Below are 56016 nucleotides of genomic sequence, written 5' to 3'. Positions count from 1 at the left end.
AAGCAATGAAACATCAGGAAATACCGAGCTTCACTGTCAGACCGCGCTGGCCACTTAACGAACTCAGCCCACCCTAGCTTTAGCCAGACTTTGACTCTTCCTTAGCCAGTAGGCGACGGATATTACCGTGATGACGGGCAATTAATAACAAGGCAGTCAGTAGAATAATCCAACGCGCATTGACACTATCGATAAGCCACAAACTATAAACCGGGGTAAGGGCAGCAGCCACTAAGGCAGATAGAGACGATATACGTGTCACAGCAAACACCACTAACCAAGTGACTAATCCTGCTGCGGCCAGTATCGGTGATAGAGCGATAAAGCCACCCAATGCGGTAGCGACCCCTTTGCCACCTTTGAATTCAAAAAAGATCGGAAACAGGTGACCTAAAAAGGCGGCAAACGCTGTTGCGGCGACCCACACCATATCAAGGCCGATGGCATGTGCAATTGCTACCGGAATGACGCCTTTCAAAACATCAAACAGCAAGACAGTTGCTGCCAGTTTTTTACCGCCAAATCGCAGTACGTTAGTTGCACCGGGATTACCTGAGCCCTGAGTTCGTGGGTCCGGCAAGCCTGCCAGCTTACATAAAATGATCGCACTCGATAATGAGCCAAAAAGATAAGCGACCACCAATAAAATGACGGGTAAGGCATAAGTCTCAAGCATGATATGATGCTACCTTTTAAAAACGTTGCGACATTATAGGTCGCGAATCAATGATTGCCACCCTTTGACAGATCGAGACATGGATAAAATTTTTCTTAACGACCTTAAAATCGACACCATTATTGGTATTTACGACTGGGAAAGACACACACAACAAACCCTGACTTTTGATCTCGAAATGGACTGGGATATTCGTCAAGCTGCGGAAACAGACGATATCAGCAACACACTGGACTATGGTGCTATTGCCCAAAAAATAGTTAATTTTGTTAAAGCCAGTGACTATCAGCTTATTGAAACACTGGCTGAAGATCTCGCCCAAATGTTACTCAATGAGTTCTCAATTCCCAAACTCAAACTGACGCTGAGTAAGCCCGTCGCCTTACACGGTCAAAATACGGCTCGAATTGTGATTGAACGTAGCAAATAATGCATAAACAAAGACACGGCTACCTACTTGGACTGGGCTGCAATATCGATCCGTTTGAAAACTTTTCAAGCATGGTCGATCTGTTGCTAGCGCATTTTGAGCGTTTTGATATCAGCCGGATTTTGCATATTCCACCGGTAGGCATGAATAGCCAGCACTTTTTCCTGAACGCCGTCGCCTTTATTGAGACGGATATGCCACAAGACAAACTGAAAGACATCTGTAACGCGATAGAGATGAGACTAGGCCGTGATCGTGAAGATCCTGATCGTAAACACAAAGATCGGCCAGCGGATCTGGATATTCTGTGCTCTCTTACGGTGCCTGACGGTCTGAATACCCCGGCTCGGGAAGTCACAGATGAATATTTTCTGTATCCCTTAATTGATGAATTATTTAAATTTTTAAGTGATCAACCACTTAACAGCCAAATACAAAATGGCACCAAAATCCAGGTGGGATCTTTATCGTTTGGAGAGTCGGCGACCACCATCCACCGCAATTGAGACACCGGTCAGGAAAGGATTGTCTAACAAACTTTTGACGGCCAGGAAAACAGGCTCTGCACCACCTTCACGTGCTAGTGGTGTTTCAGACATCATCTGCTGACGAACCTCATCAGAATGTGACTCCGTGAACAAGACAGGGCCGGGAGCAACGGCATTAACCTTGACTGCTGGTGCATATTTTTTTGCCAATACCAGCATCATATTATGCAGCCCAGCCTTGGTGGTGCCATAAATATCAAATCGCGGTGTTGGGTTCTCAACATTGATATCGGTGATATGCACAATATCCGCCGGTTTGTCAGCGTCTCCTTTCAGCTTGCTTTTGAGTCCTTCATTAATCAAAAATGGTGCCATCATATGTACATAAAAAAATTGTTCATACTGCTGAGCGGCTTTTTCTAGATCATCATCTGTCGGCGAAAATGAAGAGGCATTATGAATAATCGCTTTTATTGATTCACAACGTTGTTGGCAATCCTCAATAAACGCCATGATAGCTTGTTTGGAGTTAAAGTCTGCCTGGATGGTATGAATACCCATTTCACGCATTTCTTGGACACCATCAGTCTCGGTACGGTAATGTGCAAGAACATTACAACCTTGTTCATGGAATCGCTTAGCCATATGCAAACCGACTCGACGACTGGTGCCTGTCACCAATACAACCTGTTGCAATTGCTACTCCTCAACGATGAATAATAAACACACATTATCGGCTGTTTCGCCTGAAGCGCAACAACACAGTGATGCTTTAAAAGAATTGATCAAAAAGCAAATACAGTCTGAAGGTGGCTCAATCAGTTTTGCCAAGTATATGCATGCCTGCTTATACACTTCCGGTTATGGTTATTACAGTGCTGGCAGCCATAAACTTGGCGAGCAGGGCGATTTCACCACCGCCCCTGAAATCAGCCCTTTTTTTGGTTACAGCATCGCCAACCATATCATCGATGTCTTTGCCCAGAAAACCCAAAAACATATTCTCGAATTTGGTGCTGGCAGTGGGCAACTCGCCATAGACATCATGGTCTATCTGGAAAAAAGCCATGAGTTGCCTGAGTTTTATTACATTCTGGAAATCAGTGCTGATTTACGCCAACGCCAGCAACAACATATCCAGCAACTTATACCTGGACTCATAGATCGGTTTGTTTGGCTAGACAAATTACCTGAACAGTTTGAAGGTGTCATTCTGGCCAATGAAGTATGTGACGCCATGCCCGTTAACCTCATCAAAATAAAAGAGCATCAGCTATATGAACGTCATGTATGTCTAAACAATAACCATTTTGCCTGGCGAGATATACCTGTGACTGATGACGAACTCATGCAGCAGGGGACTCGCCTGCAAACGCTTATTTCAACAGATATTTACGAAACCGAAATTCATTTAGCCTCGCAGCAATGGTTACGTACTATCGCCCAGTCACTAAAAAAAGGCGCTTTTTTTATAATTGATTATGGCTATAGCTTTAACACGTTTTATAACGAAGAAAGAAAGCAGGGGACCTTATGCTGCTATTACCGCCATCAGTTGAATAATGATCCATTTTATTTGCCTGGTTTACAGGACATTACCGCCCACACGGAATTTACCACACTGGCAGATATCGCCTTTGAACAAGGGCTGGACGTAGCAGGGTTTCATGAGCAAAGCGACTTTCTGATGGCAGGCGGCATTACCGATATTGCTGCAGAGTTTCACAACAACATGCCTACTGCTGACTGGTTACAACAGAGTGCAGGATTAAAGCAATTATTAATGCCAAGCCAGATGGGCCAGCAGTTTAAAGTATTGAGTCTAACTAAAAACCTTGAATTGTTAGCACGGCTTTCAATAAACGACCGCCGCTATCAACTCTGAATGACAGCAACAAAAAAGGGGCTCAAAGCCCCTTTAATGTTTGAATAAATGCCTGGAATTATTTCTTCAACGCTTCCAGTTCTTTTTGTAATTTATCCATTTTTTCGCTCATATCAAATAAGACTTCTTTGATATTTGCCATGTCATCACGAAGATTGCTGGTTTCTTGCTTATTACGTGCAATATCTTCTTTCAGCTCAGGACTGATAAGCGCATCTTTTGAATCAGCTTGACGTTCAGCAATGGTTTGTAAAACCGTCGGAATATCAATCTCAATCCAGTCTGTTCTCTCTTTACCTGTTTCAGGATCAATGTGATACGACATACCATTATCAAGCGCCACTCTTACAGCGGGTTCAGAATCGAACTTTCTGGTACCCGGTAACAGTGGGTTAACGCGGCGGTCAATTTCCTGACCGGTGTATTGGTCTTTGTCACGATAATCTTCGTGTAACAAACCGAAGATAATGTTCAAGCGACCACCACTCATGAAAACACGACCGCTATCACTTTGACGCTCTTTTGCAATCATGCCCTGATGCACACCCAATGTAACAAAGGTAACATCTTCATTTGGCTGAGCACGGCCTAAACCATTCGCTAAACCATTACTTAGAATCTGTAACTCTGCAGGTGAAAACAGCGGATTTTGACGCTGATTAAACAACACCTTTTCATTCACATAAAGCGATTCTAAAACTGAACGCATTGTGTCTGGTGAAATTGAGTAGGGGTGATCATTTGCCACACCCGGAACATCGCGATCAACAATTTTGACGTACTGCAAACCTGTTTCAAATAAGGTTTTACCTTCTGTAGAAATTTCTACATCATCAGACTTTTTCAGTGGGTTACCACAACCACTCAGCCCCAGGCTCAGGGCTAAAGCAACGGTCACTGCCGTGCTGTACTTCACAATGCCTCGCATAGATTCTTCCTCGTTTTAGTTAACCCGTTTAATTAACGGGAGGTGTGAGTTCTGCTTTTTGTTCCCTGCATAATAATGCCTGAACGGATTCTCGTGGATCGTACCCTTCAAACAAAATTTTGCATACTTGCTCCACAATGGGCATTTCAATGTCAGCCTGACGGGCTCTCAACATGACTTCACGTGCAGCATGCATTCCTTCTACTGTTTTACCGACAAACTTAACAGCATCATCAACGCTGAGTCCGCGTCCAATCGCCAAACCTAATTGACGATTGCGACTTTGATCATCGGTGCAGGTTAAAATCAAATCACCAATACCAGACAAGCCGAACAAGGTTTCAGTTTCCGCACCCAGTGCCGCCGCTAAGCGTCTTATTTCGGCCATACCCCGCGTAATCAATGCAGCTCGGGCATTGGCTCCATAGCCTAAACCATCAGAAATACCCGCACTAATCGCCAACACATTTTTGACTGTGCCGCCAATCTGCACACCTAACACATCATAAGTTGTGTAGACACGCAGTGTTGGGCTATGAAACAAACCCGCCAGTTGTTTGGCAAAATCACCATCTTCCGATGCTACTGTAAATGCCGTCGGTAAATTAGCCGCGACTTCTGCGGCAAATGAAGGGCCGGAAATCACCGCTAATGGATGACTTTCACCCAAGACTGAACGAGCCACATCATAAAGCAGCTCACCGGTATCAGGAGCCAAACCTTTTGTTGCCCAACTCACGGGCGTTCTAGCTGCAAGTACCGGCTTTATCATTTGCAAGCTTTCTACAAAGGCTTTACTGGGAACTGAAATCAACACATGACCACAATTTTGTATGGCTTTATGCACATCATCCACTACCGATAAAGCATCAGGGAACGCTATACCGGGCAAGTATTTCGCATTTTCACGCGATGTTTGCATCTCTGCGCAATGTAGTTTATCTCTTCCCCATAACCATGTCTCATGACCATTTCTGGCCATCGCCATGGCAAGCGCAGTTCCCCACGCCCCAGCGCCCAACACCAGTGTTGGTAATAAATTGGCTTGTTCAGACACCGCCGTTTCCTGGATATTAATGCGTCGTTTTTGCTCTTGCTTCTTGAGCTTGTCTCTCAACTTGCTCTTTTTGATGGAGATACATCGCATCAAAATTGACGGGGGCCAATACAAGTTGCGGGAAGCCGCCTTTAGTCACTAGATCAGACACCACTTCTCTGACAAATGGGAAAAGCGTATTGGGGCAGTAACTACCGACTAACGGTCCCATTTCTTCGGTGGTATAGCCCGTTAGCGTAAAAATACCAGCCTGTTTTACTTCGACTAGAAAGGCGGTTTTATCGCCTACTTTTGCGGTGACGGTAACAGATAACACGATTTCATGTGTGTCATCGTCGATACGGTTATATTCATTGCCTAACTGTAAATCCAGTTGTGGACGCCACTCATCACGAAAAATTTCAGGTGAGTTAGGTGATTCAAAAGACACATCTTTTGTGTAAATTTTTTGAATCACAAACCGTGGTTTTTGTTGTTCTTCACCTGTTGCTGTGTTTTCTTCAGCCATCTCTATTCCTTCTTGTTTTAAGATTGCGCCAGGAGACTATCTAGTTCTTTAGTGCGATCAATCGCAACTAAATCAGTGTAGCCACCTATGGCTTTATTATTGATAAATATCTGCGGCACGGTTCTTTGCTGGCTCTTTTTCATCATCTCTTCTCTTTTTGAAGGATCCAGATCCACACGAATTTCGTCGTATTTCACGCCTTTACGCTCCAGCAACTGTTTTGCCATTACACAGTAAGGACAGTGAGCAGAAGAATAAACAATTACTTTAGCCACAATATAACCCTGCCATTTTGTTTTGATTAACTAAACAGAGGCAATTTAGCCTCTTTCCATCCATTAATGCCACCAGTCATTACATAAACTTCTTCAAAGTCATTTGATTTTAACTTTTTGGCGGCATTCCGAGCACGCTGACCACTAGCGCAGACAATTACCAGAGGTTGCGATTTATTTTTTAACTTTTTAATTTCTTCGTCTAATTTGGATAACGGAAGATTGACCGAGTCAGCAATATGCTCTTTCTCGAATTCATCTGCTTCCCGGACATCAACAAATTTACCTTTGTACTGATTGACCAGTCTGACCGACTGATTAGCATCTAATGGCTGTAATCCGGTTAGTTTACGATTAATCGCATCAGAAAAAACTAACCAAGCCAATACAACCCATGCTGCACTCAACATCCAATGATTAACGATGAACTCACCCAAATTTTCCATAGCAACCCTTAAAACTGTCTTAAAATCAGATTAATTTTTTGCAGAACAGAATACTTCACGCATCATCTCAATCAGTCTGAGAGTACGCTCATCATTCACACGGTAATAAATACGATTAGCATCACGGCGTGACATAAGAATGTCTTTTTCACGTAACTTTGCCAAATGCTGTGATACGTTACTTTGTGTGGTGCCAACCTGCTCAACGATATCCTGAACGGATAACTCATGCTCACCAATCGCGCAGAGAATCTTAAGGCGCAAAGGATGAGACATCGCTTTCAGTGCAAATGCAGCACGTTCGATATCGTTATCAATCGCGATAGAATCTATGTTTAAAGCTTGTGCCACAATTTTGTCCGTCAGTACCTGTGACTGTATTTCATCACAAAACACCATATAATACACGGCATCAATTCTTAATGACATACAAGACAAGGGATAGTCAGCAGATAGCCCGACTACTTTTCGTTTTAAGGACTTATCAATGACGCAAACACACAGACCTCTGGCGCTCATCATCTTTGATGGATGGGGCTACAGCGAATCCGCAGAAAATAATGCCATTCTTGCAGCAAATACACCGAATTGGGACCGTATGTGGGCAACATATCCACACACGCTGATTAATGCATCAGGGGAAGGTGTTGGTTTACCGGGTGATCAAATGGGTAACTCTGAAGTCGGCCATTTGAATTTAGGTGCTGGCCGGGTTGTGTATCAGGAGTTTACACGTATCAGTCTGGCCATCAGAAATGGTGAGTTTTTCGATAATCGTGTGCTGATTGACGCGGTTGATAAAGCAAAAAAAACCGATAGTGCTGTGCATATCTTCGGTTTATTATCCGACGGTGGTGTACACAGCCATGAACAACATATTCACGCCATGGTCGAACTAGCCGCCAGACAAGGCGCCAAACAAGTCTATGTTCATGCCTTTTTAGATGGTCGTGATACCCCACCTAAAAGTGCTGAAGCGGCGATTGAGAAACTAGAAGAAAGCTTCAAAAAATCAGGAACAGGTCAACTTGCTACCATCATCGGTCGTTTTTATGCGATGGATAGAGACAACCGATGGAATCGAGTTGAAGAAGCCTATCAGCTCATCACCGAAGGTAAAGGCCAATATCATGCTGACACAGCGATTGAAGGTCTACGTGCAGCATATGAACGCGAAGAAACCGATGAGTTTGTTAAAGCGACCACGATTGGCACACCGGTAAAAGTGAATGACGGTGACAGCATTGTCTTTATGAACTTCCGTTCTGACCGGGCTCGTGAGCTGACGGAATGTTTCATCAATCCTGAATTTTCCGGTTTTGCTTTACCAAGAAAAATTCAGCTTGCTGACTTTGTGACATTAACCGAATACAAAAAAGACTTCACTGCGCCTATCGCCTTCCCAACAGAAAAATTACATAACATTCTGGGTGAATACTTATCTGCCCATGGCAAGACTCAGCTACGTATTGCTGAAACTGAGAAATATGCGCATGTGACCTTTTTCTTTAATGGCGGTCAGGATACCCCGTATGAAGGTGAGGACCGTATTCTGATCCCATCGCCTAAAGTTGATACCTATGATCAACAACCAGAGATGAATGCCCCAGAAGTCACAGACAAACTTGTCGAAGCGATCAATAGTGCAAAATACGATGTCATCATTTGTAACTTCGCGAATGCCGATATGGTAGGCCACACCGGTAATTTTGACGCAGCCGTGAAAGCCATCGAAACTCTGGACGTCAGTCTGGGGAAAATTTGGACAGCTATTGAAAAAGTGGGCGGCGAAATGCTGGTGACAGCAGATCATGGCAATGCCGAGCGTATGGTCAATCATGAAACCGGACAGCCTCATACTGCACATACCAATAATGTCGTGCCATTATTATTTGCCGGTCGCGAGGCTCATTGTGTCGATGGGGGGACTTTGTCAGACATTGCACCAACCATGTTGTCATTAATGGGGCTCACCATTCCAGACGAAATGGGTAAAAAACTCTTAGTAATAGCCCAATAAGCCTTTCAAGTGACGTTGAGAATATTACTGGCATGCTTAAGCCTGCTGATCTGTTTCAGTGTTCATGCTGAAACAGATTCAGCATCGCGCCTGGACGATGTTCGCAAAGAAATAAAATCACTGAATAGTGATCTGTCAGAAAAAAAAGCAGACCGGCAGGCGCTTCTCGATCAGTTAAAAACACAAAGCCGACAAGTCTCTGAACTGAACAAACAACTTCGAAAACTTGAAGCGCAGATTAACGATAAACACAAAGAGGTCGAAGCGCTACGTCATAAGGTGGGCATTAAAGAAAAAGAGCAAAAACAGCAGCTTGATGCCTTATATAGCCAAATACGTTCTGCTTTCATTCATTCAGAACCCAGTTATCTGGAGCTATTGTTAAACCAGAAAGATGTGTCTACCCTTAGTCGAGGAAGCACCTATTTTCGCTACTTTCATCAGGCGAGACAGCAAGAACTGGAAAATATTCATCAACTATTGATGAAACTCAACGACGAGCAACGTGATGTTTTACTTGCACAGCAATCTTTAGAAAATATGCTGACGCAGCAGCATTCGAAACAGACTCAACTTGAACAACAAAGCAAACAAAGGAAAGCCACGCTAGCTGCGCTGGATAAGAGCATATCGACACAAGACAGTCGTCTGGCGTCTCTGAAAGATGAAGAGCGGAATCTACAACAATTGCTGGATTCCCTTAGCAAAAAATCAGCGCCAACAGCACCGGTAGCGAAGCCTAACAATAATTCAACACCTGTGAAACCAAACACACCTTTTCCACGTCTGACAGGTAAACTAACATGGCCTGTTAATGGAAAATTACTTGCCCGCTATGGCAGCTCGAGAAATCTTGGTAAACTCAAATGGCAAGGTATCGTCATTGCGTCACCAACTGGAAACGATGTCAAAGCCACAGCAGCAGGTCGAGTTGTTTTTGCTGATTGGTTGAGAGGGTTTGGTCTATTAATCATCATTGATCATGGTGATCAATATATGACTCTTTATGGCAATAATGAATCATTACTTAGAGATGTCGGTGAGTATGTCAAAGCCGGCGACGTTATAGCACAATCTGGCGAACAAGGGATTCGTGGCCTATCCGGCCTTTATTTTGAAATTCGTCATCGAGGCAGCCCAACAAATCCACTAAAATGGTTGGGGAAACAAGGCTGACAAGTCTTATCGATTAAGGAAGGAATATGAGTTTTTTTAAACGTGATTTCGGCTTAATTACCAGCGGTGTAATTTTAGGTGCCACCCTCGTATTTGGCCAAATGGTTTTTGCTGACAAGGAAGCAACAAAACCGGACCTACCTCTTGAAGACTTACGTACTTTTTCAGAGATTTTTGGCAGGATTAAAAGTAGTTATGTAGAACCTGTTGAAGATAAACAGTTACTGGAAAATGCTATCCGCGGCATGCTTTCCGGTCTGGATCCTCACTCAACCTATCTCGATAAAGAACAGTTCAAAGAACTGCGTGAAGGTACCTCTGGCGAATTTGGTGGACTGGGTATTGAAGTCAGTATGGAAGATGGCTTTGTTAAGGTCGTCACACCAATTGACGATACGCCTGCTGCAAAAGCCGGTATCAAACCGGGTGATCTGATTATTCGTCTTGATGACACTCCTGTAAAAGGAATGACCCTGAATGATGCAGTGGATATCATGCGTGGCAAACCAGGCACTGACCTTATGCTAACCATTATTCGTGAAGGTGAAGATACACCACTCAAAATTAACGTCACTCGCGCCATCATCAAAGTCGAGAGTGTTAAGAAAAAAATGCTGGAACCGGGTTACGCCTATGTTCGTATTTCAACATTTCAGTCACGAACTGGCGAAAGCTTAAGAGAAGCGATCTCTGAACTGAAAAAAGAAAATGATGGCAAACTAAACGGACTGGTCCTAGATTTACGCAACAATCCTGGTGGTGTATTAGATGCCGCGGTTGAAGTCTCTGATGCCTTCATTGAAAAAGGGCTCATTGTTTACACTGAAGGCCGTATTCCAGATTCTGATCAGAAATTCCACGCCACTCCTGACGATATGCTGAAAGGTGCTCCATTAGTTGTATTGGTTAATGGTGGTTCTGCATCTGCTTCGGAAATTGTAGCTGGTGCCTTACAAGATCATGATCGTGCGGTCATTATGGGTACAAAAACCTTTGGTAAAGGCTCTGTGCAGACTGTCATGCCTCTCACTAATGACACTGCTGTTAAGATGACAACAGCTCGTTATTACACACCTTCAGGCCGTTCTATTCAGGCAGAAGGTATTGTTCCGGATATCGAACTAAAACCAGTGCATATTTCTGCTATTGAAGACGCAGAATTTACTCCGCTAAGAGAACGTGATCTGGCTCATCATCTGGTCAATGGTGACGAAGAAGAAAAAGCCAATGCTGAACAGAACCAAGCGGATAAAGAGAAAGAGCAACCTCTTGAAGTCTCTGATTATGCATTATCACAAGCACTGAATTTGTTAAAAGGAATGACCATCCTTAAAAAATAAAGGATAGCTTATGTCAACTGTATTGGTTCCTCTCGCCGAAGGCTTTGAAGAAATTGAAGCGGTCACCGTTATCGACTTACTGAGGAGAGCAGGGATCAATGTGGTGACAGCCAGCCTGACCCAGCGTCATCAGGTTACCGGCAGCAGACAAGTGGTATTATCTGCTGATAGCCTGATAGATGATGTCAAAGAGTCAACGTTTGATATGGTTGTTCTGCCGGGCGGTCAGCCCGGCACGAACAATCTCAATAGCGATGCTCGTATCGCGACCTTATTACAAAATCAGTTAAATGCTAATAAATATATCGCAGCAATTTGTGCTGCACCTTTGGTATTAGCGAATGCAAAGATCCTTAATCAACACCGTGCTACCTGTTATCCAGGCGTATTGAAACAAGAAGATTGGCCTGAAATATCACTCATTGATCAAACTGTTGTCATCGATGACAGAATAATTACTTCAAAAGGACCAGGTACCGCCATGGATTTTGCATTAAGCATTATTGAAATTCTGACAACGCAACAAACACGTAACCAAGTCGAAAATGACTTGGTAAGACACTAAGCCTATGGCCTTACTTACAGCTAACGATTTATCTATTCTGCTGGTTGAACCTTCAGCCATGCAACTCAAGCTCATCATGCGACATCTGAATGAAGAGGGTGTTCATAAAATTGATGGCGTTAGTAGTGGTAAAGAAGCATTAGCGCTGATTAGTAAATACCCACCCGATCTGGTGATTACAGCCATGTATCTACCGGATATGACGGCCAATGAGCTTATTGAAACTGTGATACAAGATCATCCTGAGCTCAATCTGTCATATATGCTGATTTCCAGTGAAAAAGGGCATGCAGCGCTGGAACCTGTCCGTCAGGCTGGAGTGATTGCTATCCTGCCCAAACCCTTCGATCATAAAGACTTACAACGGGCTATAAGGGCCACGTTAGATATCATTGATCCAGAAGAAATTACGCTGGAAAGTTATGATGTCAGTGAGTTGAACTTGTTGGTTGTTGACGATAGTTTGACTTCACGTAATCACATTATGCGTATTTTCAGTACGATGGGCATTCAGCATATTGACGATGCTGAAAATGGTCGTAAAGCTTTGGATAAAATTAACGAAAATCACTATGACCTGATTGTCACCGATCTGAATATGCCTGAAATGGATGGTCACGAGTTGGTTCAGTACATCAGAAATGATATGGGTAATGATGCCATTCCAATCATGATCTTAACCACAGAAAATAATGAAGCCCGACTTGGTCAGGTCGAACAGGCAGGTGTCTCAGCCATTCTCAACAAGCCTTTTGAACCTAACACTATCCGGGAAATGTTATTTCGTCTGCTTGATTCCTAAAGCACCTTTTTTCTGTCCCATTTCTAAAAATGTTGCCATATAGGGCACCGTCTGTTCACCCACCCGCATCGCTGCAAATAAGGTTTTCATCACACCATGCTGTCCTAATCTAACGATAGAAGCAGGAATTTCTTGGCAATATTGTTTGGCCAACCAATCAGGTAATACGGTCACACCACGGTTCAGGCTCGCCATTTGTACCATGATATCTAAAGATTCCATCGTTTTATGTTGTGGTTTTACATTGGCAGGCAGTAAGAACTGAGTATAAATATCTAATCGTTCATGCGGCACGGGAAAAGTCATCAATAACTCCGATTCCAATGCCTCTGCTTCTATATAATCAAGCCCAGAAAGTGAGTGAGTACTTGCTACCAACAACACCATTTCATACTCGAATAATGGCGCATAAAATAAATCTTTGTGTGTCACTTTATCCGGCGTCACCAAACAGTCTATGTGATGATTTAATAGTCCTTCCAAACCAGAAAACTGGAATTTATGAACAATATCTACATCCATTTTCGGCATCGCGATCAGATAGTCCGTTAATATTGCTTTTAACCACTCATAGCATGGATGACACTCCACACCAACCTTTAACACCCCTTGCTTACCATCAGCCAGAGCCTGCATTGTATTTTCTGCCTGCTCAAAAACAGGTAATACCTGCCTTGCCGTTTTTAATAAAAGCTGACCAGCTTGGGTGAGCCTCAATTTTCTTCCCTGTCTCTCCCAAAGTCGAACCTCTAACTTCTGCTCAAGGTAACGAATCTGATGAGTTAATGCCGGCTGAGTGACATATAAGGCGTTTGCAGCCGCCGTTAGACTGCCATGCTCAGCCAAAGCCTGAATAATTTTTAAATGGGTACGCTCAATCATGTATGAAATATTCTTATAGATTAAGAAATAAATATCATTATTCCTTATCTTTTATCAACTTTACAATGGCCCACGATTTGTAAAGGAACATAACATGGTAAAAACACATAACCTGGGCTTCCCACGTATAGGGAAGAAACGAGAATTAAAATTTGCTCTAGAAGCATACTGGCGTGGTGAAACATCGCTTATTGATCTGGAACAGCAAGCCGCCGAATTAAGAAAAAAAAACTGGAATAGTCAAAAAAAGCTGGATTTTAGTCCTGTAGGCGACTTCTCATTTTATGATCACGTACTAGACACCAGCTTATTGGTTGGTAACTTGCCTCGACGCGCTCGTAGTGAACTATCTGAACTGGACCAATACTTTCAAGCCGCCAGAGGTCAAACCAGCAAAGCCGTTGAACAAACGTCTGTAGCAGCAGCTGAAATGACTAAATGGTTTGACACAAATTATCATTATCTGGTCCCGGAATTCGACGCAGATACCACATTTGAACTTCATGCTGAGCGCTATCTGTCTTACGTAAGAGAAGCAACGCAGCAAGGCGTCAATGCCAAACCCGTTATTCTCGGCCCCGTCAGCTACCTTTGGCTAGGTAAAAGCAAGGATGATAGCAACAAACTTGACCTGCTACCTAAACTCTTGCCCGTATACGAAGCTTTGTTAAACCTGTTAGCAAAAGAAGGTATTGAGTGGGTACAAATCGATGAAGCCATCCTTGTTACGGAACTGGATAAGGACTGGCAGCATGCTCTAAACCAGGCCTACTTTGCTTTAAACAAAACACCAGTTAAATTACTGCTGACCACTTATTTTGGCAGTCTGAAAGAAAACCTGCAGCTGGCCTGTGAATTACCCACAGCAGGGCTGCATATTGATGCCATTAATGCTCGAGATGAAGTCATTAAGGTAGTCGACTGGTTACCACCACATAAAGTGTTATCTATCGGCATAATCAATGGAAGAAATATCTGGAAGACCGACCTTAACGCAACGCTGGATTGGCTCGAACCTGTTTATATACGTCTTAAGCAACGTCTCTGGTTGGCGCCATCCTGTTCGTTATTGCATGTTCCTGTCGACTTAAACAGCGAAACGGATATCGATACTGAAGTAAAAGATTGGCTGGCATTTGCTGAGCAAAAGCTCGATGAACTGGCTATTGTCGCCACCGCGCTGAATGAAGGCCGTGACGCCCTTGCAGCAGAACTAGCCGAAAATGCTAACTCGATTGCGCATCGAGAAAACTCTACGCGAGTACACCGTAGTGACATTCAACAGCGTCTGCAATCAGTTACCGATGCCATGGCAAATCGCCAACAACCTTATGCTGAACGCGCTGAATTACAGCGTAGCAAGGTCAAGCTGCCGCTTTACCCCACGACCACCATTGGCTCGTTTCCACAAACCACCGATATTCGGCAAACACGTCAATTGTTTCGTAAAGGAGAGATAGACTTTACCGCCTACCAAGCCAAAATGCACCAACAGATCCAGCTGGCAATTGAAGAGCAGGAAAAAGTTGGGTTGGATGTTCTGGTGCACGGTGAAGCAGAGCGAAACGATATGGTGGAATACTTCGGCGAACAACTCGATGGTTATATCTTCAGCCGGTTTGGTTGGGTGCAATCTTACGGTTCACGCTGTGTTAAACCTCCTATCATCTTTGGGGATATCGCACGACCCCGTGCAATGACCGTCGACTGGATTAATTATGCTCAATCACTGACCGATAAGCCTGTAAAAGGCATGCTGACTGGTCCTGTCACCATGCTGAACTGGTCCTTTGTTCGTGATGATCAACCCCGCTCAGATACGTGTTTACAACTGGCCCTGGCCATTCGTGATGAAGTACTGGATCTTGAAAAGTCTGGGGTTAACATCATTCAAATCGATGAAGCGGCATTACGCGAAGGGCTACCACTGCGTCGTGCTGAATGGCAAGACTACCTTGACTGGGCGGTACGTTGTTTCCGAGTCACTGCCAATGGCGTAGCGAATGAAACGCAAATCCATACCCATATGTGTTATTCCGAGTTCAATGACATTATTGAATCGATTGCTGCGATGGATGCTGATGTCATCACCATTGAAACCTCACGGTCAGATATGGAACTGCTGGATGTCTTTAATGCCTTTGATTACCCCAATGAAATTGGGCCGGGCGTATATGACATCCATACACCGAATATTCCTAATGCGGAGTACATGAAAACCCTGATGAAAAAAGCGGCTCAGCGAATTCCGGCTAAACGTTTGTGGGTCAACCCCGATTGTGGCCTGAAAACCCGTCAATGGGCAGAAGTGAAACCCGCGCTGGAAGCCATGGTTGAAGCCGCCAGAGAGTTACGCCAATCTCAGGCAGCTTAGCGTAATGGATGGGTGGAGTAGGGGACTTAATGGTACCTACTCCCCTTTACTCCCAGCTATTAGGTAAATTTTGATGTAAAAAGTCCTGAAAAACCCGTACTTTTAGCGTTTTTGCAAAACGATCAGCAACACAGAAATAATAATCTAAAGGTTCCGCTTCACCATGAAGTTCAGAGTGATTGCCAGCTTCAAATAAGGGAATGAGTCTTCCTTCAGCAATATAAGGGGTTGCAACGAAAGCTGCTAATCTCGCAATACCGCCGCCTGCAACGGTGATATTTGCCAACATATCAATATCATCACAAACCATGGCTGTTCTGACTTCTGGTTGGAAACGTTCACCATGTCTTATAAAAGACCACCCGACTATTTTTTCATCAACAGGAATTTTAAACAGCAAACATCTATGCTGACGTAATTCAGCAATAGAATCTGGAACACCATTTTTATCTAGATAATCAGGGGAAGCACAATAAACAAGCGGAACGGTAGTAAGTCGATTCGCCACCAGGCTATCATCCAGTTGCTCTCGAATTCGAATACTGACATCAATGCCTTCCTGCCGATGGTCAACATGTCTGTCACTGGCCATAAGCTCTATACTCAGTTTTGGATACTGCTCATAAAACATGGGGAGTAACGGAGCTAATACATGCCGTGCAAAGGCTGCAGAGCAGGCTATTTTCAGTCGTCCAGACACTTTACCATCAACTAATGAAACAGCTTCTGCCGCCAGCTCCATCTCTTGCAACAGACCTTTTACTCGCTGGTAATAAACTTCTCCGCTATCTGTTAATGCCAGACTTCTTGTCGTTCTGGTAAGTAAACGTGTAGCTAAAGCAGACTCTAATCGGGCAATATTCTGGCTGACCGCCGCTGCGCTAATACCTAACCTTCTTGATGCGGCTGCAAGACTGCCTAACTCCACCGATCTGACAAAACTCTCTACACCACGCATCGTATCCATCTGTTGATTCCCTATAAGCAACACAACATTACTAACTTTAACTTAATAATTTATTTAGTTTATACCCTCTATTTACTTAACAGTAACATAGTTAAACTTCTCACCCTGAATTAAGAGGAGTAAGTAATGAAAACAAAGAAATTACCCGTCAAATTGACATCTTATGTTTTTGCTTTTTATATGGCAGGGATTATGGCCATGTTAATGTGCTTAATCATTACTGGCGTTAACCAGGGTTTGTCTTCGCACTATATCAGTGATGTTTTACATGCTTATAAAATTGCCATGCCAGCGGCTTTTATTTGCGTTCTTATTGTCAGACCTATAGTAGCCATTCTGGTGAAAAAAACCGTTCACGTTAGCTAAAATTAAACATATACAGTGATACAAACCGACCATACATTGTTACGTTTATATCAATGTTGAGAAAACTAAAAATCAAACGCATGGCCAATTCTTCTTATTTGTCAGATTTAATCCAGCTCGGTGTCACGGATACGCAAAAAACGAGCAAAACGTGGCAAGCCTTTTTTGGTATAACCTTGATAACGATAGGTGATAACCGTGCCAATCGCAGGCGGATTTAGGCGATCTTGATCGGATAAACCACTGCCGATAGCGAAAATTTGACCTCGGTCATTTTTAACGCGTAAGGCACCTAACTGATGGGTATATTTGCCTTTACCAGGCAGATGTCCAATAACGACGGCTTCTTCATCGTCGTAAGGTTTTAATTTTAATAATGCTTCTGTTCTGCCACCCTGATGTTTGGCAGAGGCCAGGTGTAGAATCAGACCTTCCGCGCCGTGCTCAAGCTTTTGCTGTAATAGGTCTTGTAATGCGCTATCACTCGCAACGCGTTGTTGTTTAACTGTTTTGAGGTGAGGCAGATCTAGTTTAGTGATTAAACGAGTGTAGTTTTGATAACGTTGCTCAAACGGCAATTTTTTATCAGGCATATCAAATACGCGGTAACTAACATGTTGCCACTCCTCATCAACGGGTGTTTGTGTTCTCACAATACCACTGAGCCGGGCAAAGTCCTGATGCGTTGTCCACAACTCACCGTCCAACCACACATCAGGGAGGGGAGCAGTAAACCATTCCGGGGCATTAATAAGGTTTCCACTTCGCGTCAATAGTTCTGTGCCGGTCCATATAGCTCGAACACCATCAAATTTCTCGCTGACGAGGTAGGCTGATATTGGCTCAGCATTTTCTGACTTATACACACTGGCCAGCTGCACTGGCGGCATGGCCTGAGCAGCATGAACGATCCCGTTAAAGGTAAGCAGGGTAAGAATTAAAAAAACACGGATAAAACGTTGAACAAGTTGCATGTTCGCCTCCTTGCGATTTAATGATGACCTATTTCACTGGCGTCCTGCCAATAAAGCCTGCTGATAACGTTTACTGTAACGCTGACGCGATAGTTTTGGCCAATGTTACGGATAAGGTTCCATTTCGTTTTCGGTCTGGACAAAGGGCACTGCGAAAGCCAAGATAGTCCGGCTGTAATGTTCGCAGGGTAGCAATGTCATCAATGCGTAATGCACCTGCCAAACCACATAATTGTTGTGCATCTTTTACGACGTTTACAAAGTCAGTCAGGGCATCAACGGACCAAAGATCCAACAAGGAACGACCATTTTTTTCAGCGGTATCGATCATTACACCGCTAAATCCTGTCTGCAATACCTGTTTTATCACATCCTTTTCATAGTGACGATCAGCAAACGTCACGGCAATGACCGGTGTATTAAGTTGTTTGATAACCGGCGTTAATTCTTGCAGACATTCAGCCTGCTCATCGCCGCCAAATAAGCCTACTTTGACATAATCCACACCTGTTTCAGCCATCTTCATAATTGCAGGTTCAATGAATTGAACCTGCATTGGCAAATCACCAACTGTGGCACTGGTTAAACACCGACCTGATGCCCATTTGACGACATTTTTCACCACATCCAGTGGCAGGGCACCCAAGGCGCCTTGTGCCGGTTGTTTCATGTCGAGTATATCTGGCAGACACTCGTTCAAGCTTTGCGCTTCTTCCAGCGATTGCACGCTGGCAAGCCACTTTGTGTTATTCGACATCGATACCTGCTTGTTTAACCTTTTCCATTAACCATCCCCAGGCTTCCCACTCGCGTTCTCCCGCGGTTTTTTCCATACCAATGGTTAAGTAGTTAATTTCATCGCGAATTTTTTGTTCCGGCAGCATGGACAGTCGACTGACCAAAATCGCGGCTTCAATCACGGCGCTTTGGGCACGGTTATAACCACGAAATAAGCCGTGTTGCTGTTCATTTACCACAGCACCATAAAAACATGCACGCGGATCATCGTCATCCACATTCTGAATTGCGATTTCACTATGACTTAGCGCATCCGTCAAATAGATCCCATCCACCTTTTCGCATGGTGATGTTGGCCATTGGCGATGCCCGGTTAATGCCCCAGCAAATACACGAACATCATCAATATAATTAATACTACACGACCGCTGGTTCATCAGATTGTTGTATGTTGTTGAGGTTTTAAATGGTTTTATTTGAAAGTAATTATTTACTTCACTAATTCCCATCGGCGCATGATGCGCCGTACCATCAGCATTTTTTGTTGTTACGATGACTTCATGAATCTTTGCGGTCAGCCGTGCCACAGGGGCGCTCCTTTTTCTTTTTATCGGACTCTGCCGTTCCACAGGCCGTACGTCGTTTTTTCACTTTAGGGGCTTTCTCATCACGCACGATTTTTTTCATACTTTCTCGCGCGGTATCACTGGCCTCAGCTGTCCCGCAGGCACGTTGTTTCTTTGTTTTCTTCATCGTGGTGCCTTCTTCTCTCTGCTCGCTGAGATCGTCTTCCTCTCTCGATACAGCACAACCCCACTGAAGTTCTTCATCCTGAGTATAACGTTTACCTAATTCCCAGGCTGTTTGTGCTCTGGCAAGTTCCACACCCAAGTAAAATGCATGTCCAGGATCATTTTCTACTTCAAGGTGTGGATAAAACTCAAACGGATCCACATCATGAATAATACCGTCACGATTAAACAAATAGATGCCATCAGCTGCAATTTTTATACGATAGTTCGGATCTTTAATATTTTCAGCCAGCGCTATAATTTCATCCCGACTATCCGTAAAGGGTTTCCGTTCATGCGCAACTAGAAGGTCAGCCGTAAAATCTCGCGGTAAACTATTATCCTGTTTGGCTGCATACATCATTCTCCTTGACACATCCGCTTCCCTGATAGCTCGTCGCGCATGCGGGCTGACTTCGGTAGCCAAAACACAACTCACATTCAACTCTGAAATAATGCCAAACAGCATCGCATTGATGCCGCTGGTGTCTGCATCTGTAAGCTCAGTTAAATTACCCACTCCCATCATTATGGGAATATCAGGGTATTTTTCTCTTAATTGATAATAACGAACGATAGACGCTGTCAGGCCAAAATGGATAGGATCCAATATTGGATCAGCAATATACGGTTTGCCCCATCGTTCCATTGTTTCCATCGCTCGCTCTAATGACTCGAGTGAACCTGGTTCAGCTGGAACTAATATCGGTATAGCATCGGTTTCTTTAGCAAGGTCGATGGTTTTTTCAGTAAGGCTCAATAAGTAGTCCGCGCCAGCATTAGCGGCTCTTTTTAAGTCCGGCAATGATAGTGAGTCCACACTTACTTTAAAACCATTATCATGTAATGCTTTAACAGCTTCTTCAAGGTGTGGAAATGACTCTTGAGGTAAGCAACCAATATCAATGACATCGGCACCATTATCACGGTAATAGTTTGCTCGGTCGATAATGCTATCAATCGTACGTTCTGGTGCATCAACAATTTCGGCGAAAATATCAACGGAATAGCGGCTCAGATCGGGGCGTTTTTTTGCTCGACCAAAGTGGATTGGCAGATCCTTAATTTCATCTGGTCCACGTGTTATTTTAATACCTAATTCTTTACCCAGCGCTTCAAGGTCACCACGGCACCGCCCCGGTACGATAATTTCGTCACAGTCCTGATAGTCTTCTGCTTTAAGCCTGCGTGCGATCATCGCATCCGTTATCAACGCCGCCACCGACGCACCAATTTGGTGTACCCGGTAATCAAATGGCAGGGGTGCCATTTCCTGTAAAACCTTATTTACACTTGGTTCTGCAAGCTTGCCGGTGATAAACAAAATTCTTTCAGACATGCGGGACTCAGCCCACCTCTTTCAGGCGTATTTTCAGTGCAGCAAACAGCTGGTCAGCATCGTCTACGACGGTGGTTGCTTCGAATGTTTTCAACGTCTTGGTGTGCTCAAGATCGATCCTGCGTGGCCAAACACGCACGATTCGATCTGGTGCAGGTGTATCAATCTCCGGCTCAGAGTCACAGGCCAGTACGATACTTGGGATTTGGCACTTACCTGCCTGAGCAAAAATGTTTGTCACTAAGGTGTCAGAAATGCCTAATACCATCTTAGCCACGGTATTAGATGTCGCTGGTGCTACTACTAAACTATGGTAATCACCTCGATAAAAAAGGCCCACAGGTGGCGCACTGGCCGCTCTGTCACGGTAAACCCGTCCCTCTGGTACTTGGGATTTTGGGTCATATCCGTACATTCTCACGACTTCTTCACCTGCACGGCTATAAAACAAGTCCACATCCTCTAATTCCCGGACAATTTCCAGACACTCTTTCAGGTAATGCCCTGAGCCAGTAACAGCCCAAGCCAGACGAGGTTTTTCAGGCCTTGCTTGCATTTCATTTCTCTGTGAATAAGTTAAGGTGTAAATTTTGCCAGACTAAACAGATATAGTAAAAATAAGATAGGTTTTATAAGGTTTTTTACGTTAAAATCGATAACTCATTGTAATTTTGCGTCAGATTGGAGCCTTTGCGAATGTCTAACAGTATTCCAAAAATTGTGGTTGTCGGTGGTGGAGCAGGTGGCCTTGAATTGGTCACTAAACTCGGCAAAAAACTGGGTAAAAAAGGCAAGGCTGAAATTACGCTTGTCGATAATACGCACACTCACATCTGGAAACCACTTCTTCATGAAGTTGCAGCTGGCACGCTCGATTCTCATGAAGACGAAATTGAATACCTGAGTCAGGCAAACGCTAGCGGATTTCGCTTCCGTCTTGGCAAAATGGATGGTCTCGACAGAAACCGCAAGACAATATCTCTTGCACCAACGCTCAACCCCGATGGTGTTGAGATTATTCCTCGTCGTGAATTTGAATATGACTATCTTGTGATATCTGTCGGCAGCGTCAGTCACGATTTTGGTATAAAAGGTGTTCGTGATCATTGTTTATTCCTCGATACAACTAAACAAGCTGAATCTTTCCAGAATAAACTGCTTGAGGCTTATCTGCGCGCGCATACGCAAGGCAAACCGCTAGACGAAGGCCAGCTAAATATCGCAATTGTCGGCGCGGGGGCTACTGGTATAGAACTTAGTGCTCAATTGCATGAGGTTTCTCACTTACTGACGGCTTATGGTCTGGATGAAGTACAACCTCAGGACGTAAAAATTAGCATCATCGAAGCCGCAAACCGCGTTTTACCTGGTTTACCAGAAAACTTATCAGAAGCCACCACAAGTGAACTTACAAAACTGGGGGTTGATGTTCTTACCGGCGAACGCGTCGTAGAAGTCAATGATAAGGCTATATTTACTGAGAGTGGTAAAACCATCCCTGCATCTATAAAAGTTTGGGCAGCTGGTATCAAAGCACCTGAATTCCTGAAAGATATCGCTGGACTTGAAACTAACTGGATGAATCAACTTGTCGTCAGACAGACACTGCAAACAACCCTTGACGATGATATTTACGCCATCGGCGATTGCTGTGCATGTAAATGGCAGGGTCACGATGAAAATGTTCCACCACGCGCGCAAGCAGCCCATCAAATGGCATCTGTTGTATACAAGTCAATACGTAACCGGATGGCAGGTAAGGTAGCACCTGAATTTGAATATCATGATTACGGTTCACTGGTCTCTCTTGGTAAGTACAGTACTGTTGGTAACCTGATGGGCAACCTGAGCAAAGGTAGCTTGATGATTGAGGGCTTTATGGCGCGTCTCATGTATCTGTCGCTGTATAAGATGCATCAGGTAGCCTTATTTGGGCCTTTCCGTGTAGCGATGCTGTCGTTATCACACATCTTTAGACGTAGTGTACATCCTAAAATCAAACTTCATTAAGCCTATTTTTTTGCTTAGCGATATAAAAAAGGCCCTGTCAGGGCCTTTTTTTTCCGAGATGCCTCATTCTTTATTTCCTAGAAAATAATGACATTCGCTGATTAATAGTATTACCACTGAGACGGTGTTTTACTGCTGCGCCGATATGAATGACTAGTATAGCGATCAATGTAAATGCAAGAATTTCATGTATTTCACTGAAATACTCTCTCATATCAGGATCCGCTTCAGCTAGCCTGGGTAACACAATGCCCCAGAGCTTAGTATCGTATTTGCTGTACATTGACTGAAGATATCCGGTGAAAGGCATAGCAACCATCAATACATATAATAGCCCATGAACGCCGCCAGAAAGCCGCTGTTGCCACGATGGAATGTAAGAGGGCAGTTGTGGTGCTTTGTGTGATAATCGCCACGCTATGCGCAGCACAATGAGAACAGCGACACTTATACCGAGTGACTTGTGCAATAAAAACCAAAACGCCCTTACACTCTCCTGGCCTGGCGGTAATTCCCATTCTTTGGGAAGCTGAACCATATACAGCCCAATAGCAATCATCGCTAATATCGCCAGTGCGATTAACCAATGCAAGATTCTTTGTACCAAGTCATACTGATTTTCAGTTTCGGACATACCGTTTCCTTCACTTTCTTTTATGCATAAAAAAGTCACACAACCTATCGGCTGTATGACTTATTTAATCAGGAAAGATTCCTGGATTTAGATATCCAGATTCGAGACCTGTAATGCATGTGTTTCAATAAATTCTCTACGCGGTTCAACATTATCACCCATCAGCGTGTTGAATGTTTCATCGGCTGCAATAGCATCATTGATTCTTACCTGAAGTAGTCTACGTTTAGACTTATCCATTGTGGTTTCCCATAATTGATCAGGATTCATCTCTCCCAGACCTTTATAGCGCTGGACATGTTGCCCTCGTCTGGCTTCGGCTAACAACCAAGTGACCGCTTGTGAGAAATAACTGACTTCTTGTTGTCTTTCACCACGTTCAACCCGTGCACCATCACCGAACAAACCATTGATTTTATTAGAAAATACTAAAATCTTCTGATATTCAGTACTATCAAAGAATTCACCCGGTACGTGATAGTCTGTGCTGATACCATGTCTGCTATAGCTAATATTAATGGTACCGACGGGCTCATTTTCCTGACGCTTGATGCTCAGTTTAAATTGTGTACCTGTCGGCAGTCCTTTGTTTAAAGCAACTTCAATATTTGCTAGCCATGCATTAATCGCCGCATCATCATTCATGTCTGGAATCTGAGGCTCGTACACCAATTTATCCAGAAACGCAGGGTAATAATGATTAGACAATCTACCAATAATTGAATTGACCGTTTGATATTCCGTTACTAGAGACGCCAGTGCAGTACCTTCAATCGGTTGAGCATTTTCTGCCGGATATAATTTCGCATTCGTTAATGCTACTTCAGTAAGATAACGCTCCATCTCAGCATCATCTTTTACGTAACGTTCTTGTTTGCCTTTTTTAATTTTATATAAAGGTGGCTGTGCAATATAAACATGGCCACGCTCTATTAACTCGGGCATCTGACGATAAAAGAATGTCAGTAGAAGCGTACGAATATGTGAACCGTCAACGTCAGCATCCGTCATGATAATAATATGATGATATCTGAGCTTTTCAGGATCATATTCATCACGACCAATACCGCAGCCCAAAGCCGTAATTAATGTTCCGACTTCTGCAGAGCTGATCATTTTGTCAAAACGCGCTCTTTCTACGTTAAGAATTTTTCCCTTCAGCGGTAATATCGCTTGTGTACGACGGTCACGGCCTTGTTTGGCACTACCACCTGCCGAGTCCCCTTCCACTAAGAATAATTCTGATAGGGCAGGGTCTCTCTCTTGGCAGTCTGCTAGTTTACCTGGTAGTCCGGCAATATCTAATACACCTTTTCGGCGTGTCAATTCTCTCGCTTTTCTTGCTGCATCCCGAGCACGGGCGGCGTCAATCATTTTATTGGCGATTAATTTAGCATCGGTAGGATTTTCGATTAAGAAATCGTGGAAAAACTCATTCACATAAGATTCCACAATTGTTCTTACTTCTGACGACACCAACTTATCTTTTGTTTGAGAGCTAAACTTAGGATCCGGGACTTTAACCGATAGCACTGCTGTTAAGCCTTCGCGAGCATCGTCACCACTTGTTGTGACTTTAGACTTTTTCGCCAAACCTTCACTTTCAATATATTGATTTAAGGTTCTGGTCAGGGCTGCACGAAATCCAGCTAGGTGTGTACCACCATCACGTTGCGGAATATTATTGGTAAAGCAATAAATATTTTCTTGATATGAATCGTTCCATTGCATCGATAACTCGACAGCAACATCATCACGCACACCTGATATCTTGATAATATTTTCGTGGATCAGATCTTTGTTCTTATTAAGGTGCTGAACAAAAGCAGTGATACCACCTTCGTAAAAGAAGGTTTCTGTCTTTTCATTACGCTCATCGGTTAGAACGATTTTTACACCTGAATTCAGAAAAGCTAATTCACGGATACGTTTTGCCAAGATATTGTAGTCAAACGTCACGTTAGTGAATGTTTCTTCACTTGGCCAGAACTGAATTTTTGTTCCTGTTATCTCTGTGTCTGCAACATCTGTTAATGGCGAGTCGGGTACACCATGTGTATAGGTTTGTTTATAAACTCTGTTATTCCGATGAATTTCCATTGCCAGCTTTTTGGATAATGCATTAACAACAGAAACCCCCACACCGTGAAGTCCACCTGACACTTTGTATGAATTATCATCGAACTTACCGCCAGCATGAAGAACCGTCATGATAACTTCAGCAGCAGAAACACCTTCTTCTTCGTGGATGTCGACAGGAATGCCACGACCATTATCAATGACTGATACTGAATCATCTGGATGTATACGCACCTGAATTTCACTACAATGACCGGCTAACGCTTCATCAATTGCATTATCTAACACCTCGAAAACCATGTGGTGCAATCCTGTGCCATCATCGGTATCACCGATGTACATACCAGGTCTTTTTCTAACTGCATCAAGTCCTTTTAGGACTTTTATATTCGAAGAGTCGTAAGTGTTGTTGTTTTTTTCCGTTGTCATAATCAAACTATTCCTGGCCAAATGGAGGATGTGCTGAATAACCTTCTATTCTACTACTTATACAGGTTTGTTGACAGTCTCATTATGAAGCTATCATTTCACCTTGTTTCACGTGGAACACTTTTTCTTTGTCTGTATTGATTAATGATGCGAGTTCGCTATTTGTACTCGTTATGAAACTCTGTACAGGTAGATTTCGTAGTGTATCTATGACTGTTATTTGATGGTTCCAATCCAGCTCTGAGCTTAGATCATCAATCAATAAAACCGTGTTTTTGACATCTTTTTCGTTCAGTAAAATGATTATTTGTGCCATGCATAGGCCCAGGTAAAACAATTTTTGCTGTCCCCTAGAAAGCATTTCTTCAGCAGAGGCATCATTAATACGTAATGTCCAATCGGCAGAATGTGGACCATTGCGACTATAGCCGATAATCCGATCACGCTCATAATTTTCATCCAGGATTTCGGCTAAAGATTTTTCCTTACTCCAACCCTTGTTGTACTTGACGGTAAACTTGCAGTCACTCAGCGATGGACAGAGCTTATGGAATAATGGCTCAAAAACACTAACGAGCTTATCTAAATAAGCTTCACGATAGTCCGTTATAATTAAACCATGCTTTATTAAATATTGATTCCATAGTTCAGTCTCATTTCTAGACTTTTTGTTTTTTAATGCTGCATTCTTCTGAAGTAGCGCTTTCTTATACGTTTGCCAGTGATAATTAAATTTGTGTTCCACGTGGAACATACCCCAATCTATCATCTTGCGACGAAATTTTGGGCCTAACTCAAAAAACTGGTGACAATTTGCAGAAATAAATTGTAGAGGAGTGTTAACTGCCAAATCTGATAACTTTTTAAGCGGGGCATTATTCAAACGAATTTGCAGCCCTGACTGGATATCATATAACAGTCCAACCGGTGTCATTTCAGAGGAACGCGCAAAAAGCGTAAATTGAGAATATTCTAGCTGGACAATATTTTTCAGATGACGCGATCGAAATGATCTACCCATGGCAAGTAAGTGTAGAGCTTCAAGAATACTTGTTTTACCAGATCCATTTTCCCCAAGAATTAAGTTAATACCTTCAGAGGGGGATAGAGTAGCAGAACTAATATTACGAAAATGAGCGAGGGTCAGGTGTGAAAGCACAAGTAATCTTATACGACCAAACAATTATTTCTGAACTGCAAAAGAAATCAATAACCTCATATGTTGTTATCATTTACGACAAAACAATAAATAGAACACTTCTGTGAACTAATGTTCATGTACATAGAACCCATTTATCTATAAGATCAAGACGTTTGATTTGGACAAAAGAAACTTCTAGATTTCTACCATTTCAAAATCGTCTTTGCCAACACCACATTCAGGACATTCCCAGTCTTCTGGAATATCTTCCCAAGCTGTTCCAGGGGCAATTCCTTCTTCAGGTAAACCTTCTGCTTCATCATAGATAAAACCACAAACAATACATTGCCATTTCTTCATTCTAAAACTCCGAGTATTTGAGAATAAAATCTAGTTATTATGAGTAAAGAATCTTAACAAAATTGAAGAGTTTGCGCTCAATCAATCCTCGTCAATAGACAATAATAAAACTATTAGCGTTACTGCAAGTCGATAAAGTAATAGATTAGGTTTAGCAGATATAATATTTATGCTATAAATCAATATAAAGATAATAAACGGAAATATCGATTATGCGACTACCGACATTAAGACAACTGCAATATTTAACTGCTGTGGTGGAAGAGAAACACTTTGGACATGCTGCCGATAAATGCTTTGTCACACAATCAACTTTAAGTGCCGGTATTCAGGACTTAGAGCAGTTACTTGAAGTGTCTTTATTAGAGAGGACAAACCGAAAAGTACTACCGACCCCGATCGGAGAAGAAATCGCCAGCAGAGCACAACAGATACTATCATTGACTGAAGACCTTGTTGACCTTGCTTTATCGGAGAAGAACCCATTATCTGGTCGAATTCAAATTGGCATCATTCCGACAATAAGTCCTTTTTTATTGCCAAAAGTCTTACCCACTGTCAGAAAACAATTGCCAGATCTTGAGATAGTATTAATAGAAGACCAGTCAGAACGTCTGTTAGATCAATTGGAAACAGGTAGTATCGATGTCGCTGTATTGGCATTTCCATACAATACTCGCGGATTAACACATCGAGAGTTTGCAAAAGAACCCTTCTGGATAGCATTACCACAAAATCATCCCTTAGCCGATAAGGATAAGTTGAGCGCTGATGAATTACCTATTAATGAATTATTACTATTAGCAGAAGGACACTGTTTGCGAGAGCACGCATTGAGTGCTTGCCAATTACCCGCATCAGCTCAACGTAAAAGCGTTCAGGCAACAAGCTTATATACACTGATTGAAATGGTGGCCAGTGGATTAGGGATCACACTTATACCAGACATGGCGATAAATTCAGATATGGTTATACATTCAGACATTCGTCTTGTTCCTTTAGCTGCTGATAAAGAACAAGCTATGCGTGAGATAGGGTTAGTATGGCGACCAAGCTTCAGAAGAACAGCGACCTTAGAGCAGCTGGCAAAAACATTTTCTGATGCTTTAGCAGATACTAATTACTCACTACGAGCATAAAAGTCGCGTATCTGAAAAAATATTTTTTGAATAGCTAAGGAAGTAAAAGGCGGTTTGAATACAGCATAAGCACGCCCTTGAGGATCAATCAGATAAATATAATGCTGTTGTTCAACTTTCAAGCTGTGTTCATATTCCTCAGGCTCTAAATATAAAAAGTCGACACTTTTAGTGATAGATTCGATAACTTCCGATGAACCGCCAAAGGTTTTTAAGTCAGGAAAGGAAAGGGAAGCAGTGTCGGTATTATCGCCAAAGTTAATAATTAAAAACTGTATTGAGGAACCAGCAAATAAACGTTGCAAATGCTGCATCACTTTTACGACAACAGTACACTCTGGCTCACAATATAGGTGTGTAAAGTAGACAAAGCTCCATTTGCCGTCGAGGGAGACATTCGTTAATACCTGTTTTTCATGGCCTTGCAATACAAACTGAGGTATCAGTTGTGGAGGGGAGATAAGAAATTTTCTCAGATTGTCAGGAATATCACGCCTGTCTGGTTGCGTAAACTCCATTCTGCTTAGCCACAACACTAAAATAATCAGTGTAATAACAAGATATAACGCTAAAAAAGCCTTAGAATTAACACTTTTAATTGGCTTAAACATCTTTTTTAACCTTGTACAGCCGAGATATAACCCTGTTGTGAGTAAAACATGAGCGAAAAACTCTTCAAGTCTACCGCAGTTGTCAGTGTGATGACTTTTTTATCCCGGATACTAGGCTTTGTAAGAGATATTGTCATTGCCAGAATGTTCGGTGCGGGCTTGGGCGCCGATGTTTTCTTTGTTGCTTTTAAGATCCCCAACTTTTTAAGACGACTTTTTGCTGAAGGTGCATTTTCACAAGCTTTTATTCCCGTTCTTGCAGAATTTAAAGAACATGGTGATAAGCCCTTACGGCAATTGATTGCACAAACCAGCGGCACTTTAGCCGTTATTCTAACCATGATAACGGCTGTGGGGATGATTGCCGCACCTGTGATTATCATGATTTTCGCCCCCGGCTTTGTAGAAGACCCAATCAAAGCCGACCTGGCAGCTAATCTTCTTACCATCACCTTTCCGTATATCTTTTTTATCTCATTAACGGCGCTTGCCGGTTCAATTCTCAATAGTTTTGGTAAGTTTGCTATTCCTGCATTTACCCCCGTATTTCTTAATATATCGCTAATTGCAGCAGCGATATGGTTATCACCTAAATTAGAGGAACCGGTCACAGGTCTCGCCTGGGGTATTTTTATAGGTGGGGTTGTACAGTTTTTATTTCAGCTACCCTTTTTAATAAAACTCGGCTTATTGCCCAGGCCAAAATGGGGGTGGAAAAGTGAGGGTGTCAGGAAAATTATCCGCTTGATGATCCCGGCTATGTTTGGTGTTTCCGTTGCGCAGATAAATCTTCTACTGGATACCTTACTTGCATCATTTTTAGTTACTGGCAGTATTTCCTGGTTGTATTATTCAGACCGACTTGTTGAGTTTCCATTGGGCGTTTTTGGAATCGCTTTATCTACTGTTATTTTACCGAGCCTATCCAGGAAACATGCAGCCAAGACCACAGAAGAATTCTCAGACACTATCGACTGGGCGTTACGCTGGGTGTTTTTTATTGGAACACCGGCTGCAATAGGGCTGATTTATTTAGCTGAACCTTTGTTAATGACATTATTTCAATATGGAGAATTTACAACCGTCGATTCTCATAAAGCTTCTTTGAGTTTAATGGCCTATGGCCTAGGGCTATTACCTTTTATATTCATCAAAGTCCTGGCACCAGGTTATTACGCCAGACAAGACACAAAAACCCCTGTCAAGATAGGCATCATTGCCATGATCAGTAATATGGGGCTGAATATAATCCTGATGATCTATCTTGAGCACGTGGGCTTGGCTTTAGCGACATCATTATCAGCCATACTTAACGCTGGCCTGCTTTATCAAGGTTTAAGAAAGCGCGGTGTTTATTCACCAAACCCTGGCTGGGCACGATTTTCATTGAAATTAATTATCGCTAATTCAGGTTTACTGCTGTTTTTATTCGCCTTGAATCCGGTATATAAAAACTGGGAAATGTGGGATGCCTTACAGAGAGCCAGTCATTTATCTGGATTAATCGTGGGGGCAGCTGTGATTTATTTTGTCTTACTACTTATCTTACGTATCAATCTAAGAAGCTTAGTTAGACCAATCAATAGATAAAAAAAGGCCCTCCGAAGAGGGCCAAGCACTACGAGGACATTAATTTCTTAGAAGCGGCGTCCGATACCAATACCCCAAACAAACGGGTCGATATCAGCGTCAATTTTTGCTGAAGCCGCGGCTCCAGTATTTTTGAAATGTGCGGTAGTATCGATATCAATATATTTCACATCAAAGTTTACAAACCAATCATCATTTAGAGCCACATCAACACCAGCTTGTGCAGCTAAGCCCCATGAGCTATCCAGCTTTACTTTAGCACCGGGTACATCAAGAACAGGACCTTTTACCTCTTCATCAAAGAAATAAGTGTAATTGATACCTGCACCGACATAAGGTCTGATATTTGAGTCCGGCATAAAGTGGTATTGCAGCGTTAAAGTAGGTGGCAATACTTTAGTATCAATAACATCACCTAGAGCTGACCAAGATTTCTCACCTTTAACAGTGTGATTTGAATAACCTAGGATTAATTCTACACCCCAGTTTTTATGGAGCATGTAAGTGATATCAAGCTCTGGAACCGTATCAGAGTTAACACTAACGCCTTTTGTGCCTTGGTCAACACCATTTAATGTAAGTGTTCCACTGTCATCATTAGGATTAACGTTGATAATACGACCACGAACTAACCAGTCACCTGCTTCATAAGCCATGGCAGGAGCGGCAAGCGTAGACAAGCCTAAAGTAGTGAGTAGTGCTGCAGCAAGTGTTGTTGTTTTCATTTTTTCCTCCTCGGACAAACTATGTTCTGTAAGACATGGTTTGAATTTTACGGAGGTGTGGGGTTAATGCATTGACCTGGATCAATAAAGCGAGCGCTTACGAATTTTTACCGGAATTACCCACATAATGTTTTTAATTTTTCAGTGTCACGCAAAGAAATAGATTTGTTTTGAATATCGATCAAGCCTTCATCCTGAAAGCGCGAAAAAAGCCGACTGACGGTTTCAACAGCCAGACCCAAATGATTAGCGATATCACCACGTGACATACTGAGCTGAAATTCACGTGCAGAAAAGCCACGATCCTGGAAACGACGCGAAATAGATAATAAAAATGTCGCCAGTTTTTCTTCAGCCGTTTTTTTGCCTAATAAAAACATCAGACTTTTATCGCCAGACAATTCTTTACTCAAACGTGACATCATCTGTACTTGAAGTTGAGGCATATTGGTGCCCAACTCTTGCAACATATCGAAAGGTAATTCACACACACTACTGCTTTCTAATGCTTTTGCGTTAGAACGATAAGCCTGTTCATAGATAGCATCCAGACCCACAAACTCACCGGGAAAATAAAATCCGGTTACTTGCTCGCGACCGTCAACCGCAGAAACCGTTGTTTTAAAGGAACCAGAACGAACAACATAGATAGAATTGAACGGTGTCTGGGTACTAAACAGTGGCTGACCTCGGGAATAACTCTGACTGCGCTTGATGATTTTATCTAATTGAATCAAGTCGTTATTGTGTAAACCAAGTGGCAAACATAAACGATAAAGTGAACACTCCTGACAAGCGAGATTATGTTCATGTTCGACTTTAGCGAGGTCCTGAAATAGTGGGGTAACGTTGCCTAACTGGGTCATTGCTAATCCTATATAGTGAACGTTGACTATAATAACGCTTCAAACCCTTGTTCGAAACAGTTATTATCTCCTTTTATTACTAATTTTCAGGAAATCAAATGACCACTCGTAGCGCGTCAGTTGCGCGAAACACACTGGAAACGCAGATCGAAGTTTCAATCAATCTGGATGGTAGCGGTCAATTCAATGCCGAAACGGGTGTTCCGTTTTTAGATCACATGATGGATCAAATAGCCCGTCATGGCTTGTTTGATCTGAATGTTAAAGCAAATGGCGACTTACACATCGATGCTCATCACACCGTTGAAGATGTAGGCATCACAATCGGTCAGGCCTTAAAAAAAGCATTAGGTGATAAAAAAGGGGTTGTTCGCTACGGACATGCCTATGTGCCGCTAGATGAAGCATTATCTCGCGTTGTACTTGATCTTTCTGGTCGTCCTGGACTCGAGTTTGATGTCACATTTACCCGCGATAAGATTGGCGAGTTTGATGTTGACCTGTTCTACGAATTCTTCCAAGGCTTGGTAAATCACGCCGGCATTACACTACACATTGATAATCTAAAAGGCCGCAATGCTCATCATATTGCTGAAACCATTTTCAAGGCATTTGGTCGAGCATTACGAATGGCTGTTTCACTGGATCAGCGCGCATTAGAACAATTGCCTTCAACTAAAGGTGCTTTATAATCTTTTTAAAAGAATTATTAGCCATAAATTATTAAGTAAATAAACAGGTTTAACATGCATCGCATAGCAGTGATTGACTACGGCATGGGTAATTTACGCTCTGTCTCAAAAGCACTGGAAGCAGTTTCCAATAATGCCTCTGTTGTTGTTACGTCAGATCCTCAGACCATTCTTTCTGCCAGCCATGTTTTATTTCCAGGTGTTGGAGCAATACGTGATTGTATGGCAGAACTAAAACATCTGGAACTGGAACACGTTATCAAACAAGCTGCTCAGGAAAAGCCTTTTCTTGGAATATGCTTGGGGATGCAGGCCTTATTGACTCATAGTGAAGAAAATAATGGCGTCAATACACTTGATATTTTCACTGGCGAAGTCAAATTATTTCAGCCTGCCAAAAATGCTGATGGCGAAAAACTCAAAGTCCCACACATGGGATGGAACCAGGTTCATCAAACCTGCTCACACCCGTTATGGAAAGGCATAGAGCAAAACAGCCGTTTTTATTTTGTACACAGTTTTTATGCTGTTCCTGAAGACAAACAGGTTATCGCTGGCACATCTGCCTATCCTGATGATTTTGCCGCCGCACTGTATAAAGACAATATCTTTGCTGCTCAATTTCACCCTGAAAAAAGTCAGCGTGCTGGGCTTCAGTTATTAGAAAATTTTGTAAACTGGGACGGTCAGCCGTCCTAATCAACATCAACAAACGGAGTAAGATTATGTTGTTAATCCCTGCCATTGATCTCAAACAAGGTCACTGCGTGCGCTTGCGTCAGGGGCGAATGGAAGATAACACCGTGTTTTCAGAAGATCCTGTTGCCGTTGCCCGTAAATGGGTTGAAGCGGGAGCCAAAAGACTTCATATGGTAGATTTAGACGGTGCTTTTGCTGGTAATCCGGTTAACGCTGAAGTTATCCATGAAGTTTGCAAAACATTTCCTGAGCTAGATGTACAAGTTGGGGGTGGCATTCGTGATGAAGAAACGATAGAAACATATCTTCACGCCGGTGTTCGCTACGTCATTCTGGGAACCAAGGCGATTAATGCACCTCATTTTGTGGGTGATGTGTGTGCCGAATTTCCAGGTCACATCATCGTTGGTCTCGACGCTAAAGACGGGAAAGTCGCCATTGATGGCTGGTCGAAATTATCCAATCATGATGTCGTCGACATTGCCCAGCAATTCGAGCAAGACGGTGTTGAAGCCATTATTTACACAGATATCAGCCGCGATGGCATGATGCAGGGCTTTAATCTTGAATCTACTCGAAACTTGGCTCGGGCAATTCAAATCCCTGTTATCGCATCAGGTGGCGTCAGCTCCTATGAAGATATTGAATCTTTATGCGCTTGTGAAGACGAGGGTGTGATGGGGGCTATTTTAGGCCGCTCAATTTATGAAGGCAGTATCGACCTGAAAAAAGGTCAGGAACTGGCTGATAAATTAAACCCGCCGTTGGAGTTTTAAAGCTAACCATGGCTCTCGCGAAACGCATTATTCCTTGTCTTGATGTTGATGGTGGACGTGTCGTAAAAGGCGTCCAGTTTGTTGATATCAGAGATGCCGGCGATCCAATTGAGGTTGCTAAACGTTACGACCAACAAGGCGCTGATGAAATCACTTTTCTCGATATCACAGCCACACATGCTGAACGTGACACAATGGTCCATGTTGTTGAAGCTGTAGCCAGTCAGGTGTTTATTCCATTAACTGTTGGTGGAGGAATAAGAACGGTTGAAGATATTCGCCGAATGCTGAATGCCGGTGCCGATAAAGTGGGCATCAACTCTGCTGCAGTTAATAATCCTGAATTTGTTCGCGAAGCGGCAGAAAAATTCGGCTCACAATGTATTGTGGTAGCGATCGATGCTAAAAAAGTCTCTGCTGAAAACGAAACTGATAAATGGGAAATTTTTACCCACGGTGGTCGTAAACCTACAGGGATTGATGCTGTTGAGTGGGCTAAAAAAATGGTCGACTATGGTGCTGGAGAAATTCTGTTAACCAGTATGGATAAAGACGGCACCAAATCAGGGTTTGACCTGGCACTGACGCGAGCAGTCAGCGATGCGGTGAACGTTCCTGTTATTGCGTCAGGTGGTGTTGGCAAACTTCAGGATTTAACCGATGGTATAAAACTTGGCCATGCCGATGCTGTCTTAGCAGCAAGTATCTTCCACTTTGGTGAACACACTGTTGAAGAGGCAAAACAACAAATGGCAGCACAGGGTATTGAGGTGAGACTGTAAATGACAGCTTGGATAGAACAAGTAAAATGGAATAGCGATGGACTTGTTCCTGTTATTACACAAGAGTTTGAAAGCAAGCAAGTACTTACTTTAGCCTGGATGAACAAAGACGCTTTACAACTGACCGCAGAAAAAGGGCATGCTGTTTACTGGTCTCGTTCCCGACAAAAGTTATGGCATAAAGGGGAACAGTCAGGGCATCAACAACTCGTTAAATCGATACGAATGGATTGTGATAACGATGCCATCTTGCTTGAAGTGATTCAAAAAGGCGGGATAGCCTGTCATACAGGCCGCCATCACTGTTTCTTCAATGAGCTTCAAGAGGGTCAATGGCAAGCTGTTGAGCCTGTGTTAAAAGATCCCAAAGATATCTATTCATGAGCGATATAATCAAACAACTGAGTGAAGTTCTTATTGAACGTAAAACAGCAGATGCAGACAGTTCTTATGTCGCTAGTCTCTATGCTGCTGGGACCGATAAAATCCTGAAAAAATTAGGTGAGGAAGCGGTAGAAACCGTTATCGCGGGTAAAGGTGGAAACAAAGATGAAATCATCTATGAAACTGCCGACTTATGGTTTCATAGTCTTGTTTTACTGGCACATAATGATATCGATACTCAAGCGGTGCTAGACGAACTTGCAAGACGTTTTGGCCTCTCAGGCCTGGAAGAAAAGGCTAACCGGAGTAAATGATGAGTGATTGTATATTCTGCAAAATTATCGCAGGTGAAATACCTTCAAGCCGGATCTTTGAAGATGAGCTGATTTATGTCTTTAAAGATATCAACCCAAAAGCGTCGGTCCACCTGTTAGTTATCCCAAAACAGCATATTGCCAGACTGGATCACGCTAATCAGCAACACGCCTCACTTCTTGCTCATATGATGCTCAGTCTGCCTAAAATTGCAGAGAGTCAAGGTTTGGATAATGGCTTTAGAACTATCATCAATACCGGACCGGGTGGCGGTCAGGAAGTTGATCATCTGCACATTCACATCCTTGGCGGCGATAAAATGCCAGGATTTAACTAGGAGATAACCATGTTAGGTGGTATTAGCATTTGGCAGTTACTGATTGTTTTAGCCATTGTGATTTTATTATTTGGTACAAAAAAATTACGCTCTTTGGGTGGAGATTTAGGCAGTGCCATAAAAAACTTCAAAGACTCAGTGCAAGATGGCAAGGATGACATCGAGAAAGGTGAACATGATTCAATTCAGCACCATGATACGCATGAGTCATCACAGAAAAGCGATAGTAAAGATAAAACATCTCACTAAGCTAAATCGGCGTATTTGCCATGTTTGATATTGGATTCTGGGAAATCTTGGTTATTGCTCTTGTGGCACTGATTGTTGTCGGCCCGGAAAGGCTGCCTAAACTCATCAGAGTGACAGGATTATGGATAGGGCGAGCCCAGGCTTCTTTGCACGCCATAAAAACCGATATTTCAAGAGAGCTTCGGGCACAAGAGCTTAAAGATGCTCTGAATAAAACCAATCAAACCATGTCTGATATGAATCAAACAATTCATATTGATGAAAGCTTAGAAAGCCAGAAAAAAACAGAAAACACCGAAGAGACAGATAAAAAAGATGGATAATAACGATCAACAACCATTGATATCACATCTGGTTGAACTTAGGGATCGTTTGCTAAAAGGCGTGTTAGTTGTACTGGTCATCGCTTTATGTTTACTGCCTTTTTCTAATGACCTTTACCACTTTTTGTCCGAACCGCTCTTAAAGCAATTACCAGAGAGCAGCACCATGATTGCGACCGAGGTCGCTTCCCCCTTTTTGACCCCCTTTAAACTGACGCTGAGCATCTCCATTCTGTTGGCTGTTCCAGTTTTGTTATATCAACTGTGGGCCTTTGTTGCACCAGGCTTATATTCACATGAAAAAAAGCTGGTATTCCCACTGCTGTTTGCCAGCACCATTTTATTTTTCTTAGGAATTATTTTCGCTTATTACGCGGTGTTTCCACTGATCTTTGCTTTTTTGACGCAAGCTGCTCCTGAAGGGGTAGCAGTGATGACAGATATCAGTAGTTATCTGGATTTTGTTTTAAAACTATTTTTTGCCTTTGGTTTGGCCTTTGAGGTCCCTATTGCCACTGTCTTGCTTATCTGGACTCAAGCGACAACGGTGGAGGCCTTGAAAGAAAAACGGCCTTACATCATCGTGGGGGCGTTTGTAGTGGGCATGTTACTCACGCCCCCGGATGTGATTTCTCAGACCTTACTTGCTGTCCCCATTTGGCTATTATTTGAGATGGGATTATTCAGCGCACGGTTTTTACCAAAAAAACAGCAAGAACTCTAAGCCTTGTAACGCATTCGTGTTCCATGTTGTAAAGAAAGTAAAATTTCCTCAGCTTCAAATTGTTTAGGAAAATAGACCCCGGAAATTTTTGCACCATGAATGCTCGCACCTTCCATGCTGACACATTCGGTAAAGTCTATCCCCCTCAAATCTGCTTGACGAAAATAGCTATTTGAAAAGTCCAGACCTTTTGCTAGCAAACCAACTAAGGTTAAGTGCCTAAAATCGCATCCCCTTAAATCTACCTGCTCACCGGCAGCAACTCGTTGGTTAAATTCTTGAACTTTACCATCACGTAGTAATTGGTAAAGTGGGTTATCGGTAATTACTGGAGCAGCCATTGTTGTTTCTCCCTTACTGTCTTTATTGTTATATAACGGCTAGATTCTAGCTAAGTCCATCATATTTCTATACAAAAGAAAATATTCCGATATATTTCACAAATACCTAAATGAATTTCACCCTTTATGCTATTTTAAATCCATAAAAACAGCAAAAGGCTCAGATCATGACAATCAAACAATATCTAATAGAAGAAATCGAAGTATTACTTCAATTCCCGTTAAACAGCACTCAAGCAGGCATTAAAGTTCATCACAACGCCAGACAAGAAATGATCGATGCCACTGAAAATTTATATAAAAAAGGACTCATCAGCCAACATGATGGGGGTTATCTCACTGATTTAGGCTACGAAGCTGCAGAACACTTACAGCACGCATTACAAATCATCTGTTCTGAATCTTCTGAAATAGCATAAAGCTATAATCATACTGATTCTTTTCATCGGCTTTATGGTCTTCTGAACTCACCAGTTTCCAATCAGAACGATCCCAGTCAGGAAACCAGGTATCACCACCATCAATGGTGGTGTGGACTTGTGTGATATAGAGTTTGTCAGATAGTGGAAAACATTGTTTATAGAGCGATGCTCCTCCCATAATCATCACTTCTTCAGCATTTTCACACAAAGAAAATGCCTGCTCCAATGAATGAACAACATCACAACCGTCAGCAATATAATCATCTTGTGACGTCACAACGACGTTTCTTCGACCCGGTAGTGGTCTACCAATTGATTCATGCGTGTTTCTTCCCATGATAATGGGCTTACCCATGGTAGTTCGTTTAAAAAACTGTAAATCGGCAGAGATTTTCCATGGCAAATCATTGTCTTTGCCAATCACACCTTGTTCATCCATCGCCACAATCATTGCTATTTTCATTCATTCTCCAAACACATTTTTAACCTAATAACAGGCGTAAATTTTACTCATAATAAGTGCTGTATAAGATCCCTATAAGATCGATCACAAGCTGTGGATAACTTTCCCTGTGGATAACTCCTGTTTTTATCCACAGGATTTAGTCTGCGCAGCTTTAAAGTTATCAACATGTGTAAACATCGATAACAATCTGATTTATATGTTGTAATAAGAACTATCCAACAATCCACAGGCATAAATCATTAACATCACTAAAAAAATATCTTTCTTTCTTTATGTTTAATTAATGACTTGCATACTTCACATTAGCGTACCGTGTCCTCTCAGACAATTGTTTGATTACACCTCAGATTTACCTATCTCCGAATGGGAAATAGGTGCTCGGGTAAAAATAAACTTTGCCAACCGACTCTGCACTGGCATTGTTGTAAAACTGAGTGAAGTTAAAAGCGATACAGATATCACTAAGTTAAAAGCGATCGAAGAAAAGTTAGATGACAAAAAATTAATTCCAGATGAATTAATGCAAACATTACTTTGGGTAAGTCGGTATTATCACCATCCTCTTGGCGAATGTTTTCAGACAGCTTTGCCCAAATTACTCAGAACAGGAAAACCAGCAGAACTTGATAAAGAAACGTGGTGGTTCAGAACAGACATAACTGTCGATAAAAAAATGGGTTCAAAACAGCAGCAGTGTCTGGATTTGCTAGAAGATTATGCTGACGGTATCAGCCAGTCGATGTTTAAACAGTATTTAGGGAATGTCAGCAGTTCTCTCAAAGCGCTTGAAACAGCAGGCTTGATATCACAACAACAAAAAGCAAAATTACCCATTCCAAGTAATGAACTGAATGTTGATTTAATACTGAATCAGCAACAACAACAGATTGTAGAAAACGTTTGGCAAAAAAAAGAAGAATTTCAGCCCTTTTTATTGGAAGGAATAACTGGTAGCGGTAAAACAGAAGTTTATATTGAGCTAACCGAAAGAGTGTTAAAAACCAATAAACAAGTATTAATACTTATTCCAGAAATTGGTCTGACAGGACAGTTTGTTGAACGATTTAAAAAAAGACTGAACACGACCATAGTCATCCTGAACTCAGCCGTTTCAGATAAAGAAAGAAAACAAGCCTGGTTATTAGCAAAACAAGGTTTAGCAAATGTGATTATCGGTACACGCTCAGCCGTTTTCACCCCATTGATTAACCCAGGACTTATCATCATCGATGAAGAGCATGACAGTTCCTATAAACAGCAAGATGGCTTACGTTATCATGCAAGAAATGTCGCTCTGATTAGAGCTCAAAAATACAATATACCGATCGTCATGGGCAGTGCGACACCGTCACTAGAGAGCTTGTACCAAGTAAAAAAACAACGTTTTCAATTGCTTGAATTAACACAAAGAGCAGGTAATGCTCAATTACCACCGGTACGTTTAGTCGATAACAGTCAAGCAAATCCTGAGCATGGCTTTAGCGATGTCTTACTCAAAGCAATCAAAAAACATCTGGATGCGGGTAATCAGATTATTTTGTTTATCAACCGACGTGGTTATGCCCCCGTTTTGATGTGTCATGACTGTGGCTGGCAGGCTAAATGTAAACATTGTGATGCAAGAATGGTGGTTCATCAGCATCGCAATATTTTGTTTTGTCATCATTGTGGTTTTATTCAGCGATTAGTTGAAGAATGTCCTGAATGTGAATCAAAGTCATTGAAAAGTTATGGTGCTGGCACGGAAAAAATTGAACAGCACTTGCAAAAACTTTTTCCTGAAACACCGGTTATTAGAGTGGATCGAGATACTACCCAGAGAGTGAACGCTTTTTCAGATCTGATTGCTGATATTAAACAAGGGGAAGCCCGAATTCTGGTGGGAACACAAATACTGGCAAAAGGTCATGATTTTCATGATGTTACTCTCGTCGGTGTTCTCGATACTGATCAGGGATTGTATAGTGCTGATTTCAGAGCCACAGAAAATCTGGCACAAATGATTACCCAGGTCACAGGTAGAGCCGGGCGAGGAGATAAGTCAGGCGAGGTATTAATTCAGACAGAACAACCTGCGCATATTTTCTGGAAAAACTTCATCAAAAAAGGCTATAAGAAAACAGCAGAAAGCTTGTTGGAAGAACGTATTGATATGGAATTACCGCCGGTTTCGAATTGGGCGGTTATCCGCGCTGAATCTTCTGATAGAGAACAAGCAACAGCGTTTTTACAAGAGTTCAGCGCACAATGTCATCAACATGCGTCAGAGGATGTTCTGATTTTGGGACCGGTTCCAGCGATTATGGAAAAAAAGGGAGGGCGGTTCAGAGCACAATTATTATTGAGTAGCGCACATCGAAAACCCTTACATCAGTTATTGGATCGACATATCAGTGTGATTTCACGGCATAAACTGGCAAGAAAAGTACGTTGGTCAATTGATATTGATCCAGTCGATCTTTTGTAAACAAAATTACCGACTAAAAACGATAACGAAACAAGGATGTAATCCAAGCGGATGATCGGGTAAAATGCGCGACACTATTCAAATTGCATTCAAGGTTCATCAACGTTGAAAAATCAACTGAAAAACCTGCTTGGTCAGGCTTTATCTTCATTTACTCAAAAACATGCTTTAGAGTTTGATCTACCTGAGATTCAGATAGAACGAACTAAAGATAAATCTCATGGTGATTTTGCTTCAAATATTGCGATGATGTTGGCAAAACCAGCCAAAATGAATCCACGACAAATTGCGACCGAAATTCTCGAAGCATTACCTGAAACCGATTTTGTCACAAACGTCGAAATTGCCGGACCTGGATTTATTAATTTTTTCCTTTCTGCTGAAGCGAATCAACAAGTCATCAAAGATGTGCTTGAGCTGGGTGAAAAGTTCGGATTAAGCCAGGTAGGTCAGGGTAAAAAAGTACAAGTTGAATATGTCTCAGCTAACCCTACAGGTCCTTTGCATGTCGGTCATGGGCGTGGTGCAGCTTATGGTTCTGTTGTTAGCAGTCTGTTATCTGCCGCTGGCTTTGATGTGCATCGTGAATATTATGTCAACGATGCTGGCCGCCAGATGGATATTCTGGCTACTAGTGTCTGGCTTCGTTACCTGGATGAATGTGGTGAAGTGTTTACCTTCCCAAGTAATGGCTATCAAGGTGAATATGTTCGCACCATCGCCGCAGAGTTAAAAACGGAGTATGGAAATCAATTTTTGCTGTCTGCCAGTCAAGTTTTTGAGGATATCCCTGCTGATGAACCTGATGGCGGCGATAAAGAAATGCACATTGATGCTTTAACCAATAAAGCCAAAAGCTTATTAGGCGAAGCCAATTATCGGATTGTTTTTGATAAAGGCTTAAATGCCATCCTCAATGACATTCGTGATGATCTGGCTGAGTTTGGTACCGAATATGATGAATGGTTTTCTGAGCGTTCATTAGTTGAATCCGGTGATGTAAATAAAGCTGTTGAAATGCTGAAACAAGCTGGTCATCTCTACCAGGACAAAGGTGCATGGTGGTTTAAATCCACAGATTTTGGTGATGAAAAAGATCGCGTTGTTGTGCGTGATAATGGTCAGGCCACCTATTTTGCTTCTGATATTGCTTATCACCTCAATAAATATCAACGTGGCTTTGATCGCATCATTGATATCTGGGGTGCTGATCATCATGGTTATATCCCGCGTGTTAAAGCGGCTGTGGAGTCAATGCAGCTTGATGCTGATAAATTAAATGTCTTGCTGGTGCAATTTGCTGTGCTGTACCGGGGAACTGAAAAAGTGGGTATGTCTACTCGTAGTGGTGAGTTTGTCACTCTTCGTGAATTACGCAATGAAGTTGGCAAAGATGCAGCGCGTTTCTTTTATGTAATGCGTGGTGCTGATCAGCATATGGATTTTGATCTGGAACTGGCCAAATCACAGAGCAACGATAATCCGGTGTATTACGTCCAGTATGCCCATGCACGTGTCTGCAGTGTTTTTAGACAACTGGCTGAACGTGGACACAACTGGGATGCAGAAGCGGCAAAACAACATTTAGCTAAGTTGACTGAGCCTCATGAAGAAGCTCTGATGAGCATGTTATCGCGTTATCCTGAGATTCTGGAAACAGCCGCGTTAAACCATACACCACATCTACTGGCACATTATCTTACTGATTTAGCTCGTGATTTCCACACTTACTACAATGCACATCAGTTTATTGTGGATGATATGGAATTGAGTCAGGCTCGTTTATTACTTGTATCTGCAGTCAGACAAGTGATTAAAAATGCATTGTCTGTTATGGGTGTTTCTGCGCCTGAGTCTATGTAAGAGGTTGAACATTGGCGGCAAAAAGAAATACACGTAACGATTCATCATCACGCTCCCTGCCATGGGGGCCGATGTTATTGAGCTTTGCTGTAGGCGCATTTGTGATGTTTTTATTGCATCTCAAAGATAATGTTCCAGCAGATAAGTCTGGCAGTGTAAAAACAACCGAGTCGAAGCAAAAACAAAAGCCTGCAAAAAAAGAAGGGGTGGAACCCACATTTGATTTTTATACCTTACTTCCTGAGATGGAAGTCATGGTGGATAAAAAAAATCAGGGTTCTCAGCCTATCGTGACTTCGCCTTCTGATGACTCAGATGCAGCAGAAGCCACTATTGGAAGCGAAACGGGCAGTGAAACGCAACCCTCTGCTGAAGCTGATGTCAGTTATATGTTGCAAGTTGGCTCGTTTAAGCGGGCAAGTGACGCTGATGGTTTCAGGGCCAAATTAGCCTTATTAGGTATTGAGTCTAAAGTTCAGAGCGTTACTATAGACAATAAAGATACGTGGCATCGCGTTCAGGTGGGTCCTATTGCTGGGCGTAGTAAAGCTGATGCATTGCAGAAGCAGTTACGTGATAACAATATTGACTCACTACTTTTGCGAGCCAAACATAATTGATAATAGAAAGTTGAATTAATTCGTGACTGTCATGGTCCCGGCTGTTTATTATCAAGCGCTACTGATTTCAGTTTTGTAATTTGAGTAATTGAGGACACCGACATGACGGACAATACAGCAGCTCACATCTTTGAAGATGTAGTGAGTCCTTTTTGTGGTATTGCTTCCGATGATTTAGTCATTGAAGTTAAAGGCAATACTGTCACGGTGAAAGAAAATGGCGATGCGGTCACCAAACCAGGCTTTGAGACACCGATAACCGATCTTTCACCACGAATAAAAGGTCAGGATGTTTCATTTGAACAAGCAGTTAACCATATCGCGAGTTTGCTGAAATCAAGCAAACAGCCGCTGATTAGTGGTATGGCTACTGATTTAAACGGTGCTCGTGCAGCGATGGCCGTGGCTGATGCGACACGAGCAACAGTCGACAGTTTTTATTCTGATAATGCCTTTAAAAATATTCTGGTGCTGCAAGACACCGGCTATATGACGACCACGCTGACCGAAGTCAGAAATCGTGTAGATTTACTTATCGTTGTCGGTAGTGATATTGAAAAAGGCTTTCCCCGTTTTTATGAACGCATGGTTTGGCCACAAGAAAGTATGTTCGGCCAGGATATTGAATCTCGAGAAGTGATTTATCTAGGTAAGGCGCCTTCAGGTGATGCTTCTACTTCACCAGCAGGTAAAAAAGCAGCTGTTCTGCCTTGCGATACAGATGATTTACCCGAGGTGATTTCAGTATTACGTGCTCTGGTAAAAGGTAAATCTGTTCAGGCTGAAACCGTTGGTGGTATTGCTGTATCAGAACTCGCCAATTTGGCTGAAAAAATTAAAGCTGCTAAATATTCCGTTCTGACCTGGTCTGGTTCTGAAATGAGCATGGATCATGCTGAAGCCACTATTCAAAACCTGTGTGAAATGATCAAAGAGGTCAATGAAAAAACACGCTGCAATGGTTTGATGTTAGGCGGTAAGGATGGTGATACAACGGTGAATGCTGTGTCATCCTGGCAGGCAGGTTACCCAATGCGAACCAGCTTCAGTCGCAATATGCCCGACTATGATCCGTATTTGAATCGTGGACAACGCATGTTGGATGAAGGCGAGGTGGATTGTCTGGTGTGGATTTCCAGTTTCAATACCCAATTAACGCCACCAAAAACAGACGCACCAACAATTGTTTTAGGCCGCTCTGGTATGACATTTGATAATGAGCCTGAAGTCTTTATCCCGGTGGGTGTTCCTGGTATTGATCATGTCGGTCGTACTTTCCGCTGTGATAGTTCTGTGTCACTACCACTCAAAAAATTACGTGACAGTGGCTTGCCAAGCACTTATGACGTGCTGACTGCTGTTGAGAAAGCCCTGTAAACGGAGAAAAAATATGCTGACTAAATTAACAGGTGGACGCATTTTTGACCCAGAACATGGGCAAAATGATGTGGTGAGAGATATTTATATCCGTGATGGTCGCATCGTTGATGCACCGGCGGATGGTAAAGTTGATGAAGAAATTGATGTTCGTGGCAAAGTCATTATGTCGGGTGCGATTGATATGCACACCCATATTGGTGGTGGTAAGGTCAATATTGCCCGTACCATGTTGCCGGAAGATCATGCGGAATCATTAATTGAACGTACCGAGTTAATGCGAAGTGGGTGTGGCCATGCTGCACCAAGCACATTAACTACGGGTTATCGTTATGCCGAAATGGGTTACACAGCCGGTTTTGAGCCTGCGGTGATGCCAGTTAATGCTCGCCAGGCACATATGGAAATGCATGACACACCGATTATTGATAAAGGTGGTTATGCCATGCTGGGAAGTGATGACTTCCTGTTACGCATGATGGCAGCCAATGAAGATCAGGAAGCGATTAATAACTATGTTGCCTGGACATTAACTCACAGTCAGGCGATTGGTCTGAAAGTGGTTAATCCTGGCGGTATTAACGCATTCAAATTCAATCAACGTAAGTTGGATCTGGATGAGAAAAATAGTTTTTATAACGTTTCTCCACGTGAGATTCTACAACGCCTATCTCGTGCGGTGACGGAACTGGGTGTTCCTCATCCATTACACGTACATGGTTGTAATCTTGGTGTGCCAGGAAATAAAGATACTACCCTCGATACTATTCAAGGTATTGAAGGCCTGCCGATGCATCTAACGCATATTCAGTTCCATAGTTATGGCACAGAAGGTGACTTTAAATTCTCATCCGGTGCTGCAGAGATTGCAGAAGCGATTAACAGAAACAAAAATATCACCGTCGACGTGGGTCAGATTCTGTTTGGCCAGACAGTCACTGCCTCTGGCGATAATATGCGTCAGTTTGATGGCAGCAAACATGCCCACCCCAATAAATGGGTGTGTATGGATATTGAATGTGATGGTGGTTGTGGTGTTGTACCGTTCAAATACAAAGATCAAAGTTTTGTAAATGCTTTGCAGTGGATGATTGGTCTGGAAACCTTCCTGATGGTGGATGATCCATGGCGCATATTCCTGACCACAGACCACCCGAATGGTGCACCGTTCACCAGCTATCCTCATTTGATTAAGTTGTTGATGGATAAATCATTCCGTAACGATATGCTGTCTACCCTGCATCCGGAAGCTCAAAATGCCACGCATTTAGCGTCTTTAGATCGCGAATACAGTCTTTACGATATTGCGATTATGACGCGTGCCGGTGCAGCAAAACTGGTCGGTTTGTCTGATCGTGGTCATTTAGGTGTAGGCGCTGCAGCGGATATCACCGTGTATACCGATCATGCTGATCGTGAAAAAATGTTCACCTCACCTGATTATGTGTTTAAAGATGGCAATATCGTTGTGAAAAATGGTGAGCTGGTTAAAGTCACCTGGGGGACGACTCATGTGGTCAAACCTGAATATGACAAAGGCATTGAAAAACCATTAAAAGAATACTTCGATAAATATCACACCATGACGATGGGTAACTTCAAAATCAGTGATGATGAAATCGTGGATGATGGCCGCGGAAGCTTGACCGTACAGCCGTTGAAAAAAGGAGGCAAGTTATGATTATCAACGGCGTCACTATAGACGAGACGTTTGCTGAAGCTTTTCCGATGAAAGGCACTCGGCTTATTATTACGGCATTAAATGCCAAGTGGGCCATGATTTCGGCACAGGCATTTACCGGCTTTGCTACCTCTGTTATTGCCTGTGGTTGTGAAGCGGGTATTGAGCGTGAATTGGATCCAAGTGAAACACCAGATGGTCGTCCAGGCGTCTCTGTGCTTATCTTTGCTATGGGCGGTAAAGGCCTTGCAAAACAAGTAGAAACACGTGCTGGCCAATGTATTTTGACTTCACCGACTTCAGCCTTATTTTCTGGTCTGGATAACAGCGAAAAAGAAATTGCTCTAGGTCAAAACCTGCGTTATTTCGGTGATGGTTTCCAGATTTCAAAAATGATTGATGGCAAACGCTACTGGCGTATTCCTGTGATGGATGGTGAATTTTTAACACAGGAAAAAACCGGTGTGCATGACTCGGTCGGTGGTGGTAACTTCCTGGTATTGGCAGAATCACAAGCTCAGGCTTTAGCTGCCTGTGAAGCGGCTATCGAAGAGATGAGAAAAATTCCAAACGTCATCATGCCTTTCCCTGGTGGGGTTGTACGGTCCGGTTCTAAAGTGGGCTCTAAATTTAAAGCTTTAAACGCATCGACCAATGATGCCTTCTGCCCGACCCTGAAAGGTCAGACTAAGAGTGATTTATCACCAGAAGTTGAATCGGTCATGGAAATTGTTATTGACGGCCTAACCAAAGAAGATATTGATAAAGCGATGCGAGTGGGTATTCAAGCTGTGTGTGACTTGGGCGCTGAAAACGGTATTCGTCGAATCAGTGCGGGTAACTACGGCGGTAAATTAGGCCCATATCACTTCCACTTGCAGGAGATCATGGCATGAGTGCATTAACATTCACGTTAAAAACGTCACCTGCACAGCGGGTGGATTGTTCACCATTAACAGCGGATAAACTGGCTGATAAAACAGCTGCTGAGATTGCAGCGATCACCTTAGTTATCGGTAATCAAAAAGTCCGTACCGATGAAATTTTTGATATTCAAGGTGAGGATGTCGCGAATATTCATTTTGCTAAAGCTACAGACAAACTGGACCATATAGGTCATGCCATGGCTACGGGTAAAATCACGGTTGATGGTGATGCCGGTGCTTATCTTGGTCAGTTTATGGCAGCCGGTGATATCGTTATTAACGGCAACACTGGGGTTTATACAGCCTGTGAAATGAAAGGTGGCACCATTAAAATTAATGGTAATGCCGGTGATTTCCTGGGTGGTGCACGCATTGGTTATAAAAATGGCATGACTGGTGGTACCGTGATCGTGACAGGTAATACAGGTGCACGAACCGGTGATCATATGCGTCGTGGTTACATCTTCATTGAAGGTAATGCGGGTGATTACTGTGGTTCAAGAATGGTGTCTGGCACTATTGCTGTGTTAGGAAAAGTCGGAAAGCATTTTGGTTACGCGATGAAACGCGGCACTTTATTACTGACATCAGCACCGGAACAAGGTATTTCTGCTAACTTTAATGACTGTGGTTCACATACATTAGCCTTTTTGCCGCTGATGTTTGCGTCATTTAAAAAGTTTGATACCAAATTTGCTGAAATTGAACCTTTTTCACGTGTTCAACGTTATGCTGGTGATGTTTCCGGCATAGGCATGGGTGAGATTTTAATTAAAATTTAAACCTTAAAAACCCGGCTTCAGGCCGGGTTTCTTTTCTCTCCGTGTTAGAAATGGTGATAGCTTTAATGTGTTAATAACGGAGACGTTTCTATGTCTGATATCGGACAATCAGTTAATCAATTCCTTGTTGAAACGCAGCGTGCTCATCCTTCCGCTACAGGTGATTTAACCGGGCTGTTAAATGATGTCATCAGCGCCTGCAAAAAAATCGCGAATCTGGTTAACCGTAGCAGTATTTTAGGCCTTGAAGGTTATGCCAGTAGTAATAATGTGCAGGGTGAACATCAGAAAAAACTCGATATTCTGACCAATGATGTCATGGTTGAGCACTTAAACTGGACAGGCCACCTTGCTGCCATGGTGTCAGAAGAAATTGATGACATTATCTCCATTTCTGAGGATTACCCCAAGGGTAAGTACTTACTCTGTTTTGACCCGTTAGATGGCTCCAGTAATGTCGATATCAACCTGAGTGTGGGTACCATCTTTTCGGTATTACCCTGTCCTGAAGATATCAAAAACCCAAGCCACGAACATTTTTTGCAAAAAGGCACAGAGCAAGTTTGCGCTGGATTTTGTGTCTATGGTCCGAGCACGATGCTGATTCTTACCACTGGCTTTGGAGTGAATGGTTTTACCTTAGATAGAGAGGTCGGCGAGTTTATTTTGACGCATCCCAATATGCAGATTCCTGAGGATACCGCCGAGTTTGCCATTAATATGTCGAACCAGCGCTATTGGCAGTCGCCTGTTAAACGTTATATTGATGAATGTGTTCAGGGTGTTGATGGTGTGCGTGACAAGAATTTCAATATGCGTTGGAATGCTTCAATGGTGGCGGAGGTCTATCGCATTTTGACACGCGGTGGCATTTTTATGTATCCACTTGATAGTCGGATTGCACAGCAGGGAGGAAAGTTACGCCTGATGTACGAAGCCAATCCGATGAGTTTTATCATTGAGCAAGCGGGTGGTGCCAGCAGTACGGGCACAGAGCGTATTATGGACCGGCAACCAGAATCTATCCATCAGCGTGTCCCGGTCTTTCTTGGCTCAAAAAATGAAGTGGAAAGGGTGGTTTCCTACCATAAGTAAGCGTTATCGCTATATATGGGATTTTAGGAGCAATGGATGTCTCGATTTGTATTATTAATCAGTCTTTGTATTGGTTTACCAGTTCAGGCAGACATTTATAAATGTCATGATAATGGACAAGTTCATTATCAGGATAAGCCCTGTAATGCTCAGTCTGAAAAAGTCGAAATCAAACTTCACCAACCTTCAAAAGAAGATATTGAACAACAAAACAAGCGAACCGCTGCATATAACGAAAATTCACGTATTTACCAGATAAATAAGCTCAAGCAAAAAAATAGGGAGTTGCAAAAGCAAAAAATCGCACTGGAAAAAGAAAACAAAGCAAAATATGACGAGCTGCAGAATCAAACCTACGATGTAGGAAACGGAATAGTTGCCACTCGTGACCCGGTATTATTGGAAAATATGCGCGGGATAGTTGAGCAGCATGTACAGCAGCTTAAAAGCCTTCAGCAGGAAATAGATAACAATAAACGACAGATACAAGCGCTTTCTGCGCAACAGTAACGTGGTTAAAAAGGGAGTAACCCATGAAAAAGCTATTATTACTGATAACGCATGGAATGATGTTGGTTCTTGGTTTTGGCTTAGGTATTTATGCTTTACCCATATTGACGCAACCAGATAAACCGTCAATGACGGAGATTGGTAAGGTCGCAACATCAGCATTATTCACTGGGCAGTTTGAGCGCGATCTAGAGGGGAGTGATGCTCTGCATTACGGCAGTGGTACGGTATATATCAATGCTCATCAAATAGCGTTTGATGGGCAGATTTCTCCAGGCCCTGATTACAAATTGTATTTATCACCCGTGTTTGTTGAGAATAAAACAGACTTTTTAGCGAATAAAGATAATATGTTAAATATAGGTGATGTCAGAACCTTTAATGGCTTTATGCTTGATATACCAGAAGGTATTAATCCGGCAGATTACCAGGCCGTCGTGATTTGGTGTGAGTCATTTAATCTCTTTATCACAGCGGCTAAATATCATTAATGTTAATGATCACAAGCCAAAACAACAAAGAAGCAGGTAAATAGTTAGTCATGATGAAAATATGCCGTGCAGTTAGTTTTATTGTTACGCTGTTACTGATCAGTTCTTTTGTCTCAGCAAATAATAAAACGGGCTTTAGATTAGAGAATTTTGACTACCCATATCCGGTACAGTTTATGCCTCTCTCCAGCCAGAAAAAGCAGTTGGAAATGGCTTATATGGATATAAAACCGACAGCTAAAGCCAATGGGAAAACGATTGTATTGTTCCATGGCAAAAACTTCTGTGCTGCCACCTGGGGGGAGACAATTAAAGCGCTAGCGGCAGCTGGTTATCGGGTTATAGCAATGGATCAGATAGGGTTTTGTAAATCTTCAAAACCAGTTGATTATCAATACAGCTTCCATCAATTGGCAACCAATAGCTGGAATTTATTAAATAAACTGGGTATTGAAAAAGCTGTCATTGTCGGCCACTCAATGGGTGGCATGCTGGCAACACGCTATGCTTTGCTGTATCCAGATAATGTTGATGCTTTATTTTTAGTGAATCCAATCGGTCTGGAAGATTGGTTAGCTAAAGGTGTGCCATATGTGTCGATTAAAGACTGGTATAAAAACCAACTGACACTAACAACAAAGCGCGCCAGAGCCTATCAACAAAAAACATACTACGCGGGTCAATGGCGTGATGATTATCAGAAGTGGGTCGATATGCTGATGATACAGTATAGGGCGGATAAAGAAGACTCAGCCTGGTTATCTGCTATTCATTACGACATGATTTTAACGCAGCCCGTCGTTCATGAATTTGATCAGCTCTCAGTGCCGACATGGCTATTTATTGGTGAGAAAGACAATACTGCTATCGGTAAAGCCTTTGTGCCAGACGATATCAAAAAACAATTGGGCAACTACCCCGTATTAGCCAGAAAAACGGCAAAAGCGATTCCTGATTCACATTTGATATTGTTTAATGATTTAGGTCATTCGCCACAGATTCAGGAACCTGAACGTTTTCAACAGGCGTTATTAAACGCATTAAACACCGTATTTTCTAAACAAAGCGAGTAGATGTATGCCGTTTATTTTATGGGTCTTATTTATCGTGGCTATTTTGCCGATGTTACTGGCGGTGTTAGGTGGTTATTGCCGTTACAGGCAGTTTGGCAAGTTTGATAATCATTATCCGAGATCACAGCAAGCACACATGACCGGTTTGGGCGCACGTGTTATGGCTGCTCAGCATAATGCCTGGGAGTCACTGACTCTGTTTTCTGCTATGAGTTTACTGGCATATGCCTCTGGACTTAATCTAGCTGATTTTAGTTATCCAGCTGGCTTATTTTTACTTAGTAGAATTTTTCATCCCTTATTTTATATTCTCGATATGGATACCTATCGTTCATTGGTTTTTTTGATTGGTTTATTTAGTGCCATCTATATTGGTGTGAAAGCAATCACTGCCTTTTAGGATCCATCAGCTTATTTCTTCTTTAAGGGAAACAATAGCGTCAATTCGTGTCGTACACATATTGCTTCAGCCATAAAAATAATGAGAGGACGGTGATATATGCGGCTAATCGGCATGCTTTGTTTGTTAGTTATGAGCGTCGTAGCCTGTACAGGCACACCCAAAGGCGTCACACCTGTAGATAACTTTGTTTTAAACCGCTATCTCGGCAACTGGTACGAAGTAGCCAGACTTGATCATCGCTTTGAACGTGGTTTAAGTAATGTTACAGCGCAATATTCTTTAAAAGGGGATGGTGGCGTTAAAGTGATCAACCGCGGTTACTCGGAAGAGGATAAGGAGTGGAAACAGGCCGAAGGCAAAGCCTATTTTGTCGAAGGTCCACATACCGGACATCTTAAAGTCTCTTTTTTTGGCCCTTTTTATGGCAGTTATGTGGTATTTGAGTTAGAAGATGATTATCGTTACGCCTTTGTTTCTGGCCCAAATCACAATTATCTGTGGTTACTTTCACGGACTCCGGATGTGTCTGAAGAGGTGAAGCAACGCTTTATTAATAGAGCTAAAGCGGCGGGTTTCGATACAGATGATCTGATCTTTGTGAAACAAAAATCATTGAAATAGATCGCCTGCTAATGGCATGGTGACACTCTGCCTTTAAGAGATGTTTTTATGCCCGATATTAATTTTGATCAGGTTTGGTTTAATTTATATCAGATAGGTATCGCGTTTATGCTCGCACTGCCTATTGCGTTTAATCGTGAATATGTAGATACCGGCGGTGCCGGGTTAAGAACCTATCCCTTGGTGTCTATTGCCTGTTGTGCCTTTATGTTGGTGGCGATGGATGTTTATCAGGGAAGTGATGCTGAAGCGCGGGTCATGTATGGCGTGATTACCGGTATGGGATTTATTGGTGGTGGTGCCATAGTGAAAGAATCTGGTAGAGCGATGGGTACCGCTAACGCGGCCGGTATTTGGTTAACGGGTGCGATAGGTCTTTCCGTGGCTTACAGAAGGTATGAAATTGCTATCGTGTTATCGTTGATTGGTTTTTTGATATTTCAGTTTGGCAGTTATCTGAAAAGGCGTGATGAATCATAAGTTTGTCGGAGGTTATCGTTTATTCAGACCATACGGCATATTCATTACCAGTGAGATCGGTGAAGTGAAAACGTCTTCCTCCCGGAAAAGCGAAAATGTCTTTGACAATCTGACCACCAGCGGCGTTTACGTCTTTTAGTGTTTCCTCCAGAGCGTTGCTATAGAGCACTATCAATACACTACCTGACTCTGGTGTCGCGACCAGTGGTGATCGATAAAATCCACCATCAATGCCGGCGTCTTCAATGGCGATATAGTCCGAACCATAATCAATAAATTTCCAGCCAAATGCATGACTGAAAAAAGCTTTGGTCTTATCTAAATCCGACGATGGAATTTCAAGATAGTTAATCTTTCCTGCCTCTTTCATTATTTATCATTATCTCTGGTTATTTTATCTATTCAATGTAGATCATCCGCTTGCTTCTACACATAATTCATATCTTATTCAATGCAATAATCGCTTCATATTAACTCAGATAACGGTTTTTATTAAAAACAAAAGGTTGCATAAGGGATAGTTTTTAAATGATAATAGTTATCATTAATATCTATATATGGTTCAGCCGTTTAATATGTCGAGTAATAAACAGATTGTTTTTGATCAGCCGAGCTATAAAAACAGTTTTATTGCGTCTTTGTATGAAAATCATCACTATTGGTTGACGGGCTGGTTAAGTAAAAAATTAGGCTGTTCGCAAAACGCCAGCGATCTCACTCATGACACCTTTGTGAATGTCATCAGCAAACAAAATGACTTAACTCAAATCAGAGAACCTCGTCCCTGGTTGTTGACGATTGCCAAGCGCTTATTGATTGATAAACGTCGTCGCTTTTTATTAGAACAAGCCTATTTAGAAGAGTTAAAACTTAGCCTGGATGATGCAGAGCCAATACCATCAACAGAAGATGTTTATCTGGCTATTAATGCACTTAGTAGAATTTCTGAGGCGCTGGAAACCTTACCTAGCCACGTCAGACAGGCTTTTATTCTCAGGCATATTGATGGTTTAACCCAGTCTGCCATTGCCCAAAAACTGGGTGTATCCACCACCATGGTGCAGAAGTATTTGATTCAGAGTTTAGTCGCCTGTCAGCAGGCGTTTGAAACAGAAACATTTTAATGGTCACGAGTTCATCACCTGAAATGACAGATTCAGAAAACATTGCCACCCAAGCGGCAGAGTGGGTTGTGTTGATGTCAGATGAAGAAAATCCACTGTCAACAACACAAAAAAAAGCCTTCCTTGACTGGAGAAATCAGGATCCTCAGCATGCTGAGGCGGTGGATAAGTTACAAACCCTTTTAGGTGACATCCAACAGTTTCCCCGGTCTGCATCAAAGGCTGCATTATCAGTCTCAACCAGCAAAGCATATCATCAGCATTCCTGGCAGACCTTAGCAAAAACCTTTGTATTATTAATGGTTATTTTTATCCCAATGTTTGTTTGGCTACCAGATAAAGTCACGCTGATGATGGCTGATAAACAAACATCCGTCGGTGATTGGCAATCCTACACCCTGGCAGATAACTCAGTAATTATGCTCAGCAGTGATAGTGCTATTAATGTGGATTTTAATCATAGCCAGCGAACCATTCATTTATTAAAGGGAGAAATACGGGTCAAGGTAAGTAAAAATCCACAAAGACCGTTTGTCGTCAAAACAGAACACGGTAGTCTCACGGCTTTGGGTACAGAGTTTAGTGTGGATAAGCGTAGCGATTACACCTTACTGAAAGTGATCGAATCCACTGTAGCAGCCACATGTCAGCGACGAGGCTGTGATGTTAAGCCCCTTCAGCCGGGCCAGCAGATTCGTGTTTATGCTGAACATTTGGGTAAGGTTTCTGACTTTAGTGTTGCTGATGCCAGTTTGATGTGGAATAAACGCCAGTTGATGGTGGATGGTATGCCGTTAAATGAGGTGCTTACTGTTCTGAACCGTTTCCATAAGGGCTATTTCTATTTTGATGCTCAGCAGATAGAGAATTATCATGTCTCAGCCGTGTTGCCGCTTGATAATCCGCAGGCGGCATTATCCTTATTAGCAGACTCATTCCCGCTAAAAGTCACTCATATCACTCCCTGGTGGACGGCTATTACTGTCGTCCCAAAAACATAAATGAAGTTAAAGGTGGTGATTTCTTTATGTCATTCGTCAGAGTAGGTAAGACAAATGAAATAAGGGAGTCTCATGTTTATTTATCGTTTTTTTTCAACAGCCGGGTTTCGCTATAGCCTTTTTGTGTTTTTATTAAGCTGGCTTTCCGTTGTGACGGCGGCAGAGAGTCAGAAAAAGCCAATTGATATTAAGGCAGGTCCTTTATCAAGTAGTCTCAACCAACTTGCCAGCCAGACAGAGATATCCATCGTGGTGAATACTGATCTGGTGAAAAACAAATCAGCAAAAGCGATTAAAGGTTTTTATACGCCGAAGAACGCTTTAGAGATGTTATTAGATGGACATAAGCTGCAGGCGGAAGATACCGGTACAGGCTTTGTT

The 56016-nt window shown here is 42.5% G+C and carries 67 protein-coding genes (2 of these 67 cut by a window edge); 42 read left to right on the top strand and 25 right to left on the bottom strand.

Going from position 1 to position 56016, the window contains the following annotated elements; genetic code table 11:
• Positions 1-77: the end of a tRNA (adenosine(37)-N6)-threonylcarbamoyltransferase complex transferase subunit TsaD gene (gene tsaD, locus MAMP_RS01910; RefSeq protein ID WP_007144283.1), read on the top strand. 931 nt of this gene lie to the left of the window's left edge; only the last 77 of its 1008 coding nucleotides appear in the window; its start codon lies off the left edge, out of view; its stop codon occupies positions 75-77.
• Positions 78-79: 2 nt separating this feature from the next.
• On the opposite strand, the gene plsY is transcribed toward tsaD, so the two are convergent.
• The gene (plsY, locus tag MAMP_RS01905) at positions 80-676 is read right to left on the bottom strand and encodes a glycerol-3-phosphate 1-O-acyltransferase PlsY (RefSeq protein ID WP_007144282.1); all 597 of its coding nucleotides are present in this window, start codon (positions 674-676) and stop codon (positions 80-82) included.
• A 79-nt stretch (positions 677-755) separates the two neighbouring features.
• Between plsY and folB the strand changes: the two genes are divergently transcribed.
• Together folB and folK are read left to right on the top strand one after the other, a co-directional pair.
• Positions 756-1106: a dihydroneopterin aldolase gene (folB, locus tag MAMP_RS01900; protein WP_007144281.1), complete on the top strand. Its 351-nt coding sequence runs from the start codon at positions 756-758 to the stop codon at positions 1104-1106.
• The gene (folK, locus tag MAMP_RS15600; RefSeq protein WP_007144280.1) at positions 1106-1612 is read left to right on the top strand and encodes a 2-amino-4-hydroxy-6-hydroxymethyldihydropteridine diphosphokinase; all 507 of its coding nucleotides are present in this window, start codon (positions 1106-1108) and stop codon (positions 1610-1612) included. Before folB ends, folK begins: the two co-directional genes overlap by 1 nt.
• On the opposite strand, the gene MAMP_RS01890 is transcribed toward folK, so the two are convergent.
• Positions 1571-2290: an SDR family NAD(P)-dependent oxidoreductase gene (locus MAMP_RS01890; protein ID WP_007144279.1), complete on the bottom strand. Its 720-nt coding sequence runs from the start codon at positions 2288-2290 to the stop codon at positions 1571-1573. The genes folK and MAMP_RS01890 overlap by 42 nt on opposite strands.
• Positions 2291-2306: 16 nt before the next feature.
• Here MAMP_RS01890 and MAMP_RS01885 point away from each other — a divergent pair, with 16 nt between their 5' ends.
• Entirely contained in the window at positions 2307-3479 is a 1173-nt protein-coding gene (locus MAMP_RS01885; RefSeq protein WP_007144278.1) for a class I SAM-dependent methyltransferase, read from the top strand.
• Between the two features lie 58 nt (positions 3480-3537).
• Here MAMP_RS01885 and MAMP_RS01880 read toward each other — a convergent pair whose 3' ends face one another.
• Genes MAMP_RS01880 through MAMP_RS01855 form a run of 6 tightly spaced genes read right to left on the bottom strand, consistent with a single transcriptional unit; the run spans position 3538 to position 7092 of the window.
• Positions 3538-4407: a hypothetical protein gene (locus tag MAMP_RS01880; RefSeq protein WP_007144277.1), complete on the bottom strand. Its 870-nt coding sequence runs from the start codon at positions 4405-4407 to the stop codon at positions 3538-3540.
• 28 nt (positions 4408-4435) lie between these two features.
• On the bottom strand, positions 4436-5524 hold the full coding sequence (locus tag MAMP_RS01875) for an NAD(P)H-dependent glycerol-3-phosphate dehydrogenase (protein WP_007144276.1): 1089 nt from the start codon (positions 5522-5524) through the stop codon (positions 4436-4438).
• The gene (gene secB / locus MAMP_RS01870; RefSeq protein ID WP_007144275.1) at positions 5481-5972 is read right to left on the bottom strand and encodes a protein-export chaperone SecB; all 492 of its coding nucleotides are present in this window, start codon (positions 5970-5972) and stop codon (positions 5481-5483) included. The genes MAMP_RS01875 and secB overlap by 44 nt, the downstream gene beginning before the upstream one ends.
• 17 nt (positions 5973-5989) lie before the next feature.
• Positions 5990-6247, bottom strand: a complete 258-nt coding sequence (grxC, locus tag MAMP_RS01865; RefSeq protein WP_040576134.1) for a glutaredoxin 3 — start codon at positions 6245-6247, stop codon at positions 5990-5992.
• 26 nt (positions 6248-6273) lie between these two features.
• The gene (locus MAMP_RS01860) at positions 6274-6693 is read right to left on the bottom strand and encodes a rhodanese-like domain-containing protein (protein WP_007144273.1); all 420 of its coding nucleotides are present in this window, start codon (positions 6691-6693) and stop codon (positions 6274-6276) included.
• A gap of 30 nt (positions 6694-6723) precedes the next feature.
• The gene (locus MAMP_RS01855) at positions 6724-7092 is read right to left on the bottom strand and encodes an ArsR/SmtB family transcription factor (RefSeq protein ID WP_007144272.1); all 369 of its coding nucleotides are present in this window, start codon (positions 7090-7092) and stop codon (positions 6724-6726) included.
• Positions 7093-7180: 88 nt separating this feature from the next.
• Here MAMP_RS01855 and gpmI point away from each other — a divergent pair, with 88 nt between their 5' ends.
• The 5 genes from gpmI to MAMP_RS01830 are packed head-to-tail and all read left to right on the top strand — an operon-like array spanning position 7181 to position 12596.
• Positions 7181-8713, top strand: coding sequence for a 2,3-bisphosphoglycerate-independent phosphoglycerate mutase (gene gpmI, locus MAMP_RS01850; protein ID WP_007144271.1), 1533 nt, complete (start codon positions 7181-7183; stop codon positions 8711-8713).
• A gap of 9 nt (positions 8714-8722) precedes the next feature.
• The gene (locus MAMP_RS01845) at positions 8723-9889 is read left to right on the top strand and encodes a murein hydrolase activator EnvC family protein (protein ID WP_007144270.1); all 1167 of its coding nucleotides are present in this window, start codon (positions 8723-8725) and stop codon (positions 9887-9889) included.
• 26 nt (positions 9890-9915) lie between these two features.
• Complete coding sequence (locus MAMP_RS01840; protein ID WP_007144269.1) at positions 9916-11229, top strand: S41 family peptidase; 1314 nt, start codon at positions 9916-9918, stop codon at positions 11227-11229.
• Between the two features lie 10 nt (positions 11230-11239).
• The gene (locus MAMP_RS01835; RefSeq protein WP_007144268.1) at positions 11240-11794 is read left to right on the top strand and encodes a DJ-1 family glyoxalase III; all 555 of its coding nucleotides are present in this window, start codon (positions 11240-11242) and stop codon (positions 11792-11794) included.
• 4 nt (positions 11795-11798) lie between these two features.
• Positions 11799-12596, top strand: a complete 798-nt coding sequence (locus MAMP_RS01830; RefSeq protein WP_007144267.1) for a response regulator transcription factor — start codon at positions 11799-11801, stop codon at positions 12594-12596.
• On the opposite strand, the gene MAMP_RS01825 is transcribed toward MAMP_RS01830, so the two are convergent.
• A complete protein-coding gene (locus MAMP_RS01825; protein WP_007144266.1) occupies positions 12573-13478 on the bottom strand; it encodes a LysR family transcriptional regulator in 906 nt (301 codons plus the stop codon). The two genes, MAMP_RS01830 and MAMP_RS01825, sit on opposite strands and share 24 nt — an antisense overlap.
• 94 nt (positions 13479-13572) lie before the next feature.
• Between MAMP_RS01825 and metE the strand changes: the two genes are divergently transcribed.
• A complete protein-coding gene (gene metE, locus MAMP_RS01820; protein WP_007144265.1) occupies positions 13573-15852 on the top strand; it encodes a 5-methyltetrahydropteroyltriglutamate--homocysteine S-methyltransferase in 2280 nt (759 codons plus the stop codon).
• Between the two features lie 46 nt (positions 15853-15898).
• Here the strand turns inward: metE and MAMP_RS01815 are convergent, their stop codons facing one another.
• On the bottom strand, positions 15899-16819 hold the full coding sequence (locus tag MAMP_RS01815; protein WP_007144264.1) for a LysR family transcriptional regulator: 921 nt from the start codon (positions 16817-16819) through the stop codon (positions 15899-15901).
• Positions 16820-16945: 126 nt separating this feature from the next.
• Here MAMP_RS01815 and MAMP_RS01810 point away from each other — a divergent pair, with 126 nt between their 5' ends.
• Complete coding sequence (locus MAMP_RS01810) at positions 16946-17185, top strand: DUF2798 domain-containing protein (RefSeq protein ID WP_007144263.1); 240 nt, start codon at positions 16946-16948, stop codon at positions 17183-17185.
• Between the two features lie 107 nt (positions 17186-17292).
• Here the strand turns inward: MAMP_RS01810 and MAMP_RS01805 are convergent, their stop codons facing one another.
• The 5 genes from MAMP_RS01805 to MAMP_RS01785 form a co-directional block, all read right to left on the bottom strand.
• Positions 17293-18159, bottom strand: coding sequence for a DNA ligase (locus tag MAMP_RS01805; protein WP_007144262.1), 867 nt, complete (start codon positions 18157-18159; stop codon positions 17293-17295).
• A gap of 70 nt (positions 18160-18229) precedes the next feature.
• Positions 18230-18916, bottom strand: coding sequence for a (5-formylfuran-3-yl)methyl phosphate synthase (locus MAMP_RS01800; protein ID WP_007144261.1), 687 nt, complete (start codon positions 18914-18916; stop codon positions 18230-18232).
• Positions 18906-19484: a DUF447 domain-containing protein gene (locus MAMP_RS01795; RefSeq protein WP_007144260.1), complete on the bottom strand. Its 579-nt coding sequence runs from the start codon at positions 19482-19484 to the stop codon at positions 18906-18908. The genes MAMP_RS01800 and MAMP_RS01795 overlap by 11 nt, the downstream gene beginning before the upstream one ends.
• Positions 19456-21027 (bottom strand): DUF6513 domain-containing protein, encoded by a 1572-nt coding sequence (locus tag MAMP_RS01790; protein ID WP_007144259.1) that lies wholly within the window; start codon positions 21025-21027, stop codon positions 19456-19458. Before MAMP_RS01790 ends, MAMP_RS01795 begins: the two co-directional genes overlap by 29 nt.
• A gap of 7 nt (positions 21028-21034) precedes the next feature.
• A complete protein-coding gene (locus tag MAMP_RS01785) occupies positions 21035-21583 on the bottom strand; it encodes a flavoprotein (RefSeq protein ID WP_007144258.1) in 549 nt (182 codons plus the stop codon).
• A 140-nt stretch (positions 21584-21723) separates the two neighbouring features.
• Between MAMP_RS01785 and MAMP_RS01780 the strand changes: the two genes are divergently transcribed.
• Positions 21724-23037: an NAD(P)/FAD-dependent oxidoreductase gene (locus MAMP_RS01780; protein ID WP_007144257.1), complete on the top strand. Its 1314-nt coding sequence runs from the start codon at positions 21724-21726 to the stop codon at positions 23035-23037.
• A gap of 70 nt (positions 23038-23107) precedes the next feature.
• Here the strand turns inward: MAMP_RS01780 and MAMP_RS01775 are convergent, their stop codons facing one another.
• From MAMP_RS01775 to rd, 4 genes are all read right to left on the bottom strand, one after another.
• Positions 23108-23671: a cytochrome b gene (locus tag MAMP_RS01775; protein WP_007144256.1), complete on the bottom strand. Its 564-nt coding sequence runs from the start codon at positions 23669-23671 to the stop codon at positions 23108-23110.
• Positions 23672-23758: 87 nt separating this feature from the next.
• Positions 23759-26179 carry a DNA topoisomerase (ATP-hydrolyzing) subunit B gene (gene gyrB, locus MAMP_RS01770; RefSeq protein WP_007144255.1) on the bottom strand — a complete coding sequence of 807 codons (2421 nt, stop codon included), beginning with the start codon at positions 26177-26179 and terminating at the stop codon, positions 23759-23761.
• Positions 26180-26261: 82 nt separating this feature from the next.
• Positions 26262-27338, bottom strand: a complete 1077-nt coding sequence (recF, locus tag MAMP_RS01765; RefSeq protein ID WP_007144254.1) for a DNA replication/repair protein RecF — start codon at positions 27336-27338, stop codon at positions 26262-26264.
• Between the two features lie 177 nt (positions 27339-27515).
• A complete protein-coding gene (gene rd, locus MAMP_RS01760; protein WP_007144253.1) occupies positions 27516-27680 on the bottom strand; it encodes a rubredoxin in 165 nt (54 codons plus the stop codon).
• Positions 27681-27892: 212 nt separating this feature from the next.
• Between rd and MAMP_RS01755 the strand changes: the two genes are divergently transcribed.
• A complete protein-coding gene (locus tag MAMP_RS01755) occupies positions 27893-28819 on the top strand; it encodes a hydrogen peroxide-inducible genes activator (RefSeq protein WP_007144252.1) in 927 nt (308 codons plus the stop codon).
• On the opposite strand, the gene MAMP_RS01750 is transcribed toward MAMP_RS01755, so the two are convergent.
• Positions 28801-29430, bottom strand: a complete 630-nt coding sequence (locus tag MAMP_RS01750) for an SCO family protein (RefSeq protein ID WP_007144251.1) — start codon at positions 29428-29430, stop codon at positions 28801-28803. The two genes, MAMP_RS01755 and MAMP_RS01750, sit on opposite strands and share 19 nt — an antisense overlap.
• Before the next feature lie 48 nt (positions 29431-29478).
• Between MAMP_RS01750 and murJ the strand changes: the two genes are divergently transcribed.
• Complete coding sequence (murJ, locus tag MAMP_RS01745; protein ID WP_040576130.1) at positions 29479-31020, top strand: murein biosynthesis integral membrane protein MurJ; 1542 nt, start codon at positions 29479-29481, stop codon at positions 31018-31020.
• Between the two features lie 47 nt (positions 31021-31067).
• Here the strand turns inward: murJ and MAMP_RS01740 are convergent, their stop codons facing one another.
• Both MAMP_RS01740 and fnr read right to left on the bottom strand, forming a co-directional pair.
• Positions 31068-31745 (bottom strand): OmpW/AlkL family protein, encoded by a 678-nt coding sequence (locus MAMP_RS01740; protein ID WP_007144248.1) that lies wholly within the window; start codon positions 31743-31745, stop codon positions 31068-31070.
• A 116-nt stretch (positions 31746-31861) separates the two neighbouring features.
• Complete coding sequence (gene fnr, locus MAMP_RS01735; protein ID WP_007144247.1) at positions 31862-32611, bottom strand: fumarate/nitrate reduction transcriptional regulator Fnr; 750 nt, start codon at positions 32609-32611, stop codon at positions 31862-31864.
• A 98-nt stretch (positions 32612-32709) separates the two neighbouring features.
• On the opposite strand from fnr, the gene hisB reads away from it, so the two are divergent.
• From hisB to tatC, 10 genes are read left to right on the top strand one after another with little or no spacing between them, the layout of a single operon-like run.
• Complete coding sequence (hisB, locus tag MAMP_RS01730) at positions 32710-33303, top strand: imidazoleglycerol-phosphate dehydratase HisB (protein ID WP_007144246.1); 594 nt, start codon at positions 32710-32712, stop codon at positions 33301-33303.
• A gap of 54 nt (positions 33304-33357) precedes the next feature.
• The gene (gene hisH / locus MAMP_RS01725) at positions 33358-34002 is read left to right on the top strand and encodes an imidazole glycerol phosphate synthase subunit HisH (protein ID WP_007144245.1); all 645 of its coding nucleotides are present in this window, start codon (positions 33358-33360) and stop codon (positions 34000-34002) included.
• A gap of 26 nt (positions 34003-34028) precedes the next feature.
• Positions 34029-34778: a 1-(5-phosphoribosyl)-5-[(5-phosphoribosylamino)methylideneamino]imidazole-4-carboxamide isomerase gene (gene hisA / locus MAMP_RS01720; protein ID WP_007144244.1), complete on the top strand. Its 750-nt coding sequence runs from the start codon at positions 34029-34031 to the stop codon at positions 34776-34778.
• 8 nt (positions 34779-34786) lie between these two features.
• Positions 34787-35560 carry an imidazole glycerol phosphate synthase subunit HisF gene (hisF, locus tag MAMP_RS01715; RefSeq protein ID WP_007144243.1) on the top strand — a complete coding sequence of 258 codons (774 nt, stop codon included), beginning with the start codon at positions 34787-34789 and terminating at the stop codon, positions 35558-35560.
• On the top strand, positions 35561-35944 hold the full coding sequence (gene hisI, locus MAMP_RS01710; RefSeq protein WP_007144242.1) for a phosphoribosyl-AMP cyclohydrolase: 384 nt from the start codon (positions 35561-35563) through the stop codon (positions 35942-35944).
• Complete coding sequence (locus MAMP_RS01705; protein WP_007144241.1) at positions 35941-36258, top strand: phosphoribosyl-ATP diphosphatase; 318 nt, start codon at positions 35941-35943, stop codon at positions 36256-36258. The genes hisI and MAMP_RS01705 overlap by 4 nt, the downstream gene beginning before the upstream one ends.
• Positions 36258-36596 carry a histidine triad nucleotide-binding protein gene (locus MAMP_RS01700; protein ID WP_040576129.1) on the top strand — a complete coding sequence of 113 codons (339 nt, stop codon included), beginning with the start codon at positions 36258-36260 and terminating at the stop codon, positions 36594-36596. The genes MAMP_RS01705 and MAMP_RS01700 overlap by 1 nt, the downstream gene beginning before the upstream one ends.
• 9 nt (positions 36597-36605) lie before the next feature.
• Entirely contained in the window at positions 36606-36845 is a 240-nt protein-coding gene (locus MAMP_RS01695) for a Sec-independent protein translocase subunit TatA (protein ID WP_007144239.1), read from the top strand.
• A 20-nt stretch (positions 36846-36865) separates the two neighbouring features.
• Positions 36866-37168: a Sec-independent protein translocase protein TatB gene (tatB, locus tag MAMP_RS01690; protein WP_007144238.1), complete on the top strand. Its 303-nt coding sequence runs from the start codon at positions 36866-36868 to the stop codon at positions 37166-37168.
• On the top strand, positions 37161-37892 hold the full coding sequence (tatC, locus tag MAMP_RS01685; RefSeq protein ID WP_007144237.1) for a twin-arginine translocase subunit TatC: 732 nt from the start codon (positions 37161-37163) through the stop codon (positions 37890-37892). The genes tatB and tatC overlap by 8 nt, the downstream gene beginning before the upstream one ends.
• Here the strand turns inward: tatC and MAMP_RS01680 are convergent.
• Positions 37889-38233: a pentapeptide repeat-containing protein gene (locus MAMP_RS01680; protein ID WP_007144236.1), complete on the bottom strand. Its 345-nt coding sequence runs from the start codon at positions 38231-38233 to the stop codon at positions 37889-37891. The genes tatC and MAMP_RS01680 overlap by 4 nt on opposite strands.
• 167 nt (positions 38234-38400) lie before the next feature.
• On the opposite strand from MAMP_RS01680, the gene MAMP_RS01675 reads away from it, so the two are divergent.
• Positions 38401-38652, top strand: coding sequence for a TIGR02647 family protein (locus MAMP_RS01675; RefSeq protein WP_007144235.1), 252 nt, complete (start codon positions 38401-38403; stop codon positions 38650-38652).
• Here the strand turns inward: MAMP_RS01675 and folA are convergent.
• On the bottom strand, positions 38621-39118 hold the full coding sequence (gene folA, locus MAMP_RS01670; protein WP_007144234.1) for a type 3 dihydrofolate reductase: 498 nt from the start codon (positions 39116-39118) through the stop codon (positions 38621-38623). The genes MAMP_RS01675 and folA overlap by 32 nt on opposite strands.
• 286 nt (positions 39119-39404) lie before the next feature.
• On the opposite strand from folA, the gene MAMP_RS01665 reads away from it, so the two are divergent.
• From MAMP_RS01665 to MAMP_RS01600, 14 genes are all read left to right on the top strand, one after another.
• Positions 39405-41588, top strand: a complete 2184-nt coding sequence (locus MAMP_RS01665; RefSeq protein WP_040576128.1) for a primosomal protein N' — start codon at positions 39405-39407, stop codon at positions 41586-41588.
• Between the two features lie 105 nt (positions 41589-41693).
• On the top strand, positions 41694-43451 hold the full coding sequence (argS, locus tag MAMP_RS01660; protein ID WP_007144232.1) for an arginine--tRNA ligase: 1758 nt from the start codon (positions 41694-41696) through the stop codon (positions 43449-43451).
• An 11-nt stretch (positions 43452-43462) separates the two neighbouring features.
• On the top strand, positions 43463-44071 hold the full coding sequence (locus tag MAMP_RS01655) for an SPOR domain-containing protein (protein WP_007144231.1): 609 nt from the start codon (positions 43463-43465) through the stop codon (positions 44069-44071).
• A gap of 102 nt (positions 44072-44173) precedes the next feature.
• Positions 44174-45448, top strand: a complete 1275-nt coding sequence (locus MAMP_RS01650) for a formylmethanofuran dehydrogenase subunit B (protein WP_007144230.1) — start codon at positions 44174-44176, stop codon at positions 45446-45448.
• A gap of 13 nt (positions 45449-45461) precedes the next feature.
• Positions 45462-47129 (top strand): formylmethanofuran dehydrogenase subunit A, encoded by a 1668-nt coding sequence (locus MAMP_RS01645; RefSeq protein WP_007144229.1) that lies wholly within the window; start codon positions 45462-45464, stop codon positions 47127-47129.
• Positions 47126-48025 carry a formylmethanofuran--tetrahydromethanopterin N-formyltransferase gene (gene fhcD, locus MAMP_RS01640; RefSeq protein ID WP_007144228.1) on the top strand — a complete coding sequence of 300 codons (900 nt, stop codon included), beginning with the start codon at positions 47126-47128 and terminating at the stop codon, positions 48023-48025. The genes MAMP_RS01645 and fhcD overlap by 4 nt, the downstream gene beginning before the upstream one ends.
• Entirely contained in the window at positions 48022-48837 is an 816-nt protein-coding gene (locus tag MAMP_RS01635; RefSeq protein WP_007144227.1) for a formylmethanofuran dehydrogenase subunit C, read from the top strand. Before fhcD ends, MAMP_RS01635 begins: the two co-directional genes overlap by 4 nt.
• A 90-nt stretch (positions 48838-48927) precedes the next feature.
• Positions 48928-49932 carry a class 1 fructose-bisphosphatase gene (locus MAMP_RS01630; protein WP_007144226.1) on the top strand — a complete coding sequence of 335 codons (1005 nt, stop codon included), beginning with the start codon at positions 48928-48930 and terminating at the stop codon, positions 49930-49932.
• 36 nt (positions 49933-49968) lie between these two features.
• Positions 49969-50442 carry a DUF4124 domain-containing protein gene (locus tag MAMP_RS15595; RefSeq protein ID WP_007144225.1) on the top strand — a complete coding sequence of 158 codons (474 nt, stop codon included), beginning with the start codon at positions 49969-49971 and terminating at the stop codon, positions 50440-50442.
• Positions 50443-50465: 23 nt separating this feature from the next.
• The gene (locus MAMP_RS01620; protein ID WP_007144224.1) at positions 50466-50933 is read left to right on the top strand and encodes a DM13 domain-containing protein; all 468 of its coding nucleotides are present in this window, start codon (positions 50466-50468) and stop codon (positions 50931-50933) included.
• Between the two features lie 50 nt (positions 50934-50983).
• Positions 50984-52006, top strand: a complete 1023-nt coding sequence (locus tag MAMP_RS01615) for an alpha/beta fold hydrolase (protein ID WP_007144223.1) — start codon at positions 50984-50986, stop codon at positions 52004-52006.
• A 4-nt stretch (positions 52007-52010) separates the two neighbouring features.
• Entirely contained in the window at positions 52011-52406 is a 396-nt protein-coding gene (locus tag MAMP_RS01610) for an MAPEG family protein (RefSeq protein ID WP_007144222.1), read from the top strand.
• A gap of 99 nt (positions 52407-52505) precedes the next feature.
• On the top strand, positions 52506-53030 hold the full coding sequence (locus MAMP_RS01605) for a lipocalin family protein (protein ID WP_007144221.1): 525 nt from the start codon (positions 52506-52508) through the stop codon (positions 53028-53030).
• Between the two features lie 48 nt (positions 53031-53078).
• Positions 53079-53510 carry an MgtC/SapB family protein gene (locus MAMP_RS01600; protein ID WP_007144220.1) on the top strand — a complete coding sequence of 144 codons (432 nt, stop codon included), beginning with the start codon at positions 53079-53081 and terminating at the stop codon, positions 53508-53510.
• A 19-nt stretch (positions 53511-53529) separates the two neighbouring features.
• On the opposite strand, the gene MAMP_RS01595 is transcribed toward MAMP_RS01600, so the two are convergent.
• Positions 53530-53880, bottom strand: coding sequence for a VOC family protein (locus MAMP_RS01595; protein ID WP_007144219.1), 351 nt, complete (start codon positions 53878-53880; stop codon positions 53530-53532).
• A gap of 205 nt (positions 53881-54085) precedes the next feature.
• Between MAMP_RS01595 and MAMP_RS01590 the strand changes: the two genes are divergently transcribed.
• The 3 genes from MAMP_RS01590 to MAMP_RS01580 all read left to right on the top strand — a co-directional run.
• Complete coding sequence (locus tag MAMP_RS01590; protein WP_139031871.1) at positions 54086-54634, top strand: sigma-70 family RNA polymerase sigma factor; 549 nt, start codon at positions 54086-54088, stop codon at positions 54632-54634.
• A complete protein-coding gene (locus tag MAMP_RS01585; protein ID WP_007144217.1) occupies positions 54634-55635 on the top strand; it encodes a FecR family protein in 1002 nt (333 codons plus the stop codon). The genes MAMP_RS01590 and MAMP_RS01585 overlap by 1 nt, the downstream gene beginning before the upstream one ends.
• A 72-nt stretch (positions 55636-55707) precedes the next feature.
• Positions 55708-56016: the 5' portion of a TonB-dependent receptor gene (locus MAMP_RS01580; RefSeq protein WP_007144216.1), read on the top strand. 2079 nt of this gene lie beyond the right edge of the window; the window shows 309 of its 2388 coding nt (coding positions 1-309); the start codon lies at positions 55708-55710; its stop codon lies off the right edge, out of view.

Origin of the sequence: Methylophaga thalassica MP, assembly GCF_000214595.1 — a bacterium.
GTDB classification, from domain to species: domain Bacteria; phylum Pseudomonadota; class Gammaproteobacteria; order Nitrosococcales; family Methylophagaceae; genus Methylophaga; species Methylophaga thalassica.
This window is presented reverse-complemented; position numbering and strand designations above follow the sequence as displayed.

What these genes read in the sequence shown, in the direction of transcription:
- MAMP_RS01585 (WP_007144217.1), top strand. Translation starts at nt 54,634, where the DNA reads ATGGTCACGAGTTCATCACCTGAAATGACAGATTCAGAAAACATTGCC.
- MAMP_RS01700 (WP_040576129.1), top strand. Translation starts at nt 36,258, where the DNA reads ATGAGTGATTGTATATTCTGCAAAATTATCGCAGGTGAAATACCTTCA.
- MAMP_RS01805 (WP_007144262.1), bottom strand. Translation starts at nt 18,159, where the DNA reads ATGCAACTTGTTCAACGTTTTATCCGTGTTTTTTTAATTCTTACCCTG.
- MAMP_RS01880 (WP_007144277.1), bottom strand. Translation starts at nt 4,407, where the DNA reads ATGCGAGGCATTGTGAAGTACAGCACGGCAGTGACCGTTGCTTTAGCC.
- MAMP_RS15595 (WP_007144225.1), top strand. Translation starts at nt 49,969, where the DNA reads ATGTCTCGATTTGTATTATTAATCAGTCTTTGTATTGGTTTACCAGTT.
- MAMP_RS01680 (WP_007144236.1), bottom strand. Translation starts at nt 38,233, where the DNA reads ATGGCTGCTCCAGTAATTACCGATAACCCACTTTACCAATTACTACGT.
- fhcD (WP_007144228.1), top strand. Translation starts at nt 47,126, where the DNA reads ATGATTATCAACGGCGTCACTATAGACGAGACGTTTGCTGAAGCTTTT.
- MAMP_RS01810 (WP_007144263.1), top strand. Translation starts at nt 16,946, where the DNA reads ATGAAAACAAAGAAATTACCCGTCAAATTGACATCTTATGTTTTTGCT.
- MAMP_RS01785 (WP_007144258.1), bottom strand. Translation starts at nt 21,583, where the DNA reads ATGCAAGCAAGGCCTGAAAAACCTCGTCTGGCTTGGGCTGTTACTGGC.
- folA (WP_007144234.1), bottom strand. Translation starts at nt 39,118, where the DNA reads ATGAAAATAGCAATGATTGTGGCGATGGATGAACAAGGTGTGATTGGC.
- MAMP_RS01645 (WP_007144229.1), top strand. Translation starts at nt 45,462, where the DNA reads ATGCTGACTAAATTAACAGGTGGACGCATTTTTGACCCAGAACATGGG.
- MAMP_RS01615 (WP_007144223.1), top strand. Translation starts at nt 50,984, where the DNA reads ATGATGAAAATATGCCGTGCAGTTAGTTTTATTGTTACGCTGTTACTG.
- hisF (WP_007144243.1), top strand. Translation starts at nt 34,787, where the DNA reads ATGGCTCTCGCGAAACGCATTATTCCTTGTCTTGATGTTGATGGTGGA.
- MAMP_RS01840 (WP_007144269.1), top strand. Translation starts at nt 9,916, where the DNA reads ATGAGTTTTTTTAAACGTGATTTCGGCTTAATTACCAGCGGTGTAATT.
- metE (WP_007144265.1), top strand. Translation starts at nt 13,573, where the DNA reads ATGGTAAAAACACATAACCTGGGCTTCCCACGTATAGGGAAGAAACGA.
- MAMP_RS01650 (WP_007144230.1), top strand. Translation starts at nt 44,174, where the DNA reads ATGACGGACAATACAGCAGCTCACATCTTTGAAGATGTAGTGAGTCCT.
- hisB (WP_007144246.1), top strand. Translation starts at nt 32,710, where the DNA reads ATGACCACTCGTAGCGCGTCAGTTGCGCGAAACACACTGGAAACGCAG.
- murJ (WP_040576130.1), top strand. Translation starts at nt 29,479, where the DNA reads ATGAGCGAAAAACTCTTCAAGTCTACCGCAGTTGTCAGTGTGATGACT.
- MAMP_RS01635 (WP_007144227.1), top strand. Translation starts at nt 48,022, where the DNA reads ATGAGTGCATTAACATTCACGTTAAAAACGTCACCTGCACAGCGGGTG.
- MAMP_RS01790 (WP_007144259.1), bottom strand. Translation starts at nt 21,027, where the DNA reads ATGTCTGAAAGAATTTTGTTTATCACCGGCAAGCTTGCAGAACCAAGT.
- MAMP_RS01800 (WP_007144261.1), bottom strand. Translation starts at nt 18,916, where the DNA reads ATGTCGAATAACACAAAGTGGCTTGCCAGCGTGCAATCGCTGGAAGAA.
- hisI (WP_007144242.1), top strand. Translation starts at nt 35,561, where the DNA reads ATGACAGCTTGGATAGAACAAGTAAAATGGAATAGCGATGGACTTGTT.
- MAMP_RS01780 (WP_007144257.1), top strand. Translation starts at nt 21,724, where the DNA reads ATGTCTAACAGTATTCCAAAAATTGTGGTTGTCGGTGGTGGAGCAGGT.
- gyrB (WP_007144255.1), bottom strand. Translation starts at nt 26,179, where the DNA reads ATGACAACGGAAAAAAACAACAACACTTACGACTCTTCGAATATAAAA.
- MAMP_RS01830 (WP_007144267.1), top strand. Translation starts at nt 11,799, where the DNA reads ATGGCCTTACTTACAGCTAACGATTTATCTATTCTGCTGGTTGAACCT.
- MAMP_RS01815 (WP_007144264.1), bottom strand. Translation starts at nt 16,819, where the DNA reads ATGGATACGATGCGTGGTGTAGAGAGTTTTGTCAGATCGGTGGAGTTA.
- MAMP_RS01605 (WP_007144221.1), top strand. Translation starts at nt 52,506, where the DNA reads ATGCGGCTAATCGGCATGCTTTGTTTGTTAGTTATGAGCGTCGTAGCC.
- MAMP_RS01860 (WP_007144273.1), bottom strand. Translation starts at nt 6,693, where the DNA reads ATGGAAAATTTGGGTGAGTTCATCGTTAATCATTGGATGTTGAGTGCA.
- MAMP_RS01705 (WP_007144241.1), top strand. Translation starts at nt 35,941, where the DNA reads ATGAGCGATATAATCAAACAACTGAGTGAAGTTCTTATTGAACGTAAA.
- MAMP_RS01885 (WP_007144278.1), top strand. Translation starts at nt 2,307, where the DNA reads ATGAATAATAAACACACATTATCGGCTGTTTCGCCTGAAGCGCAACAA.
- MAMP_RS01775 (WP_007144256.1), bottom strand. Translation starts at nt 23,671, where the DNA reads ATGTCCGAAACTGAAAATCAGTATGACTTGGTACAAAGAATCTTGCAT.
- MAMP_RS01630 (WP_007144226.1), top strand. Translation starts at nt 48,928, where the DNA reads ATGTCTGATATCGGACAATCAGTTAATCAATTCCTTGTTGAAACGCAG.
- folB (WP_007144281.1), top strand. Translation starts at nt 756, where the DNA reads ATGGATAAAATTTTTCTTAACGACCTTAAAATCGACACCATTATTGGT.
- MAMP_RS01595 (WP_007144219.1), bottom strand. Translation starts at nt 53,880, where the DNA reads ATGAAAGAGGCAGGAAAGATTAACTATCTTGAAATTCCATCGTCGGAT.
- MAMP_RS01695 (WP_007144239.1), top strand. Translation starts at nt 36,606, where the DNA reads ATGTTAGGTGGTATTAGCATTTGGCAGTTACTGATTGTTTTAGCCATT.
- MAMP_RS01665 (WP_040576128.1), top strand. Translation starts at nt 39,405, where the DNA reads ATGACTTGCATACTTCACATTAGCGTACCGTGTCCTCTCAGACAATTG.
- secB (WP_007144275.1), bottom strand. Translation starts at nt 5,972, where the DNA reads ATGGCTGAAGAAAACACAGCAACAGGTGAAGAACAACAAAAACCACGG.
- MAMP_RS01855 (WP_007144272.1), bottom strand. Translation starts at nt 7,092, where the DNA reads ATGGTGTTTTGTGATGAAATACAGTCACAGGTACTGACGGACAAAATT.
- MAMP_RS01835 (WP_007144268.1), top strand. Translation starts at nt 11,240, where the DNA reads ATGTCAACTGTATTGGTTCCTCTCGCCGAAGGCTTTGAAGAAATTGAA.
- plsY (WP_007144282.1), bottom strand. Translation starts at nt 676, where the DNA reads ATGCTTGAGACTTATGCCTTACCCGTCATTTTATTGGTGGTCGCTTAT.
- hisA (WP_007144244.1), top strand. Translation starts at nt 34,029, where the DNA reads ATGTTGTTAATCCCTGCCATTGATCTCAAACAAGGTCACTGCGTGCGC.
- MAMP_RS01600 (WP_007144220.1), top strand. Translation starts at nt 53,079, where the DNA reads ATGCCCGATATTAATTTTGATCAGGTTTGGTTTAATTTATATCAGATA.
- hisH (WP_007144245.1), top strand. Translation starts at nt 33,358, where the DNA reads ATGCATCGCATAGCAGTGATTGACTACGGCATGGGTAATTTACGCTCT.
- MAMP_RS01825 (WP_007144266.1), bottom strand. Translation starts at nt 13,478, where the DNA reads ATGATTGAGCGTACCCATTTAAAAATTATTCAGGCTTTGGCTGAGCAT.
- fnr (WP_007144247.1), bottom strand. Translation starts at nt 32,611, where the DNA reads ATGACCCAGTTAGGCAACGTTACCCCACTATTTCAGGACCTCGCTAAA.
- MAMP_RS01755 (WP_007144252.1), top strand. Translation starts at nt 27,893, where the DNA reads ATGCGACTACCGACATTAAGACAACTGCAATATTTAACTGCTGTGGTG.
- MAMP_RS01740 (WP_007144248.1), bottom strand. Translation starts at nt 31,745, where the DNA reads ATGAAAACAACAACACTTGCTGCAGCACTACTCACTACTTTAGGCTTG.
- gpmI (WP_007144271.1), top strand. Translation starts at nt 7,181, where the DNA reads ATGACGCAAACACACAGACCTCTGGCGCTCATCATCTTTGATGGATGG.
- tatB (WP_007144238.1), top strand. Translation starts at nt 36,866, where the DNA reads ATGTTTGATATTGGATTCTGGGAAATCTTGGTTATTGCTCTTGTGGCA.
- MAMP_RS01590 (WP_139031871.1), top strand. Translation starts at nt 54,086, where the DNA reads ATGTCGAGTAATAAACAGATTGTTTTTGATCAGCCGAGCTATAAAAAC.
- rd (WP_007144253.1), bottom strand. Translation starts at nt 27,680, where the DNA reads ATGAAGAAATGGCAATGTATTGTTTGTGGTTTTATCTATGATGAAGCA.
- MAMP_RS01675 (WP_007144235.1), top strand. Translation starts at nt 38,401, where the DNA reads ATGACAATCAAACAATATCTAATAGAAGAAATCGAAGTATTACTTCAA.
- MAMP_RS01620 (WP_007144224.1), top strand. Translation starts at nt 50,466, where the DNA reads ATGAAAAAGCTATTATTACTGATAACGCATGGAATGATGTTGGTTCTT.
- folK (WP_007144280.1), top strand. Translation starts at nt 1,106, where the DNA reads ATGCATAAACAAAGACACGGCTACCTACTTGGACTGGGCTGCAATATC.
- tatC (WP_007144237.1), top strand. Translation starts at nt 37,161, where the DNA reads ATGGATAATAACGATCAACAACCATTGATATCACATCTGGTTGAACTT.
- MAMP_RS01750 (WP_007144251.1), bottom strand. Translation starts at nt 29,430, where the DNA reads ATGTTTAAGCCAATTAAAAGTGTTAATTCTAAGGCTTTTTTAGCGTTA.
- MAMP_RS01610 (WP_007144222.1), top strand. Translation starts at nt 52,011, where the DNA reads ATGCCGTTTATTTTATGGGTCTTATTTATCGTGGCTATTTTGCCGATG.